Annotated in this window: 60 protein-coding genes (1 of these 60 only partly in view); 38 read left to right on the top strand and 22 right to left on the bottom strand. The window is 66.1% G+C overall.

Annotated features, from left to right (window positions below):
- Positions 1-433 carry the 3' end of an NAD(P)H-dependent flavin oxidoreductase gene (locus tag M1247_RS11435; RefSeq protein ID WP_317156433.1) on the top strand. The gene continues 686 nt to the left of window position 1, outside the view, so the window shows 433 of its 1,119 coding nt (coding positions 687-1,119); its start codon lies beyond the left edge, outside the window; the stop codon is at positions 431-433.
- 17 nt (positions 434-450) lie between these two features.
- Here the strand turns inward: M1247_RS11435 and M1247_RS11430 are convergent, their stop codons facing one another.
- Both M1247_RS11430 and M1247_RS11425 read right to left on the bottom strand, forming a co-directional pair.
- A complete protein-coding gene (locus M1247_RS11430) occupies positions 451-1,467 on the bottom strand; it encodes a sensor histidine kinase (RefSeq protein WP_410506855.1) in 1,017 nt (338 codons plus the stop codon).
- Positions 1,460-2,140, bottom strand: a complete 681-nt coding sequence (locus M1247_RS11425) for a response regulator transcription factor (protein WP_317156431.1) — start codon at positions 2,138-2,140, stop codon at positions 1,460-1,462. The genes M1247_RS11430 and M1247_RS11425 overlap by 8 nt, the downstream gene beginning before the upstream one ends.
- Before the next feature lie 105 nt (positions 2,141-2,245).
- Here M1247_RS11425 and M1247_RS11420 point away from each other — a divergent pair, with 105 nt between their 5' ends.
- The 5 genes from M1247_RS11420 to M1247_RS11400 are packed head-to-tail and all read left to right on the top strand — an operon-like array spanning position 2,246 to position 5,774.
- On the top strand, positions 2,246-2,932 hold the full coding sequence (locus M1247_RS11420; protein ID WP_317156430.1) for a glycosyltransferase family 2 protein: 687 nt from the start codon (positions 2,246-2,248) through the stop codon (positions 2,930-2,932).
- Entirely contained in the window at positions 2,929-3,582 is a 654-nt protein-coding gene (locus M1247_RS11415; protein ID WP_317156429.1) for a TIGR04282 family arsenosugar biosynthesis glycosyltransferase, read from the top strand. Before M1247_RS11420 ends, M1247_RS11415 begins: the two co-directional genes overlap by 4 nt.
- Before the next feature lies 1 nt (position 3,583).
- Positions 3,584-4,213: a class I SAM-dependent methyltransferase gene (locus M1247_RS11410; protein WP_317156428.1), complete on the top strand. Its 630-nt coding sequence runs from the start codon at positions 3,584-3,586 to the stop codon at positions 4,211-4,213.
- The gene (locus M1247_RS11405) at positions 4,210-5,310 is read left to right on the top strand and encodes a molybdopterin-dependent oxidoreductase (protein ID WP_317156427.1); all 1,101 of its coding nucleotides are present in this window, start codon (positions 4,210-4,212) and stop codon (positions 5,308-5,310) included. Before M1247_RS11410 ends, M1247_RS11405 begins: the two co-directional genes overlap by 4 nt.
- A complete protein-coding gene (locus M1247_RS11400; RefSeq protein ID WP_317156426.1) occupies positions 5,307-5,774 on the top strand; it encodes a hypothetical protein in 468 nt (155 codons plus the stop codon). The genes M1247_RS11405 and M1247_RS11400 overlap by 4 nt, the downstream gene beginning before the upstream one ends.
- On the opposite strand, the gene M1247_RS11395 is transcribed toward M1247_RS11400, so the two are convergent.
- On the bottom strand, positions 5,700-7,055 hold the full coding sequence (locus tag M1247_RS11395; protein WP_317156425.1) for a hypothetical protein: 1,356 nt from the start codon (positions 7,053-7,055) through the stop codon (positions 5,700-5,702). The two genes, M1247_RS11400 and M1247_RS11395, sit on opposite strands and share 75 nt — an antisense overlap.
- Positions 7,056-7,117: 62 nt before the next feature.
- Between M1247_RS11395 and M1247_RS11390 the strand changes: the two genes are divergently transcribed.
- Positions 7,118-7,948, top strand: coding sequence for a GNAT family N-acetyltransferase (locus M1247_RS11390; protein ID WP_317156424.1), 831 nt, complete (start codon positions 7,118-7,120; stop codon positions 7,946-7,948).
- Here the strand turns inward: M1247_RS11390 and M1247_RS11385 are convergent.
- Genes M1247_RS11385 through M1247_RS11375 form a run of 3 tightly spaced genes read right to left on the bottom strand, consistent with a single transcriptional unit; the run spans position 7,945 to position 10,056 of the window.
- The gene (locus M1247_RS11385) at positions 7,945-8,559 is read right to left on the bottom strand and encodes a pyridoxamine 5'-phosphate oxidase family protein (protein WP_317156423.1); all 615 of its coding nucleotides are present in this window, start codon (positions 8,557-8,559) and stop codon (positions 7,945-7,947) included. The two genes, M1247_RS11390 and M1247_RS11385, sit on opposite strands and share 4 nt — an antisense overlap.
- A gap of 28 nt (positions 8,560-8,587) precedes the next feature.
- Positions 8,588-9,682: an o-succinylbenzoate--CoA ligase gene (gene menE, locus M1247_RS11380; RefSeq protein ID WP_317156629.1), complete on the bottom strand. Its 1,095-nt coding sequence runs from the start codon at positions 9,680-9,682 to the stop codon at positions 8,588-8,590.
- Positions 9,683-9,723: 41 nt separating this feature from the next.
- On the bottom strand, positions 9,724-10,056 hold the full coding sequence (locus M1247_RS11375) for a DUF3349 domain-containing protein (RefSeq protein ID WP_317156422.1): 333 nt from the start codon (positions 10,054-10,056) through the stop codon (positions 9,724-9,726).
- A 273-nt stretch (positions 10,057-10,329) separates the two neighbouring features.
- Here M1247_RS11375 and M1247_RS11370 point away from each other — a divergent pair, with 273 nt between their 5' ends.
- The 3 genes from M1247_RS11370 to M1247_RS11360 are packed head-to-tail and all read left to right on the top strand — an operon-like array spanning position 10,330 to position 12,218.
- Complete coding sequence (locus M1247_RS11370) at positions 10,330-11,583, top strand: inorganic phosphate transporter (RefSeq protein WP_317156421.1); 1,254 nt, start codon at positions 10,330-10,332, stop codon at positions 11,581-11,583.
- 28 nt (positions 11,584-11,611) lie between these two features.
- Positions 11,612-11,896, top strand: a complete 285-nt coding sequence (locus M1247_RS11365) for a hypothetical protein (RefSeq protein WP_317156420.1) — start codon at positions 11,612-11,614, stop codon at positions 11,894-11,896.
- Between the two features lie 13 nt (positions 11,897-11,909).
- The gene (locus M1247_RS11360; protein ID WP_317156419.1) at positions 11,910-12,218 is read left to right on the top strand and encodes a DUF3349 domain-containing protein; all 309 of its coding nucleotides are present in this window, start codon (positions 11,910-11,912) and stop codon (positions 12,216-12,218) included.
- Here the strand turns inward: M1247_RS11360 and M1247_RS11355 are convergent, their stop codons facing one another.
- Both M1247_RS11355 and M1247_RS11350 read right to left on the bottom strand, forming a co-directional pair.
- Positions 12,219-12,602: a VOC family protein gene (locus tag M1247_RS11355; RefSeq protein ID WP_317156418.1), complete on the bottom strand. Its 384-nt coding sequence runs from the start codon at positions 12,600-12,602 to the stop codon at positions 12,219-12,221. It abuts the gene before it with no gap.
- A gap of 48 nt (positions 12,603-12,650) precedes the next feature.
- Entirely contained in the window at positions 12,651-14,072 is a 1,422-nt protein-coding gene (locus M1247_RS11350; RefSeq protein ID WP_317156417.1) for a PucR family transcriptional regulator, read from the bottom strand.
- A 163-nt stretch (positions 14,073-14,235) separates the two neighbouring features.
- Between M1247_RS11350 and M1247_RS11345 the strand changes: the two genes are divergently transcribed.
- From M1247_RS11345 to M1247_RS11325, 5 genes are read left to right on the top strand one after another with little or no spacing between them, the layout of a single operon-like run.
- Complete coding sequence (locus M1247_RS11345) at positions 14,236-15,717, top strand: APC family permease (RefSeq protein WP_317156416.1); 1,482 nt, start codon at positions 14,236-14,238, stop codon at positions 15,715-15,717.
- Complete coding sequence (locus M1247_RS11340) at positions 15,710-16,408, top strand: SDR family NAD(P)-dependent oxidoreductase (protein WP_317156415.1); 699 nt, start codon at positions 15,710-15,712, stop codon at positions 16,406-16,408. Before M1247_RS11345 ends, M1247_RS11340 begins: the two co-directional genes overlap by 8 nt.
- The gene (locus M1247_RS11335) at positions 16,405-17,163 is read left to right on the top strand and encodes an SDR family NAD(P)-dependent oxidoreductase (RefSeq protein ID WP_317156414.1); all 759 of its coding nucleotides are present in this window, start codon (positions 16,405-16,407) and stop codon (positions 17,161-17,163) included. The genes M1247_RS11340 and M1247_RS11335 overlap by 4 nt, the downstream gene beginning before the upstream one ends.
- 4 nt (positions 17,164-17,167) lie before the next feature.
- Positions 17,168-18,157 (top strand): agmatinase, encoded by a 990-nt coding sequence (gene speB, locus M1247_RS11330; protein WP_317156413.1) that lies wholly within the window; start codon positions 17,168-17,170, stop codon positions 18,155-18,157.
- Positions 18,147-18,992 carry a polysaccharide deacetylase family protein gene (locus M1247_RS11325; RefSeq protein ID WP_317156412.1) on the top strand — a complete coding sequence of 282 codons (846 nt, stop codon included), beginning with the start codon at positions 18,147-18,149 and terminating at the stop codon, positions 18,990-18,992. Before speB ends, M1247_RS11325 begins: the two co-directional genes overlap by 11 nt.
- A 10-nt stretch (positions 18,993-19,002) precedes the next feature.
- On the opposite strand, the gene M1247_RS11320 is transcribed toward M1247_RS11325, so the two are convergent.
- A complete protein-coding gene (locus M1247_RS11320) occupies positions 19,003-19,872 on the bottom strand; it encodes an SDR family oxidoreductase (RefSeq protein WP_317156411.1) in 870 nt (289 codons plus the stop codon).
- An 88-nt stretch (positions 19,873-19,960) separates the two neighbouring features.
- Here M1247_RS11320 and M1247_RS11315 point away from each other — a divergent pair, with 88 nt between their 5' ends.
- Both M1247_RS11315 and M1247_RS11310 read left to right on the top strand, forming a co-directional pair.
- Complete coding sequence (locus M1247_RS11315) at positions 19,961-20,455, top strand: pyridoxamine 5'-phosphate oxidase family protein (RefSeq protein ID WP_317156410.1); 495 nt, start codon at positions 19,961-19,963, stop codon at positions 20,453-20,455.
- A gap of 246 nt (positions 20,456-20,701) precedes the next feature.
- Positions 20,702-21,688, top strand: a complete 987-nt coding sequence (locus M1247_RS11310) for a TerC/Alx family metal homeostasis membrane protein (RefSeq protein ID WP_317156409.1) — start codon at positions 20,702-20,704, stop codon at positions 21,686-21,688.
- Between the two features lie 48 nt (positions 21,689-21,736).
- Here M1247_RS11310 and M1247_RS11305 read toward each other — a convergent pair whose 3' ends face one another.
- Positions 21,737-22,654 (bottom strand): 1,4-dihydroxy-2-naphthoyl-CoA synthase, encoded by a 918-nt coding sequence (locus tag M1247_RS11305; protein WP_317156408.1) that lies wholly within the window; start codon positions 22,652-22,654, stop codon positions 21,737-21,739.
- A 131-nt stretch (positions 22,655-22,785) separates the two neighbouring features.
- On the opposite strand from M1247_RS11305, the gene M1247_RS11300 reads away from it, so the two are divergent.
- Positions 22,786-23,061, top strand: coding sequence for a hypothetical protein (locus M1247_RS11300; protein WP_317156628.1), 276 nt, complete (start codon positions 22,786-22,788; stop codon positions 23,059-23,061).
- On the opposite strand, the gene M1247_RS11295 is transcribed toward M1247_RS11300, so the two are convergent.
- A complete protein-coding gene (locus M1247_RS11295; RefSeq protein ID WP_317156407.1) occupies positions 23,062-23,511 on the bottom strand; it encodes a nitroreductase family deazaflavin-dependent oxidoreductase in 450 nt (149 codons plus the stop codon).
- A gap of 9 nt (positions 23,512-23,520) precedes the next feature.
- Positions 23,521-24,204 (bottom strand): HAD family hydrolase, encoded by a 684-nt coding sequence (locus tag M1247_RS11290; RefSeq protein ID WP_317156406.1) that lies wholly within the window; start codon positions 24,202-24,204, stop codon positions 23,521-23,523.
- A 347-nt stretch (positions 24,205-24,551) separates the two neighbouring features.
- Between M1247_RS11290 and M1247_RS11285 the strand changes: the two genes are divergently transcribed.
- The 15 genes from M1247_RS11285 (at position 24,552) to M1247_RS11215 (ending at position 38,789) form a co-directional block, all read left to right on the top strand.
- Positions 24,552-25,322: a response regulator transcription factor gene (locus tag M1247_RS11285; RefSeq protein ID WP_317156405.1), complete on the top strand. Its 771-nt coding sequence runs from the start codon at positions 24,552-24,554 to the stop codon at positions 25,320-25,322.
- A gap of 223 nt (positions 25,323-25,545) precedes the next feature.
- Complete coding sequence (locus tag M1247_RS11280; protein ID WP_317156404.1) at positions 25,546-27,174, top strand: ABC transporter substrate-binding protein; 1,629 nt, start codon at positions 25,546-25,548, stop codon at positions 27,172-27,174.
- Positions 27,175-27,184: 10 nt separating this feature from the next.
- On the top strand, positions 27,185-28,141 hold the full coding sequence (locus M1247_RS11275; RefSeq protein WP_317156403.1) for an ABC transporter permease: 957 nt from the start codon (positions 27,185-27,187) through the stop codon (positions 28,139-28,141).
- Positions 28,142-28,172: 31 nt separating this feature from the next.
- Positions 28,173-29,120, top strand: a complete 948-nt coding sequence (locus tag M1247_RS11270; RefSeq protein ID WP_317156402.1) for an ABC transporter permease — start codon at positions 28,173-28,175, stop codon at positions 29,118-29,120.
- Positions 29,120-30,001 (top strand): ABC transporter ATP-binding protein, encoded by an 882-nt coding sequence (locus M1247_RS11265; RefSeq protein ID WP_317156401.1) that lies wholly within the window; start codon positions 29,120-29,122, stop codon positions 29,999-30,001. The genes M1247_RS11270 and M1247_RS11265 overlap by 1 nt, the downstream gene beginning before the upstream one ends.
- On the top strand, positions 29,991-30,800 hold the full coding sequence (locus M1247_RS11260; RefSeq protein ID WP_317156400.1) for an ATP-binding cassette domain-containing protein: 810 nt from the start codon (positions 29,991-29,993) through the stop codon (positions 30,798-30,800). Before M1247_RS11265 ends, M1247_RS11260 begins: the two co-directional genes overlap by 11 nt.
- Positions 30,797-32,185 carry an amidase gene (locus M1247_RS11255; protein WP_317156399.1) on the top strand — a complete coding sequence of 463 codons (1,389 nt, stop codon included), beginning with the start codon at positions 30,797-30,799 and terminating at the stop codon, positions 32,183-32,185. Before M1247_RS11260 ends, M1247_RS11255 begins: the two co-directional genes overlap by 4 nt.
- 21 nt (positions 32,186-32,206) lie before the next feature.
- Positions 32,207-32,404: a hypothetical protein gene (locus M1247_RS11250; RefSeq protein ID WP_317156398.1), complete on the top strand. Its 198-nt coding sequence runs from the start codon at positions 32,207-32,209 to the stop codon at positions 32,402-32,404.
- An 18-nt stretch (positions 32,405-32,422) separates the two neighbouring features.
- On the top strand, positions 32,423-33,832 hold the full coding sequence (locus M1247_RS11245; RefSeq protein WP_317156397.1) for an amidase: 1,410 nt from the start codon (positions 32,423-32,425) through the stop codon (positions 33,830-33,832).
- A gap of 10 nt (positions 33,833-33,842) precedes the next feature.
- On the top strand, positions 33,843-34,301 hold the full coding sequence (gene ureE / locus M1247_RS11240) for an urease accessory protein UreE (protein WP_317156396.1): 459 nt from the start codon (positions 33,843-33,845) through the stop codon (positions 34,299-34,301).
- Entirely contained in the window at positions 34,298-34,957 is a 660-nt protein-coding gene (locus M1247_RS11235; protein WP_317156395.1) for an urease accessory protein UreF, read from the top strand. Before ureE ends, M1247_RS11235 begins: the two co-directional genes overlap by 4 nt.
- 15 nt (positions 34,958-34,972) lie before the next feature.
- Entirely contained in the window at positions 34,973-35,641 is a 669-nt protein-coding gene (gene ureB / locus M1247_RS11230; RefSeq protein ID WP_317156394.1) for an urease subunit beta, read from the top strand.
- Positions 35,642-35,647: 6 nt separating this feature from the next.
- Positions 35,648-37,354, top strand: coding sequence for an urease subunit alpha (ureC, locus tag M1247_RS11225; protein WP_317156393.1), 1,707 nt, complete (start codon positions 35,648-35,650; stop codon positions 37,352-37,354).
- A complete protein-coding gene (ureG, locus tag M1247_RS11220; protein WP_317156392.1) occupies positions 37,351-37,968 on the top strand; it encodes an urease accessory protein UreG in 618 nt (205 codons plus the stop codon). The genes ureC and ureG overlap by 4 nt, the downstream gene beginning before the upstream one ends.
- Complete coding sequence (locus M1247_RS11215; RefSeq protein WP_317156391.1) at positions 37,965-38,789, top strand: urease accessory protein UreD; 825 nt, start codon at positions 37,965-37,967, stop codon at positions 38,787-38,789. Before ureG ends, M1247_RS11215 begins: the two co-directional genes overlap by 4 nt.
- A gap of 111 nt (positions 38,790-38,900) precedes the next feature.
- Here the strand turns inward: M1247_RS11215 and fadD8 are convergent, their stop codons facing one another.
- Positions 38,901-40,502 carry a fatty-acid--CoA ligase FadD8 gene (fadD8, locus tag M1247_RS11210; protein ID WP_317156390.1) on the bottom strand — a complete coding sequence of 534 codons (1,602 nt, stop codon included), beginning with the start codon at positions 40,500-40,502 and terminating at the stop codon, positions 38,901-38,903.
- Positions 40,503-40,675: 173 nt separating this feature from the next.
- Between fadD8 and M1247_RS11205 the strand changes: the two genes are divergently transcribed.
- The 5 genes from M1247_RS11205 (at position 40,676) to M1247_RS11185 (ending at position 46,943) form a co-directional block, all read left to right on the top strand.
- Entirely contained in the window at positions 40,676-41,359 is a 684-nt protein-coding gene (locus M1247_RS11205; protein WP_317156389.1) for a hypothetical protein, read from the top strand.
- Between the two features lie 127 nt (positions 41,360-41,486).
- A complete protein-coding gene (locus M1247_RS11200; RefSeq protein WP_317156388.1) occupies positions 41,487-42,653 on the top strand; it encodes a PA2928 family protein in 1,167 nt (388 codons plus the stop codon).
- Between the two features lie 9 nt (positions 42,654-42,662).
- Complete coding sequence (locus M1247_RS11195; RefSeq protein WP_317156387.1) at positions 42,663-44,297, top strand: amidohydrolase; 1,635 nt, start codon at positions 42,663-42,665, stop codon at positions 44,295-44,297.
- A 29-nt stretch (positions 44,298-44,326) separates the two neighbouring features.
- On the top strand, positions 44,327-45,892 hold the full coding sequence (locus M1247_RS11190; RefSeq protein WP_317156386.1) for a long-chain-fatty-acid--CoA ligase: 1,566 nt from the start codon (positions 44,327-44,329) through the stop codon (positions 45,890-45,892).
- A gap of 88 nt (positions 45,893-45,980) precedes the next feature.
- Positions 45,981-46,943 (top strand): esterase family protein, encoded by a 963-nt coding sequence (locus M1247_RS11185; RefSeq protein WP_410506854.1) that lies wholly within the window; start codon positions 45,981-45,983, stop codon positions 46,941-46,943.
- Between the two features lie 12 nt (positions 46,944-46,955).
- On the opposite strand, the gene M1247_RS11180 is transcribed toward M1247_RS11185, so the two are convergent.
- The 9 genes from M1247_RS11180 to M1247_RS11140 form a co-directional block, all read right to left on the bottom strand.
- Positions 46,956-48,410, bottom strand: coding sequence for an aldehyde dehydrogenase family protein (locus M1247_RS11180; RefSeq protein ID WP_317156385.1), 1,455 nt, complete (start codon positions 48,408-48,410; stop codon positions 46,956-46,958).
- A 14-nt stretch (positions 48,411-48,424) separates the two neighbouring features.
- A complete protein-coding gene (locus M1247_RS11175) occupies positions 48,425-49,513 on the bottom strand; it encodes a tartrate dehydrogenase (RefSeq protein ID WP_317156384.1) in 1,089 nt (362 codons plus the stop codon).
- Complete coding sequence (locus tag M1247_RS11170) at positions 49,510-50,349, bottom strand: DeoR/GlpR family DNA-binding transcription regulator (RefSeq protein WP_317156383.1); 840 nt, start codon at positions 50,347-50,349, stop codon at positions 49,510-49,512. The genes M1247_RS11175 and M1247_RS11170 overlap by 4 nt, the downstream gene beginning before the upstream one ends.
- Before the next feature lie 52 nt (positions 50,350-50,401).
- Positions 50,402-51,289, bottom strand: coding sequence for a hypothetical protein (locus M1247_RS11165; RefSeq protein WP_317156382.1), 888 nt, complete (start codon positions 51,287-51,289; stop codon positions 50,402-50,404).
- Positions 51,286-52,224, bottom strand: a complete 939-nt coding sequence (locus M1247_RS11160) for a carbohydrate kinase family protein (protein WP_317156381.1) — start codon at positions 52,222-52,224, stop codon at positions 51,286-51,288. Before M1247_RS11160 ends, M1247_RS11165 begins: the two co-directional genes overlap by 4 nt.
- Positions 52,217-53,233 (bottom strand): Gfo/Idh/MocA family protein, encoded by a 1,017-nt coding sequence (locus M1247_RS11155; RefSeq protein ID WP_317156380.1) that lies wholly within the window; start codon positions 53,231-53,233, stop codon positions 52,217-52,219. The genes M1247_RS11160 and M1247_RS11155 overlap by 8 nt, the downstream gene beginning before the upstream one ends.
- A gap of 14 nt (positions 53,234-53,247) precedes the next feature.
- Positions 53,248-54,063 carry an ABC transporter ATP-binding protein gene (locus M1247_RS11150; RefSeq protein WP_317156379.1) on the bottom strand — a complete coding sequence of 272 codons (816 nt, stop codon included), beginning with the start codon at positions 54,061-54,063 and terminating at the stop codon, positions 53,248-53,250.
- A gap of 34 nt (positions 54,064-54,097) precedes the next feature.
- Positions 54,098-55,153 carry an ABC transporter substrate-binding protein gene (locus tag M1247_RS11145; RefSeq protein WP_317156378.1) on the bottom strand — a complete coding sequence of 352 codons (1,056 nt, stop codon included), beginning with the start codon at positions 55,151-55,153 and terminating at the stop codon, positions 54,098-54,100.
- Between the two features lie 87 nt (positions 55,154-55,240).
- Positions 55,241-56,137 carry an ABC transporter permease gene (locus M1247_RS11140; protein ID WP_317156377.1) on the bottom strand — a complete coding sequence of 299 codons (897 nt, stop codon included), beginning with the start codon at positions 56,135-56,137 and terminating at the stop codon, positions 55,241-55,243.
- Positions 56,138-56,269 lie beyond the last annotated feature (132 nt).

Below are 56,269 nucleotides of genomic sequence, written 5' to 3'. Positions count from 1 at the left end.
GGTGGTCGCGATGGGCGCCGCAGGCGCGTGGACCGGCTCGGTGTGGCTGACCACCGAGGAAGCCGAGACCGCGCCTCACACCGTGCAGAAGATGCTGGCGGCTACGTCGCGGGACACTGTGCGTTCGGCGGGGCGCACCGGAAAGCCCGCCCGGCAACTGGTGTCGGAATGGACCGACGCGTGGCTGCCCCACGAGGGTGGGCAGAAACCGTTGGGCCTGCCACTGCAGAACATGCTGGCCGAGCCCGTCATTCGGCGCGTCGATGTGCTTGCCGCGCAAGGACACCCGGGTGCTCAGGCGTTGGCGACGTACTTCGTCGGGCAGGGCGTGGGGTTGATGAACAAGATCAAACCGGCGCGCGAGGTGGTGCGCGAGTTCATCGAGGATTACCTGGCCGCCACCGAGCGGCTCAGTAATTCCCTGCCGGATTGAGCGGCTCGGCCTGCGGCTCAATCGGCCATCGGCAACCGCACTTCGAAGCGGGCACCGGTGTCCAGGTTCTGCGCGGTCAGCGACCCGCCGTGCGCCTGCACCAGGCCCGCCGCGATGGCAAGCCCCAGGCCGGATCCGCTGGGCAACGTGGAATCCGCCCGCGGCACCCGCCCGTTGGAGCCCCGGTAGGCGATGTCGAACACGCGCGGCAGGTCAGCCTCGTCGATCCCGACCCCGGTGTCCTCGACGCGGGCCCACGCCCCGGTGTCGTCGGATCCCAGAGACAGCGTCACCTTGCCGCCCTCGGGGGTATGTGCGATGGCGTTGGCCACCAGATTCGACAAGACCCGAGCCAGGGCGCGATCGCTGCCGATCACGCGGACCGGTTTCTCGGGCAGCTCGGCGCTCAATTGCACACCGGCCCGTCGCGCGCCGATCCGGTGCGCGGCCAGCACATCGTCGACCACCTCGTCGAGCGCGGCCTGGCCGCGCGCAGGCTGCACTGCGCCGGCGTTGATCTTCGACATCTCGAACAGGTCGTCGACCATTTCGGATAGCCGGATCGATTCCTGCTCAATGTGTTTGGCCTGAAATCTCACTTCGTCGTCGGTGACCACCCCGTCGGCGATGGCCTCCGACACGGCACGGATCCCGGCCAGCGGGGTCCGCAGATCATGGCTGACGAACGCGACGAGCTGGCGGCGGGACTGTTCGGCGCTGCGTTCTGAATCGCGGATCTCCTGCTCCCACACGGTGCGCCGAGCCTGGTAGCGCGCCAGCATCACGGCGGCGGGAATCGTCACCACCGACACGATCACCAACACCACGACGATGCGTTCGAAGGTCTCGGTGATCATGAACCCGCTGGCACCGAGCACGCCGGTGAACGTGGCCACCGTGGGGATCAGCACCAGCGCCACCATGCTCACCGCCAGCGACCAGGACCGTGCCAGCCGGATGATGATCGCCCCGGCCAGCACGACCGGGATCGAGCAGGCCAGCGCCCACCCGATGATCTCGGTAAGGTCAGTCACGGGCACCGCTCCACAGATATCCCCGGCCCCACACCGTCTGCACCCGATGCTGATCGCCGAGTTTGGCGCGCAGCCTCTTGACATGCACGGTGACGGTGGAAAGGTCGCCGAACTCCCAGCGCCACACCAGCTTCAGCAGTTCTTCGCGAGAGAACACGGTGTCGGTGTGGGTCAGGAAGAACACCAGAAGGTCGAATTCGCGGTTGGTCAGGCTGACTGGGTCGCCGTCGACGGTGACCGACCGCGCCGCCGTCGAGAGCGTCAATCCGCTCACTGTGATGTCGACCGGAGTGGTGGCCGGCGCACCGTTGGCGCGACGCAACACCGACCGCACCCGCAGCGCCAGTTCGCGCGGACTGAACGGTTTGGTCAAATAGTCGTCGGCGCCCGCTTCCAGGCCGGTGATGCGGTCGTCTTCCTCGCCGAGTGCAGTCAGCAGGATCACGGGCAAGCTGTAGTCGCCGTGGCGGCGCAGTTCGCGGCATAGCGACAGGCCGTCGGATCCGGGCATCATCACGTCGAGAACCGCGACGTCGATCTGCTCGGTTCCCAGAATCCGCCGGGCCTCGGCGCCGTCCTGGGCGACTGAGACCTCCAGGTCATCGCGTTCGAGATATCGGCGCACGACATCGCGGACCACGGTGTCGTCGTCGGCGATCAGCACCCGGGTCATAGCCTCTGAGGCTAGCCCCTCATGCCTGCGACCAGCACCGGCGTCACGATTTCGTCACCGCTGCCCGATGGTGCCGCTCGCCGAGGTGGCCTACCGTCGAGACGTATGGCCCCCGCACAGGCACCGGAAACGGGCTCAGTAGCGGCTCGCGTGACCGTGGTGCTGCCGTGTCTCAATGAGCAGGATTCGCTGCCCGGGGTGTTGACGGCGATGCCGACCGGGTACCAGGTGCTTGTGGTCGACAACAACTGCACAGACGACACTGCGGACGTGGCCCGCGCGCACGGCGCCCGCGTGCACGCCGAACCCCGCCCCGGCTACGGGTCTGCGGTGCATGCCGGGGTGGTCGCGGCGACGACACCGCTGGTGGCTGTGCTCGACGCGGACGGCTCACTTGATCCGGCAGAACTGCCCGCGTTGGTCGCGGAGGTGGACCGGGGCGCCGATATGGCGATCGGCCGGCGCCGTCCCGTGCCGGGACTGCGCTGGCCCTGGCACGCCAGGCTGGGCACGGCGGCCGTGTGCTGGCGGCTGCGGCAGCGGTACCGGCTGGCGGTGCACGACATCGCCCCGATGCGGGTGGCCCGTCGTGAGGATCTGCTGGCGCTCGGAGTGGCCGACCGTCGATCGGGATATCCACTGGAGCTGCTGGTTCGCGCCGCGCAAGCAGACTGGCGGGTGGTCGAACGCGATGTCAGCTATGGTCCGCGCACCGGCGGGAAATCCAAGGTGAGTGGTTCACTGCGGGGAAGTGCGGTTGCCGCACTGGACTTTTGGCGGGTCATCTCATGATTCCCATCTGCGTGCTGGTGGTCGCCAAGGCGCCGGTGCCCGGGCTGGCCAAGACGCGGCTGGCGGCCGACATCGGCGACGCCGCGGCTGCTGACATCGCGGCCGCCGCGCTGCTGGACACCCTCGACGCCGTTGCCGACGCACCGGTGGCGGCGCGGGTGGTGGCCCTGACGGGGGAACTGGAGCAAGGCGTCCGGAGTGTCGAAATACTGCGTCGGCTGGAGGATTTCACCGTTATCACCCAGCGCGGGGAGGGATTCGCCGAGCGTCTGGCCAATGCCCATGCCGACGCGGGGGCAGGAGGGTTGCCCGTGCTGCAGATCGGGATGGACACCCCTCAGGTCAGTGTCGGGCTGCTCACCGAATGTGGGCGGGCGCTGCTGGCCACCGACGCGGTGCTCGGGTTGGCCCGCGACGGCGGATGGTGGGTGTTGGGCGTGCGGGACAGCGCGATGGCCGGGTGCCTGCGCACCGTGCCGATGTCACGACCGGACACCGGGGCATTGACTCTCGTCGCGTTGCAGGACAGCGGTGTCGAAGTCGATTTCGTGGCTCCGCTCAACGATGTGGACACCGTGGCCGACATCGACGAGGTGCGACGTGCGTGCGCACCGGACAGCCGGTTCGCTCGTACCACCCGGGGGATATGACGTGCACGGACAACTCTACGACCGCGCGCTCGACGGTGAGCGATGCTGGGTTCGCCGCGACGACGGCCGGCTGCAGCAACTGCCCGTGCACAGTTGGCTGGGCGGGGCCCAGTCCGACCGTGGTTTCGACCGCGCCATCGTCGACCTCTGCTCCGGACCGACCATCGACTTGGGTTGCGGCCCTGGACGACTGGTTGCCAGCCTGGTGCGGCGGGGGATTCCGGCGCTCGGCGTGGACCGATCCTCGGTGGCGGTGGAGATCGCCCGCAGCAGCGGTGCCCCGGTGTTGTGCCGGGATCTGTTCGGACCGCTGCCCGGTACCGGCCGGTGGCACACGGCCCTGCTGGCCGACGGCAATGTCGGGTTGGGCGGTGACCCGTGGCGGGTGCTGCAACGGGCCGGGGAGTTGCTGCGCCGGGGCGGTGAGTGTCTGGTCGAATTCGACACCGCGGTGACGGGAATCGAATCCTGTTGGGTGCGTCTGGAGTCGCTGCACGCGGTCGGCCCGTGGTTCCGGTGGGCCTCGGTCGGCCTGGACTGTGCGGCGCGGCTCGCCGAGGATGTGGGGCTCGCGGTGACGGCGATCCATCCGATCGGCGCCAGGGTGATCGCCAGTCTGGTCGCCCGATGACGACGCTGCGCGGCACTGCGGTCACCGCACGGGTCGGGCTGGCCCTCGGTGTCGCGATCGTGGTGTGTCTTGTCACCGGGTTGATCAGCCATTTCATCCAGCATCCGCAGCCGTGGTTCTTCTGGCCCACGCGGCCGGTGTGGTTGTACCGATTCACCCAGGGACTGCACGTCATCTCGGGTATTGCCGCGATCCCGCTGATCGTGGTGAAGCTGTGGTCGGTGTGGCCGAAGCTGTTCGAACGCCCGTTGATCGGCGGGCTGGTCCGCCAACTCGAACGCGCGTCGATACTCGTGCTGGTCGCCTCGATGCTGTTCCAGTTGTCGACCGGGCTGATGAACATCACACAGTGGTACGCGTTTCGATTCTTCTTCACCACAGCGCATTACGCGATGGCTTACGTTGCCGCCGGTGCTGTGCTCGTCCACATCGCGGTGAAACTTCCCGTGATTCGTCGGGCACTCGGCGAGCCCCTCGAAGACATCCCGTCCGGGCAGCCCACCGGCCTGACCCGTCGCACCGTGTTGCGCAGTGCCTGGTTCGCGGTGGCACTGGGGACGGTGGTGACGGCGGGTCAGACGGTACCGCTGCTGCGCAGGGTTTCGGTGCTCGCGCCGCGATCTGGTCAAGGGCCCCAGGGTGTTCCGGTCAACCGCTCGGCAATCGCGGCCGGTGTGCTGCACAGTGCCCGTGCCCCGCAGTACCGACTGACCGTCGCCAACGGCCCGGTGAGCCGGACGTTCGGCATCGACGAACTGAATGCGATGCCGCAGTCCACCCACCGCTTGCCGATCGCCTGTGTGGAAGGGTGGAGCGCGGACGCCGAATGGACAGGCGTGCCGCTGGCCGATCTGGTTGCCGCTGTGGGAGGGACGCCTGACGACGATGTGCGGATGATCTCCCTGGAGCCGCCGGGACCATATTCGCGGACGACGCTGCCCGCGCGTCACGCACGCGATACCAGGACCCTGATCGCGTTGCGTCTCAACGGCGAAACCCTCGACCTTGACCACGGCTATCCCTGCCGGCTGATCGCGGCGACCAGGCCCGGCGTGCTGCAGACGAAATGGCTGTCGCGGATCGAAATAGCCCGATGACCGTAGTACGGGTGCTGCTGGGACTGGGCGGCGTCGGGTTCGGCGCCTACGGTGCGCTGCTGCTGTGGGACAACCCGCCGGTGATCCTGATGCGGATCCTGGTGTGGTCGGTGGTGGCCGTGGTGGTGCATGACTTCGTGTTCGCGCCGTTGTGTGTGGCGCTCGGGCTGGCTGGGCGTCGCCTCATTCCCGGACGCTGGCGTGCGCCGGTTGCGGTGGCCGCGCTGTGCAGCGTCGTGCTGGCCCTGCTGGCGATCCCGGTGTACGGCAGGCCCGGTCTGCGGCCGGACAACCTGACCGTGCTGGATCGCGACTATCCGCTCGGCCTGTGGGTTTCGCTGGGCATCGTCTGGTTGGGTGTGCCGCTGTACGTACTGCTGGTGCGGCGCCTACCAGTTCGTCAGAATGACGTGATTGAGCACCAACGCTCCGAGGACGTTGAGAGCCAGCCACCAACGCTGTGACCGTGGCGGCAGCAATGCCCCTGCGGCGGTCAGCCACACCGTGAACGGCAGCCAGATGCGTTCGGTCTCCGCCTTACTGAGCATGCTGAGGTCGGCGAAGACGATGGCCAGCACAGCGCCGACCAGCAGCAGCTGAAACCCAGAACGGAGGCGTAGCGCCGCGACGTCACATAACCTGCCCAGGCCGGCGACGCTGCCAAGCCCGATCGCGCACACCACCGAGGCCAGGTTTCCCCACACCCAGTACTGGAACGGCCGGTTGTTCGCGATGCCCTGCCAATAGCGTTCCTGGACAAGCGTGTAGCCGTCGAACCACCAGAATCCGACAAACACGAACACCACCACCACGGCCAGTGCGGCCACCACCGCAGGAGCCAATGCCCGCAGCACCGCACGCCAATTGCCCGCACCAGCCAGCACCGCCACCGCGGGGACCGCCATGAGCGCCAGGCCGTAGTTGAGGAAGATGCCCCAGCCCAGCAGTAATCCGGCCGCAGCGCCTGCAGCCATCGGCCACCGGACGGTCCCGTGCACCGCGAGCGCCAGCAGGGCGATACCCCACGCGGCCACGCCGGCGAAGTAGCCGTCGGCGGAGACCGCGATCCAGATCGCCGTCGGCGCAACGGCCACGAACGGCGCCGCCAGCCGGGCGGTGGCCTCATCGGCCAGGGCACGTACCGCCACGATGATCGCCGCTGCCGCGCTGGAACCGACCAGCAGGCACAACAACCCGGCCCAGGCGCCGCCGCCGAGCCCGATGCGGTCAAGCCAGACGAACGTGAGCAGCGCTCCTGGCGGGTGACCGGATACGTGGGTGATCCACGAATCTGGTTGGAAATCCAGGATTCTGCTGGAGAACGTGCGCAGGGCCTCCGGGATGTCGTGGATGGTCGGCACCTGACGCAGATATTCGTGACGTGCCGTGAGTCGGCCCGCGAAGCCGCGCTGCCAACCGTCGATCATCGCCAGCGAAAACGCCCACAGGCACGAGGTAGCCCAGGTCACGAGCGTCAGCGACCGCCATGACAGCCGCGCCGCTACCGCCTGCCCCCACCACACCGTGCCGACCCCGATCAGGATCGCCGGGACGGTGCCCCAGCCGACATGGGCGTTCCACCAACCGAAGATCGGTGCGGTGTCGGCGAAGTCGTGCAACTGTTTCGGCGTGCTGTTGATCAGCGGGGTAAGGATGCCGAGATGCAGATGCGGCACCACGAACGCCGCGACGACCAACACGGCACCGATCGTCACCGCCACCGCTTCGGGCCGCCCGATCCGCATGGCCCCAGCTTAGGGTGCGGGCCCCCATGTTTCGGTCACGCCCGTCCGGGCACACTATCCAGGTGAACTCGGAACAGCTGTTTTGCGGTACCGCGCTGGCCCGTCGTATCGAGGAGGCTGAGGCACAGCTGATCGTGGCGGCGGCGACAGCGTCGCGCAGCCGGGGCGCGGAAGGTCTGGTGTTGCCGGTTGCCGGGGGTTTTGCGTGCTTCGTCGAGGGCGGTTCGCCGATGAACAAGGTTGTCGGGTTGGGTTTCGGTGGTGTGCCCGACGAGGCGGTGCTCGGTGAGGTCGAGCGGGCGATGGCCGCGCGCAACGCCGCCACCCAGGTGGAATTGGCCAATCTCGCCGACCCCGAGATCGCGGCGATGCTGTCCGGCCGCGGCTACCGGCTGGTCGCGTTCGAGAATGTGCTGGGCCGGTCAGTCGTTCCCGGCGCCCAACCCGAGGCGCCGGCAGGCGTGGAGATCCGCCGGGCCGATGACCTCAACGCCTGGGTCGATGTGGTGGTGGCGGGCTTCGCGCATCCGGACGGCGAGGGTGTCACCAGTCATGAGGAGTTCCCCAAGGACGTGATCGAACGCGCCGAACGCGATGTCGAGAAGGCCGGTGCCACCCCGTACATCGCCCTGTGCGACGGGACGGTCGCCGGTGGCGGCAGTGTCCGCATGACCGGCGGTATCGCCCAACTCACCGGCGCGGCAACGGCTCCGGCGTTCCGGCGTCGCGGTGTGCAGAGCGCATTACTGGCGGCGCGCCTGGAGGATGCCGCCGCGGCCGGCTGCGACATTGCCGTTGTCACCACCGCACCGGGATCGAAATCCCAGCAGAACGTCCAGCGCCAGGGGTTTCAGCTGCTCTACACCCGCGCGGTGTTGGTGAAGTCCATTTAGTACAGCATCTTGCGCAGGCTGTCCTCGGTGTAGTACGCGTCGAGTTCCTGCTGGCTCAGGTCAGGTTTGAACGCTTTGGCCAACTGCGCCACGCTGGGCACCGCGGTCGGATTCCACGTGTCGGGCTTCCAGGCATCGGAACGCAGGAAGGCCTTGGCGCAGTGGAAGAACACCTCTTCGATGTCGATTTCCAGGGCCAGGATCGGCCGCTTGCCATCGACGGTGAGGGCATCGAAATAGTCGGCGTCGGACAGGATCCGGGCCGTTCCGTTGATTCGCAGGGTGTCGCCGCGGCCAGGGATCAGAAACACCGTGCCGACATGTGGGTGCTGCAGCACGTTGAGGTAGCCGTCGACGCGCTTGTTGCCCGGCCGCTCGGGAATGGCGATCGTGGTGTCGTCGATGACGTGCACGAATCCGGGCGGGTCACCTTTGGGCGAGACGTCGACGCGACCGTCACCGTCGGTGGTCGCGATGAAGCACAGCGGTGAGGCGCGCACCCAGTCCTGCTGTACCGCCGACAGGCGCGGGGAGACCTTGTTGGCGACGTACTTGTTGGGGTGCCCGACGATGGCACGCAGCTGTTCCACAGTGGTCACTTGTTGCCGCATGCCCACCATCATGCCTGTACCGCGGAACTCAGCAACTGAATTGTGCGGCCAGTGACCGGCGATCCACCTTGCCGATGCCGCGCCGCGGCAGTTCGTCGACGACGTGGATCTCCCGCGGTGCGGCGGTCGGGGCCAGCGTCTTCGCCACGTGGGCCCTCAGCTCGCCGACGTCGGGTGGCATCGAATCCGGCGCCAGCACCACCGCGGCGGCCACCCGTTGTCCGAGGCGTTCGTCGGGCACCCCGAATACCGCGCATTCGACGATGGCCGGATGTGTGCACAACGCGGTCTCGACCAGTTGCGGTAACACGGTCAGACCGCCGGTGCTGATCGCGTCGTCGATCCGGCCCAGGACCTGCAGCACACCTGAATCCGTCACGGTGCCAAGGTCGTCGGTGCGGAACCAGCCCGGCTCGGCGAACGGGTCGGGGATGATCGGGTTGCGATATCCCTTGGCCACCGTCGCACCGCCCAGGATGATGCGCGAATTCTCGATCCGCACCGCCACCCCGTCCAGCGCAACGCCGTCGTACACGCACCCGCCCGCGGTTTCGCTCATGCCGTAGGTGCGTACCACCGGTATTTCCGCGTCGGCAGCTCGCTCGGCCACCCCGGCGGGCATCGGTCCGCCGCCGATCAGCACGGCGTCGAGCTCGGCCAGTGCGGCGGTCGCCGCCGGATCGCGCAGTGCCTTGTCCAGCTGGGTTGCCACCAGTGACGCGTAGCGCCGACCGGAACCCAAAGCGGCGATCGCCGAAGGTAATTCAGCGATGTCGAACGAGGGAGAGATCGTGACGGGGGAGGTGCCCGCGACGACGCTGCGCACCAGCACCTGCAGCCCGGCGACGTGATAGGCGGGCAGCGCCAGCAGCCACCGGCCGTCACCGCCGAGCCGTCGGTGCGTGGCAACGGCGCTGGCGGTCAACGCCGCAGCGGTCAGCATCGCGCCTTTGGGGGTGCCGGTGGTGCCGGAGGTAGACACCACCACCGCGACGTCATCGTCGATCTCGGATCCCGCGCGTAATGCCGTTGTGAGCAGCGTGCTCTGGCGTTCATCGTCGGCGGGAACCGGCAGGATCGCGGTGGCCCGCCCGGCAAGCAGGTCATCGAGGACCCCCAGCAGCGACGGCACCGACGATCCGACAGCGACGGGGCGCAGGATGGCTATGTCGGCCCCCCGGTTTCGCGCGGCTCGTCCCCGCCGCTCTCGGCGTCGCGCGGGTCGTCCAGCGGCCAGCCTTTCGCGGCAAGACGTTCGCGCACCCGCTCGACGTCCTCGGACCGGGGCAGCTCGTCGGTGATCTGGGTGATCAGCACACCGATGTCGATGTGATCGAATTCGCCGCGGTCGATGAGATCCTGCGAGACGGCCTTGACCTCATCGTTGGTGAGGCGACGGGTCAGCAGGGCAAGCAACGGCACGCGGTCGGGACCCGGCACGCCCTCCGGGTAACCGGCATTCAGCCAGGCCGCGATCTTGGCCAGAAATGCGTTCACTGCGCCAACTCCTGATTGCAACCGAGTGGGTAATCCGGGTCACGACTGCACCGGTGTCTGCCTAGATGGTAGTGCCGGTCCGCCGTGTCCCGGCTCGCAGTGAACCTAGCCGTTGTCCGGACCCGGGGCCTCACGGGCGGCGAACAGGTCGGGGCGCGAAGATGAACACTGAATGAACTCATGTCGAGGGTTTCTGAATTGCCTGATGGGGGGCGCCGATTAGGTGGTCTACCGGCTGGTCAAAAGCGACCGGTGTCCACCAGAATTAGCGGTATGAGCGCAGAGCTGGTCATCTTGGTGCTGCTGATAGCAACGGCACTTGCTTTCGACTTCACCAACGGCTTTCACGACACCGGCAATGCGATGGCCACGTCGATCGCCACGCGTGCGCTCAAGCCCAAGACCGCGGTCCTGCTCGCGGGCGTGCTGAACCTGGTCGGCGCGTTCCTCTCGGTGGAGGTCGCCCTCACCGTGACGACATCGGTGCTCAAGATCCAGGACAGCAAGACGGGCACCCTGCTGCCCGACATCGACGCGTCGACGGGGCTGACGATCATCTTTGCCGGCCTGATCGGCGGCATCCTGTGGAACCTGCTGACGTGGCTGTTCGGTATCCCGTCGAGCTCCTCGCACGCGCTCTTCGGTGGCCTGATCGGCGCCGGCCTGGCCGCGATCGGCCTGGCGGGGGTCAACTGGTCCGGGGTCACCCAGAAAGTGCTGGTCCCCGCGGTGGCCGCACCGCTGATCGCAGGCCTGGTCGCCTGCTGCGGTACCTGGCTGGTCTACCGCATCACCCGCAACGTCGCGAAGAAGAACCGCGAGCAGGGCTTCCGCTGGGGCCAGATCGCCACCGCGTCCCTGGTCGCGCTCTCGCACGGCACCAACGACGCGCAGAAGACCATGGGCGTGATCGCGCTCGCCCTCATCACCACCGGGCACCTCACCGGTGACGTCAAGGAGAACGGCCTGCCGTTCTGGATCATCTTCAGCTGTGCGCTGGCGATCGGTCTCGGCACCTACCTCGGCGGTTGGCGCGTCATCCGCACTCTCGGCAAGGGACTGGTGGAAATCGAGTCGCCGCAGGGCCTGGCCGCCGAAGCCTCCTCGGCCGCGATCATTCTGAGCTCCAGTGCTGCGGGCATGGCGCTGTCGACCACCCACGTCGCCACCGGCTCGATCCTGGGCAGCGGTGTCGGCAAGCCCGGCGCCGAGGTGCGCTGGGCAGTGGCCGGCCGCATGGCGCTGGCCTGGTTGGTCACCCTGCCGGCCGCGGGACTCGTTGGCGCCCTGTCATTCTGGCTGTCCCACGGTGTCGCCAGCTTCACCACACCGCTGGTCGGTGACGGCCTGATCTTCCTCATCCTGGTGGGCCTGTCGTTCTACATGTGGTGGCGGGCACAGCAGCAGAAGGTGGACAGCTCAAACGTCAACGCCGACTGGGACGGCTCGACCAACTCGGTCGTGCCCGCCGAGGTCCGGGAGGCCACCAAGTCCACCACGTCCGCTTCGGACACCGCCGCAGTCTGATCGCCGTACAGACCAAAAGGATTCGCTGATGACATATCTGGAAGCCGTCTTCAAGGTGTTGGTGGTGGGGCTGATCCTCGGCGCCGGACTGCCCGCGATGTTCGCGGCCGGGCTGGTGTCCTACTCCCGCGGCGGCGGTGGCGCCAACGCTGATGGCACCGCAAACGCACCGAACCCGGCGCTGAGGTTCCTCGGCGTGCTCCTGTTCACCATCGTGGGCGCGGTGATCGTGCTCGCGATCCTGTGGATCACCCGGACCACGATTATCCACCACACCGGCGTGGACCTGTTCCCCTTCCTGGCCAAGAAGTGAGCTGAGGCGGCACATGACTGAAAACTCGAGCTTTTTGGACAGCGTGCTGGGATGGCTGCACCGGGGCTACCCCGAGGGTGTGCCGCCGACGGACTACTTCCCGCTCCTGGCGCTGCTGAAGCGGTCGCTGTCCGAGGAGGAGGTCATCAAGGCCGCACAGACCGTCCTGCGGGCCAACGACGGTGACACCCCGGTCACCGACGCGGAGATCAGCGAGGCCGTGCATCAGGTCATCGCAAAGGAACCCAATCCCGAAGAGATCCAGCAGGTTGCGGCCCGGTTGGCCTCGGTGGGCTGGCCGCTGGCGGCCACGGCGCACTGACTAGTCACGGGTGTCGCGGCGCAGCGGATGCGTCGCGGGCACCTGGACGAAGATCAGCGTGACGCCGTCAGGGTCGGTCACCTGCATCTCGTGCAGGCCCCACGGCTCCTGGGTGGCGGCCCGCGCGATCGGCACGCCGCGGCCTTCCAGCTCGGACTGGGTGGCGTAGACGTCGCGCACCTGCAACCACAGGGCGCCGGGAAACGTACCGGACTCGGTGGGGCTGTGGTGCCCGGCGATCTCGATCAACGATTGCCCGGCGTAAAACACTGTGCCCGCGCCATATTCACGGGCAATGGCCAGTCCGATCCCGTCGCGGTAGAACGCCAGCGATTTCGGGTAATCGACCGGCCGGATCAGCATCCTGCTGGCCAGGATCTCCATGGTGCCTGTCTACCACCGCTCGCGGCCGGGGCCGGGCCGCGACACGGATCAGTCCGCGCGGCCCGCGAGGCGGCGCGCCCGGTCACTGGCCCGTAAACCGATGGCGAACGCAGTCTGATCGTCGAAGGCCAGCGGGTTGCGGCCGGTGATCTCGTGGACGCGCGACAGCCGGTGCCGCACGGTGTTGGTGTGCAGAAACAGCTCCCGGGCGGTGTCGACGAGTGAGCCGTTGGTGCTCAGGAACGTCCGCAGGGTGCGGATGTGTTGGGTGCCGCGGTCGCGGTCGATCTCCTCCAACGGGTCGATGAGCTGGTGTTTGAACGGCGCGAGCCGGTTGAGTGGAAGCCCTTCGAGCAGGCTGTCGAAGGTGCTCAGCTGATCGGGTCCGACGCTGCCGCCGTGCTGTTGGGCCAGATCCAGGGCGATGCGGGCCTGGGTGATCGCCGAGCCCAGCTCGGCGAGCGGGCCGGGCGCGGAATGTCCCGATGGCAGTGACAGCTCGGCGGCGATACCGGCGAGTGGATCGGCGCCGCTGGTCAGCACCAGGCAGACCTCGGGTGCGTCCCCGATGAGCGCGTCGGGCAACGCCATCGACAGCAGCGCGCCTGCACCCGCGGGCCAGGCCGAGCAGGCCAGCTCGCCGGCGGTCATGGCAGGCCAGTCCAGCAGTTGGCTCAACGCGTCGGGCAGCAGCATGCGTCGCTCCACCAGTGAGAGCAGCTGCCCGACGCGCTCGCGGGACAACGCCGATTCGATATCGCGTTCGCCCTGCGCGGCCAGCACGAACCGGGCGATCATGTCCAGCAGCGCGGGTTCGGGCGGGTCACCCCGGCCCACCCACACCAGCGCGCCGAGCCCGTCGACCGGGACGGTCACCGCGGCGGGATCGGGTATGGAATCGGGTTCGAGCAGGAAGTAACAGCCCAGTACCCGCCCGGCCCGGTCGAGCAGCTGGCGCACTGACTCGCGCCGCCGTTGAGACGAGAGCATCTCGGGCACAAGGGTATTGGTGGCCCGGGCGACGGCTATTTCGCCGCCGAACTGAAAGTCGGCGACGAAGCGGCTCACGGTGGCGAACGGCACATCGGGCGGGGCGATCAGGATGGGCAGGCCGTGGGTGCTACACGCGGCGATCAGCGGCTCCGGGACGGTGTCGTGCACGTCGCCGGTGCCGAAGCACAGTCCCGCCGCACCGGAGCCACACAACGACTCGACGAACTGCCCGCAGTCGTGCGCGGTCTGCAGGCTGATCCCGACCGTGCAGACCAGCTCCCCGCCCCGCAGATAACGCGACGGATCACGCAGCTCGGTGGTGTGCACCCAGCTGATCGGCCGGTCGAGGTCACCGGCGAGGTCATCGGGCGCGAGCAGGCCCAGATCGGACCCGAGCAGATCTCGCAGCGTCGGCGCCACATCGGTGCGGTCGGGGTCCTCGGCGGCCGGCACGTCGCTGCGGTGCGGCTCGATCATGAGCCGAGCGTAACGCCGTCGTCACCGCAGTGCCGGTGTCCGTTGTTGGATCCTCCAACGTCGGGGTGGGGTGACGGTGTGTTCGCAGCGTCTTCGCCCTGAACGCTTGGCGTCGGCACGGCCCGAGCGTGATAGTTCCTCCAACGAATCAAGGGAGTGCACGATGACATCATTGCCACCCGAGGCTGACGAAGCGCAGGTGCTGCGGCGGGAGTTCTCGCTGTGGTCGGCGTTCGCGTTCGCTTTCGCGTTCATCTCACCGATCGTCGCGTTGTACGGCATTTTCGGTCTCGCGTTGTCGGCAGCGGGACCGAGTTTCTGGTGGGGTTTTGCGCTGGTGTTCGGCGGCCAGCTGCTGGTCGCGCTGGTGTTCGCGATGCTGGTGTCGCGCTGGCCGCTGGAGGGTTCGATCTACCAGTGGTCACGCCGGCTGCTGGGCACGTCCTACGGCTGGTTCGCGGGTTGGGTCTACATGTGGACACTGGTGATCGCGATGGCCACCGTGGCGCTCGGCGCCGCGGGGTTCGTGGCGAACATCGTCGGTATCGAGGCCCCCTCGGGGACGACGCTCGCGCTGATCGCGCTGGTCATCCTGCTCGCAGGCACCGGGGTGAATCTGACCGGGCGCCAGGCGCTGAAGATCTTCATGATGGCCAGCATCCTCGCCGAGGTCATCGGCTCGGTTGTGCTGGGCACCTGGCTGCTGCTGTTCCATCGCGAGAACTCGCTGTCGGTGCTCTTCCAGGGTGGCGGTGGCGAGCTGGACACCTGGGCCTACCTGAGTGGCCCGTTCCTGATGGCGGTGGCCTTCATCGGCTGGTCCTTCGTCGGCTTCGAAAGTGCAGGCTCGATCGCCGAGGAGGTGCACGAGCCGCGCCGCGATCTGCCCAAGGCGGTGCTGTTCTCGTTGGCGTTCATCGCGCTGGTGGTCGCTTACTCGAGCCTGGCGATCATCCTGGCCATCCCGGATCTCGACGCGGTCGCCGCGGGTGCCGTGGACGATCCGGTGTACGAAACCCTCACCGCGGCACTTGGTCACGGCATCGCGAAGCCTGTCGAGGTGCTGTTCGTCATCGGATTCCTGGCCAGCTTCCTGGCACTGCAGACCTCGGCGTCACGGGTTATCTGGGCGTATGCGCGCGACGGTGCACTGCCTGCGGCGCCGGTGCTGGCCCGGTTGCGTGGGTCCGCCCGCATCCCGATGGTCGCCATTCTGATCACCACGGTGGTCGGCGGCGGGCTGTTCCTGCTGTCCATCGTCGCCGGCGACGTCTACTCGCTGATGGTCAACTTCACCGCGGGCGGCTTTTACCTGGCGTTCCTGTTCCCGCTGGTCGGGTTCCTGGTGGTGGTGGTGCGCCGCGCCTGGACGCCCGCGAAGTTCTCGCTGGGCCGCGCGACGCTGCCGGTCGCGGCGGTGGCGGTGGTGTGGGCGGTGCTGCAGTTCCTCAACATCGCCTGGCCGCGACCGGCATTCGAACAGCGCTACCTGGACTGGTCGGTGTGGATTGGCGTGGTCGTGCTGGGGGTGATCGGCCTGGCGATTCTGCTGACGGTCCGACGCCGGATCGTGCCCGTGGCGGTGATCGACGACATCGAAGCGGTCGACGAGGGCGCTGACAGGAAGGTGATCGCGCATGACTGAGACACCGGTTGCCGTCGTCACGGGCGGCGCCAGCGGCATCGGCGCGGCGATCGTCGAGGTGCTCAGACGGCGGGGATACCGGGTCGGCGCGCTGGACCTGTCCGGCCGGGGAGACGCCGATCATGTTCTTGCCGTGGATGTTTCCGACGGCGCAGCGGTTTCGGGTGCAGTGGAAGAGATCCGGCGTGAGCTCGGCCCGGTCAGCGCACTGGTTACGTCGGCGGGGTACTACGAGATGGCGCCGTTCGCCGACATCAGTGCCCAGGCCTGGCAGCGCATGCTGCGGGTGCACCTCGGTGGACTGTTCAACGCCGCGCGGGCCTGCCTGCCCGACATGCTGGAGCGCCGACGCGGGGCCGTGGTCGCCGTGGCCAGCGAACTCGCGATCGGCGGCGGTGAGCACGATGCGCACTACGCCGCGGCGAAAGGGGCGATCATCGGATTGGTGCGCAGCCTGGCCGCCGAGGTCGCCGGTCGTGGGGTCCGGGTCAACGCCGTCGCCCCCGGACCGACCGACACCCCGCTGCTGGCCGCCGATTCACCTTGGCGTGCAACGGATTACCTGGCCACCCTGCCCCTGCGCCGGCTGGCCACCCCGGCCGAGGTGGCGCGCTGCGTGGAGTACCTGGTGTGTGACGCTACGTTCAGCGTCGGTGATGTGGTCAACGTCAATTCGGGAGCGGTGATATGAGCTCGCTGCAAGGACGCGTCGTCCTCGTCACCGGCGCGGCACAGGGGATGGGCGCCGCCCACGCCCGGCGGCTCGCTGCCGACGGTGCGACGGTGGCACTCAACGATATTCGGGCCGACACGCTGGCTGCGCTGGCCGAAGAAATCGGTGGCCTGCCCGCGCCAGGTGACGTCTCCGACCCGGACGCGTGTGCGCGGATCGCCGATGCGGTCGTGGCGGAAACCGGACGCCTCGACGTCCTCGTCGCCAACCACGCCTACATGACGATGGCGCCGCTGCTCGAACACGACGAACAGGACTGGTGGCGCGTTGTCGACACCAACCTCGGTGGCACCTTCCATCTGGTGCAGGCGGTGCTGCCGCATATGCGCCGGCTGGGGGAAGGCCGCATCGTGGTGATCACCAGCGAATGGGGAGTCACCGGCTGGCCGGAGGCCACCGCCTATGCGGCGGCCAAGTCCGGGTTGATCTCCCTGGTAAAGACGCTGGGCCGCGAGCTGGCGCCCGAACGGATCATCGTCAACGCGGTGGCGCCGGGGGTGACCGACACGCCGCAGCTGCAGGTCGACGCCGATGCTGCCGGGGTCGATCTGCCGACCGTGCATGCCCGGTACGCGGAGTCGATCCCATTGGGCCGCATAGGTTCTCCAGAGGAGATCAGCGCCGCGGTGCGGTTGCTGGCCGATTTCGAGGTGGAAGCGATCGTCGGTCAGGTGATCGCCTGCAACGGCGGGTCCACCCGGGCGAGGGCATGAAGTCATGACGGAAGGGGATCAGGTGGAAAGTCAGCCGTACGTGCGGTCGGCGACGGGCAAGCTCGGACAGGTCGACGCGCAGGTGGTGCCGCGGTACGCCGGCATCGCCACATTCGCGCGGCTGCCGCAGCGTCACGAGGTGCCGGACTACGACATCGCGGTGGTGGGGGTGCCGTTCGACAGTGGTGTCACCTACCGGCCGGGCGCCCGCTTCGGACCCGCCGCGATCCGTCAGGCGTCACGCCTGCTCAAGCCCTACCACCCGGCGATGGATGTCAGCCCGTTCGCATCCGCCCAGGTGGTGGACGCGGGCGACATCACGGCCAACCCGTTCGACATCGCCGAGGCGGTGGATCAGGTCCGCGAGGGCATCGCGGGACTGCTGAGTCGGCCCGAGCAACGTGTGGTCGTTCTCGGTGGGGACCACACCATCGCACTGCCGTCACTGCAGGCGATGCACCGGGTGCACGGTCCGGTGGCACTGGTGCATTTCGACGCCCACCTCGACACCTGGGGTCCCTACTTCGGCGCGCCCTGCACCCACGGCACCCCGTTCCGGCAGGCCTCCGAGCAGGGTCTGCTGGTCAAGGACCGCTCCGCGCACATCGGCATCCGAGGCTCGCTCTACGACAAGCAGGACCTGCTCGACGACGAGTCGCTCGGGTTCACGATCGTGCACTGCCGCGATATCGACCGCATCGGCGTCGACGGGGTCATCGAGCGGATACGGGACCGGGTCGGCGAGCATCCGGTGTACGTCTCGATCGATGTCGACGTGCTGGATCCGGCCTTCGCGCCGGGCACCGGCACCCCGGAGATCGGCGGCATGACCAGCCGTGAGCTGGTCGCGGTGCTGCGTGCGATGCGCGGCATGCACATCGTGGGAGCCGACGTGGTGGAGGTGGCGCCCGCCTACGACAGCGGTGAGGTCACTGCGGTGGCCGCGGCCAACCTCGGCTATGAGCTCATTACCCTGATGGCCGATGACCACTGAGTTTTCCTGGCCTTCGGGCAGATCCGCGGCCGCGGCGTTCACGTTCGATGTGGATGCCGAGTCGGCGGTGCTGTGGGGCAACGAGGCTGCCGCGGCCCGGATGAGCGTGATGTCCCACCAGGCCTACGGCCCGTTGGTGGGCATCCCGCGCATCCTGGATCTGCTGGAGCGGCACCAGATTTCGTCGACGTTCTTCGTGCCCGGCCACACTGCGCACCGGTACCCGCAGGCAGTGCGGGCCATCGTGGCCGCCGGGCACGAGATCGCCCATCACGGATATCTGCACGAGCAACCCACCGCGCTGAGCCTCGACGAGGAGATCGAGGCACTCGACCGTGGGCTGGAGGCCCTGGCCGAGGTCGCCGGGGTGCGGCCGGTCGGCTACCGCGCGCCGATGTGGGATTTGTCCTGGCGCACACCGGGATTACTGGCCGAACGAGGATTTCTCTACGACTCCAGCCTGATGGACGCCGACCACCCCTACGAGCTCGCGGTCGGGTCTGGGTCGCTGGTGGAGATTCCGATCCAATGGGCGCTCGACGATTGGGAGCAATACTGCTACCTGCCCGACATCGCAGGCAGCGGACTGATCGAAAGCCCACGCAAGGCGCGGGAACTGTGGCAGTTGGAGTTCGCTGCGCTGCGCCGGGCCGGCGCGTGCTGGGTGCTGACCAATCACCCGTTCCTGTCCGGGCGGGCATCACGGGCCGCCGAACTCGACGACCTGATGCGCTATGTGCTCGACCACTCCGACGTGTGGACCACGAATCTCGGTGCCATCGCCAAGCACGTCCGGTCGCTGGCGTTGACCCCGCGCAGCATCACCCGGCCCTGAAATCTGAAATCTACGTCGGCTGAACTCGCTGACGTTTCATCACCGCGTCGACCAGGCCGGGCGCCACGCTGTTGATGGCCTTGGCCGTCACCGCCATGCGCGGCGCGATCTGGACCGGGCGGGTGCGGGCCGCGGTGACCATCCAGTCGGCAGCCTCTCCCGCGCTCAACCCGGGGAGTCCGTCGTAGGCGCGGGTCGGCGCGATCATCGGGGTTTTGACCAGTGGGTAGTACAGCGTGGTGGAGTGCACGCCCTGGGCCGCCCATTCGGTTTCGATGACCCGGCTGACCGCGGCCAGCGCGGCCTTCGACGCGTTGTAGACCGAGAACAGCGGGGAGGACTCGTTCATCACGCCCCAGGTGGCGACGTTGATGATGTGCCCGTCTTTGCGCTCGCGCATCCCGGGCGCGAGCCCGCGGATCAGTCGCAGCGGCGAGTAGTAGTTCAGCGTCATGGTGCGCTCGACGTCGTGCCAGCGCTCGAGTGATTCGGCCAGCGGCCGACGGATCGAGCGGCCGGCGTTGTTGATCAGGATGTCGACCCCGCCCAAGTCGTGCTCCACCTTGTCGACCAACGCATCGATCGCGTCCAGGTCAGACAGGTCGACGGCGTGGGCACGCGCGTCCCCGCCGGCGGCCCTGATCCGTGCGACGAGGTCGTCGAGCAGCTCCTGACGGCGGGCCACGGCCACCACGGTGGCGCCCTTGGCCGCCAGCTTCTCGGCGGCGGCTTCGCCGATACCCGAGGAAGCCCCGGTCAGCAGGATGCGCTTGCCTGCCATGTCGATGTCGTCGCGGGCACCGAGCCGTTCGGTCAGCGGGGGCCGCATGCTGGTCAGCAGCAGCTGATCGGACAGCCGCCGCAGCGGGCTTTTACTCATGTGGCGAGTTTAGGTGGCCTAGATTTCCACCCGCAGCGCGTCGACGCGCCAGCGATGAGTCGGCGTCCTCGGCAGAGTCAGTACCGATATGACGATTCCCGGCACCCTTGACCAGCGATTCAGCGAGGCCACCGAACCGGCCGACTGGCAGACCGTGACGACCGCGCTCACCAGCGCCGAGCTCTACTGGCTGACCACGGTGCGCGCTGACGGCCGCCCACATGTCACGCCGTTGGTGGGGGTGTGGACCGACGGCACGTTCGTCTTCTGCACCGGCCTCTCTGAGCAGAAGGCCCGCAATCTCGAGCATGGTGCGTCCGTCGCCGTCACCACCGGCGTCAACACGTGGAATACCGGGCTCGACGTCATTGTCGAGGGGAACGCCGATCGTGTCACCGGGCAGGCTACGCTGACCGGCCTTGCCGACGACTACCGGCAGAAGTACGGCGACGATTGGGATTTCGATGCCGACGCGGAGGTGTTCGATCCCGATGGCACACGTGCGTACGTGTTCAGGGTGACGCCGGCCAAGATTCTGGCCTTCGCCAAGTCGCCACACGGTCAGACCCGGTTCCGCCCCTGAGTCTGGGAGATTCCTGTCTGCCTCCTGAGAACCCTTAGGTGGCAACGCTTTCGCGATCGGCAGTCGATTGGCAGCGTTCTGCTCGGCGGACTATAGTTTTGCGAGTTCGTGGAGGGGAGTATTCCTCGCGCGGCATCGTCGTCATCACGGAAGGCCCCTTGGCCGTCCCGGCGGTGCCGGTCCCGGCCGAGGCCGCGGGCGGAAGAGACCTCCGGACAGTTGCCTTGTGCCGTCCGGAGGTTGATCGTGGTTTCTGTTGTCTCCCCGCTCGTTTGGGCCATCACCGTGGTGGTGTTGCTCGCGATCATCGTGCTCGATCTCGTCGTGATCGCCCGACGGCAACGGACTGTCACCACCAGGGACGCGGTGCGGTGGGTGCTCGTCTACATCGGGCTGGCCGGCCTGTTCGCCGCGGGTTTGTTCATTTTCCTGCCGGGGACGGCGGGGCAGGAGTTTCTCGCGGGTTACATCACCGAATACAGCCTGAGCGTGGACAACCTGTTCGTGTTCATGATCATCATGGCCCGTTTCTCGGTGCCTGCCCTGGCGCAGGACAAGGTGCTCTACATCGGGATCGTGCTGTCACTGGTGTTACGCGCCGTCTTCATCTTCGCCGGGGCCGCGGCCATCGCGGCCGCGAGCTGGGTGTTCTACATCCTCGGCGGGTTCCTCGTCTACACCGCGATCCAGCTGGCACTCGAGGACTCCGACGAGGAGCCCGACTTCCACCACAACCCCGTACTGCGGTTCCTGCACCGGATCCTGCCGATCAGTGAGGATTACGACGGCCGCAGGCTGCTGACCCGCGTCGACAAGAAGCGCATGCTCACGCCGCTGGTGATCGTCATCGCGGCGATCGGCATGGCCAACGTGGTCTTCGCGCTGGACTCGATCCCGGCGATCTTCGGGCTCACCAGTGACGCCTACATCATCTTCACGGCCAACGCGCTGGCCCTGATGGGGCTGCGGCAGCTCTACTTCCTGATCGAGGGCCTACTCGAGAAGGTGGTGTATCTCAGCAAGGGCCTGTCGGTCATCCTCGGCTTCATCGGTCTCAAGCTCATCATCGAAGCGCTGCACGGCTCGCACCTCGACGAGTTCGGATCGTTCCACCTGCCCGAGATCGGCACCGTGACGTCGCTGCTGTTCATCGTCGCCACGCTCACCGTCACCACGGTGGTCAGCCTGATGAAGACCAACCGAGACGTGCGCCGCGCCGCCGAAGCCGAGTGATTTGTGGAGTTTTACCCGTGCTGGCCGCGGCTAAAACTCCACAAATCACTAGTAGTACCGCGGGAAATCGCTCCAGTCCGGGTCCCGCTTCTGCAGGAACGCGTCGCGGCCCTCCACGGCTTCGTCGGTCATGTACGCCAATCGTGTTGCCTCACCGGCGAATACCTGTTGTCCGACCAGGCCGTCATCGATCAGGTTGAAGGAGAACTTGAGCATCCGGACCGCCTGTGGCGACTTGCCGTTGATCTCCGCGGCCCACTGCAGCGCCTCGGCTTCCAGGTTCGCATGGTCGACGACCTCGTTCACCGCACCCATGGCCTTCATCGTTTCGGCGTCGTATGTGCGGCCGAGGAAGAAGATCTCGCGGGCGAACTTCTGCCCGGCCTGCCGCGCCAGATACGCACTGCCGAAGCCGCCGTCGAAGCTGCCGACATCGGCGTCGGTCTGCTTGAACCGGGCATGCTCACGGCTGGCCAGGGTCAGGTCGCAGGTCACATGCAGGCTGTGCCCGCCACCGGCCGCCCAGCCGTTGACCAGACAGATCACCACTTTCGGCATGAACCGGATCAACCGCTGCACCTCCAGGATGTGCAACCGGCCTGCGCGGGCGGCGTCGACGGTCTCCGCGGTTTCCCCGCTCGCGTACTGGTATCCGGTGCGCCCACGGATGCGTTGATCCCCACCCGAGCAGAACGCCCAGCCGCCGTCTTTGGGGGACGGGCCGTTGCCGGTCAAGAGGATCACGCCCACATCCGATGACATGCGGGCGTGGTCGAGCACCCGGTACAGCTCATCGACAGTGTGCGGCCGAAACGCGTTGCGCACCTCGGGTCGGTCGAAGGCCACCCGCACGGTCGGCTGTTTGACACCGTCGGCGATGTGACGGTGATAGGTGATGTCGGTCAAATCTTCGAAGCCGGCCACCGGCTTCCAGATTGCTGGATCGAACGGATTGTCAGCGCTCACCTGCTTGACTGTAGAACGGCGGCATGGCGGCGTTTGTCCGGCACCGTCGGATCGAGGTTTCGGAAGCAACACCGGAGGGTATGAAGCGGCGCGATGGTGCGTACCACGCGCCACGAACAGAGAGGGCCACGATGCGGCGGTCAGCAGGTGTGTTGTTTGCGGGGTTGGTTGCGGGCGCGATGCTCGTCGGTTGTTCCCCCAGTGTGACGGGCGGCGACACCGCGTGTGAGGACTTCATCGGCCAGGACGAGAAGACGCAGAACGACGCAGTAGCCAAGATGCTGAAAGACGAGAAGGGCGCCGACGCGACCCAGCTTGAGATCACCGGCACCCGGCTGTCGGTGCAGACGTTCTGTCAGACGGCGGGCAAGCAGGACAGCAAGATCAAGGAGGCCCCGCACCTGTAGTCAGACAGGGTCGAGCCGGAAGACCGGGCAGCGGCCGGCCAGTGCTTCGAACTCATCGGGATTCGGTCCGGTGACCAGGCCTGCGTTCTTCATGAAGCCCACTCCGGTGGGCACCAGGACGGGGAACTGCCGGAGCAACGGCCGGGCCTGCTCGGTGGGGATTTCCACCATGCGTACGCGCTGGGCCCGGCGGCCCTGGTTCAGGGTCGCCTCGCCGGCGGCGCGGGCGTTGGCGGCCCAGTCTCCGCCGGGCAGTCCGCCGACGACGTAACGCCGGCCGTCCACGGTCATGGGTGTGACCGGTGTCGACCGGGGTTTGCCGGATTTGCGGCCGACCACGGTCAACACCACCGGTCCTTTGCCGCCGCCCACACCGAGCTTGTTGAGCCCGATCATCACTTTGTTGACGTACTTGAGCCACCACGGCGGACGGATGCGTTCCTGGGCCATGAACGGAGCCTATGCTCGGAGACCGAATCTTGACAGCGCCGTCACCAGCCCGTCGGGCCGCTCGGCGGTGGGCAGCGGGTCGACCAGCGCGAAACCACATCCCAGCGCCTCTGCGCCGCCGTCGGCCTCCTCGCTGTCGCCGACCATCAGCGCGTCCTGCGGGGTGACCCCCAGCCGGTCGAGCGCGGACCGGAAGATCGCGGGATCCGGCTTGACCGCACCCACCTCGAACGACAGCACAAACTCGTCGACCTCTGCTCCGGCGGCGTGGAACGCCGGCCGGATGTCGAACGAGATATTGGACACGACAGCGGTTTTCACCCCGCGCGCTCGCAGGCCGGCCAGCACACTCACGGTGTCGGGGTAGGCGGTCCAGCTGCCCGGGTCGATCACCCGGGCGTAGAGCTCCTCGGCGTGATGATCGGCGAGCCCGGATTCGCGCAGCACATGCAGGTAGGCCTCGCGGTGCAGATGCGGGGCCAGGTCGCGGTTGACCCAGGCATGGTACTGCTCATCGGACATCTCGACGGACCGGCCGGTCGGTGCGGTGAGCCGGCGCATCAGCTCGGCCTGCACATGACCGTCGACCTCACGTTCGTCGACAGCCATCCCGGCAAACCAGCTTTCGTCCTCTTCAAGACGGAACAGGGTCCCGGAAAAGTCGAACAACACCGCTTTCGCCATGACAACCATGTTACGAATACCTGCCAACAATTCCGGGACGTTGCGTAAAGGGCTCTACAGCAAGCGCATTGGCGGACATGTCCGTCAACTGCCCGATGGTCCCATGGCATCGGAGGTCGATAACGTAGGCCGATGAGCCCGCAGGACGACGCCACGCAGGTCCGGGGCGTTCCACCGAAACGTCGGCACAGCCGCAGCAACCTGGTACGGGTAGTGCAGGCCAGAGGCTGCCGAGCACACTCCTGGACACCACTCGCGCGCAGGTGTGGGATAACTCACCTGCGGCTTAACAACGTAGAAACAGGCACTGAACCTCGTTGACGTCCGCTCGTAGTCGACTAGCCGTACGCAGGTCGGTGGAATGGACGGAGGACGACGAGATGATGAGGTTGGGCAACGAAACACGGGACTTTGCCTCGATTGCCGCCGACATGGTCTCCACCGACACTGAGGTACGCGTCCGCGGAGCCATTGATTTTCTGCGCCTCGAGGCGCGGTGCGACACGTTTCTCCTGGCGTACAAGATGCCTGGGGCCAAGGGCTTCAGCCTTGTCAACTCGGTCGGCTACTCCGAGGCGGTGGCGGGTTATCTGACCTCGGACATTCAGGCGAAACCGGAGTTCTCCAGGCAGTTCGCAGATCACACCCGGGTGTGGGACTGGGACGATGTTCCGGAATTCGCCTATTCGTACAGCGGTGCCAACGTGCTGCGTCCGGAGGGCTTCACCAACGGTTTCCTCATGGTGCTGCACGACGGTGCCGGCGACGTGGTCGGACTGTGCCAGGGCAACATGGAGCTCCCAGAGTTCTCGTCGCGCAGCCGCTACCTGGTCGAGACGGTGCGCCCGCTGTTCACGAAGTATGTGGCCCGGATGCGCGCCCGGACGCGGGCTCGCCTGACGCCACGGGAACAGGAGATCCTGGCGCTGCTGCGCGGTGGCCTCTCGAACACCGAAATCAGCGATCAGTTGTACTTGTCGCCGCGAACGGTCAGCACCCACGTCGAACGGGTGCTGCGCAAGCTCGGTGTGACCAACCGGGTGGCGGCAGCGGTGCAGGCCACGGAACTGGAACTCGTCGATGCCGTCGCGGCGACACCCCCGTCGGCTCGGGTGGCCGGCTTCTAACCGGTGGCGATTCGATGCCCGGGTGACCTTACGGGTCACCCGGGCCACTGTCATGGCATCGTAATCCACTGTTGAGTAACGGCTTTGGCGACATTTACGTCGGATGACGTATATCCCGGACCCGGTGCGGTCCCTAGCGTGTATTTCGAACACGTTGGATACCACTGCTCACCGTGGTGCGGTGCATACTCCGACGACCTTCTCCTGCCCGGAGGATCCACGGATGACAGAAAAGCCGCAAAGAGCTGTGCGGCGCACGGTTATACGGCTTCTTGCCGCCGGTGTCAGCGCGATCGTCGGGATCACCGCGCTGACCGGCTGTTCGCGGGGGCCGGTGCACACGGGAAACGTGTTCGTGATCGCGATCGAGTCCGAGGCAGACATTCTCGATCCACAGGTCGCCGGCGGTTGGGTGACATGGCGAATCAACCGCCAGATCTTCGAGCCGCTCGTCGATGAGGACCTGACCATACCGTCGGCGCAGGCGACAGTGCCGCCGCTGCGGCCCGGCCTGGCCGATTCCTGGGATATCTCCCCGGACGGCCTCGATTACACCTTTCACATTCGCCAGGGCGTGACATTCCATGACGGCACCCGGCTCAACGCGGAAGCGGTCGAGTACAACATCCGGCGCATGTGGGACAAGAACTCCCCGCAATATTCGGCCCGGGCGGCGGGTCAGACCAGCTTCGTGTGGAAGTTCGTCGAGTCGGTCGACACCATCGACCAACACACATTGAAGATCCGCCTGAAGCAACCATTCTCAGAGTTCCTACGGATGTTGGCGCAGGGCGGCAACGGATCTGCCGCCATCATCAGCCCGACGGCGCTGAAAACCTACGGCGACGACATCGCCGATCACCCGGTCGGTACCGGACCATTCAAGTTCAAAGAACGCATCCGGGGCGAGCGAATCGACCTGGTCCGCAACGACGGCTACTGGGGCAAGGTTCCGAGCATCGACGGCGTGGTGTTCCGGCCACTGCCCGACCCGTCGGCGCGCACGGCGGCACTGCGCTCCGGCGACGTCGACATGATCGCGGTGCCGAATCCGGACAGCATCGACAACCTGGTCAGCGAGGGTTATCAACTGTCCGAAGGCATCCCGCCGCATACCTGGTATCTGTCCTTCAACATGAAGGACCGCTACACCTCGATCCCCGAAGTGCGCGAGGCGATCAATCTCGCGGTCGACCGGGAAGGCATGGCTCGAGAACTGCTACGCGGTTCGGTGAACCCGGCGTATGGGGTCCAAGCCCTGTCGGCCGGTGGTTACGTCGAACGCAGGGATTCGTATCAGCGCAACTTAGACAAGGCCCGGCAGCTCTTGGCCTCGGTCGGGTTGGGCAGCGGGTTCGAGACGACGCTGATCACCTCGACGGACGGCTCTGGCCAGATCATGCCGGCCCAGATGGCGGAATTCATACAGCAGAACCTCGCGGAGATCGGCATCAACCTGCACATCCAGACCCAGGAATGGATCTCGTATCTGGGTGTGTGGGCGCGGGGCATGCAGGACGGTGTCGGTATGGCGCAGATGTCCTGGGGCATGACCAGCCCGTACTGGCTCTACATCGTGACGTCCTCGGAACTGCAGGCGCCCAACGGTCCCAACGTCGGCTACTACGCCAACCCCGCACTGGACAAGGCGATGCACAACGCGATCACTGCGCTCGACCCGGATGAAGCCGGCCGGTGGTGGCGTCAGGCCAACAACATCGTCAGCGACGACTCCGCGCTGGTGCCGATCGTCAACGACAAGGCGCCGTACATCCTGGCCTCGTATGTTTCCGGCTTCGTCTCGGCGAGCGAGGAGTGGTACGACCTGACCGAAGTGAGGCTGGAACAGTGAGGCTTGAGCAATGAGTGCCGTCGGAAGCCGGCTCCTATCAACAGTTCTCGTGCTGCTCGGCGTCAGCCTGGTCGTATTCCTGCTGCTGCAGATGGTTCCGGGTGACCCCGCCGTGACGATCCTGGGGTCAGGCGCGACGGCAGAGGCGGTGACCGCGTTGCGGGCTGAACTCGGCCTCGACAGGTCGCTGCCCGTGCAGTTCTTCGACTACCTCGGCGGGCTGATGCACGGCGACCTCGGCCGGTCGCTCACGGTCAACGCCCCCGTCACTGACATCATGCTGCCGCGGTTCGCGAACACGCTGATCCTCACGGTCGCTGCACTGGCATTGTGCATCGTGATCGCCGTGCCGCTCGGTGTCATCGCGGCGCACAAGCAGTACAGCATCTTCGACCGTGCCTCGATGGTCATCTCGCTGGCAGGCGCGAGCGTTCCGGTGTACTGGTTCGGCCTGCTGCTGATCGGTGTCTTCGCCGTCACCCTCGGTTGGCTGCCGACATCGGGTATGTACAACCCCCGCTTTCCGGGAGGATCGGGCGACCTGCTGGCGCACTTGATCCTTCCGGCGATCGCGGCCGGGCTGGTACCGCTCGCGGTGGTCGCACGGATGACCCGCAGCGTGATGATCGACATCCTTCAGCAGGACTACATCCGGACCCTGCGCGCCTCGGGGCTGTCCACGAACTCGGTGCTCTGGCGCCACGCGTTACGCAACGCCCTGCCGCCGATCGTGAACATCATCGGGCTCCAGGTCGGTTACCTGCTGGGCGGCGTGGTGTTCGTGGAAGTCGTATTCGGCTGGCCGGGTCTGGGCCAGCAGCTCTACACCTCGATCACCCAGCGCGACATCCCCGTCGTCCAGGCCGGTGTGCTGTTCATCGCACTGGCCTTCGTGATCATCAATCTCATCGCCGACGGGGCGGTCGGTCTGCTCGATCCACGCACCAGAAGAAAGGTCGGAGCATGAGTGTCAGCGAGGAGCCGAAGGCGGATCGCGCATGAGTGTAATCACCGGAGCGGTTGACGCAGGCCGCTCGTTCGTCGGAGTCAGGCGGTCCTCGGCCGGCGGTCACTTTCCCGCCGAATCGGAGGCATCAAAAGGACAGTGGCGCTTGGCTGTCCGCGCCTTCAGCCGTGACAAGATGGCGGTGGCGTCGCTGATCGTCCTGGTTCTCGTGGTTCTGGCGTCGGTCCTCGCACCGCTACTCACGCCATACAGCCCGACCGCGGGTGACCCGGTCGACCGGCTCGCCGGGGTCGGCACCGAAGGCCACTTCCTCGGGCTGGACGGCCAGGGCCGTGACATCTGGACGCGGCTGCTCTACGGCGGCCGCAACTCTCTGACAGTCGCGGTGGTGCCGATTCTCGTGGTGTTCCCGCTGGCACTGATGATCGGCCTGTTCGCCGGATTCAAGCGCAGCAGGGCCGGTGAGGTTCTCATGCGGATACTCGACGTGCTGTTCGCCTTCCCGCTCGTGCTGTTGGCGATCGCCCTGTCCGCGGTGCTGGGCGCCGGTCTGGGCAACGTGATGCTCGCGATCGGGATCACCCTGATCCCCTACATGGCCCGGGTCGCCTACACCGCCACCGTCTCCGAAGCATCGAAGGACTACATCGAGGCGGCTCGCGCATACGGCGCGAACCCGCTGCTGCTGATGTTCCGCGAACTGATGCCGAACGTCGTAGTCCAGCTGCTGGTCTACGCCACCACGTTGTGCGGCCTCATGATCGTCGTGGCATCAGGTCTGAGCTTCCTCGGTGTCGGCGTCATACCGCCCACCCCGGACTGGGGCATCATGACCGCAGACGGCAAAAACGTGTTGCTCGAAGGCATTTATCACGTCGCAACCATTCCCGGTCTGGTCATCCTCGTCGTCTCGCTCGCCTTCAACCTGATCGGCGACGGCATTCGGGACGCGCTGGACCCACGAAAGCAGACCAGCTGATGAGTAATGCACTGGATGTGAAAAATCTGTCCGTCGACTTCCACACCGACACCGGTGTCGTGCACGCGGTGAAGCATGCGGACATCTCCGTGCGCGACGGCGGAATCCTGGGCCTGGTGGGGGAGTCGGGCTCGGGAAAGTCGGTGACCTCACTGGCGGTACTGCGCCTGCTCGGAACCAACCGAGCCAGGATCGCCAGTGGCGAGATCCTGTTCCGCGGAGAGAATCTGCTCGACAAGACCGACAAAGAGATGCGCGCCATCAGGGGTCCCCACATCGGTCTGGTCTCCCAGAACGCGCTGTCGGCCCTTGATCCGTCGTTCACGATCGGCGCGCAACTCATCGAAGTGATCCGGCTGCATCAAGGGGTGGACAAGGCGACGGCACGTGCGAAAGCGCTCGAGGCGCTCGAGCTGGTGGCGCTGCCCGACCCGAAACGCCGAATGAAGGCCTATCCCCACGAACTGTCGGGTGGGCAACGCCAACGCGTCGTGATCGCCATCGCGCTGGCCTGCCGCCCCGAGCTGCTCCTTGCCGACGAACCGACCACCGCACTCGACGCGACCGTCCAGAAGCAGATCCTCGACCTGCTCGTCGAGATCAATCAGGAGCTCGGGACCTCGATCCTGTTGGTCACTCACGACTTCGGCGTGGTCGCCCACGTGTGCACCGACGTCACCGTCATGCGCCGCGGAGATGTCCTCGAATCGGGGAGCGCGGATCAGGTGCTCAACAACCCCAGACACCCGTACACGCAGGGACTCATGCGGGCCGTGCCGAGACTGCACCTGGACGCCACCACCCGGTCCATCCCGCGTGCGGATCGGCGGCTGTTCGAGTTCCACGGCGACACCACCAAGGAGACCGCTGATGTCGCATAGCGAGCCGAAGGTTGCGGTAACCGGGCTGCGGAAAGTGTTCGCGGTGCGTGGCGAGAACGGAAAGCGCTGTGACTTCGTCGCGGTCGACTCGGTGAGCTTCGACATCCAGCGCGGCGAGACGTTCGGTTTGATCGGCGAGTCGGGTTCGGGCAAGACGACGACGGGCCGCATGGTGCTCGGGCTGGAGAAGCCGACATCAGGGTCGGTCACCTTCGACGGCAACGATCTCGTCGGCCTATCCGATCTGGACATGCGCCGGTACCGGCGCCACATTCAGATCGTGTTCCAGGACTCGGGTTCGGCGTTCAATCCGCGCCGCAGTGTCGGATCGCAAATCGCGTATCCGCTCAAGCTTTTTCGGACGACATCGGCTGCCGAGCCCCGCAAGAAGGTGCTCGAACTGCTCGACCGGGTAGGCATGCTGCCGTCGCACTGTGACCGCTACATTCACGAGTTCTCGGGAGGACAACGACAGCGTCTCGGTATCGCACGGGCGCTGATCACCGACCCTGAGTTCGTCGTCCTCGACGAGCCGACGGCGGCGCTCGACGTGTCGGTGCAGGCGCAAATACTCAACCTGCTCAAAGACCTTCAACGGGAGCGCCAACTCACCATGCTGCTGATCACCCACAACCTCGCACTCGTCGAGCACATGTGTGAACACGCCGGAGTGCTCGATCACGGCAAGTTGGTCGAGTCCGGACCGGTGGACCAGTTGCTGACCAGCCCGGCCACCGACATCACCCGCAAGCTCGTCGATGCCGTTCTGGAACCCGAGACGTTGGGAGCAGCCGGATGACCGAATCGTTGACGAACCACCCGACCATGTCCCAGCTGCGAGCACGGATCGACAGTGGCGATCTGACCCCTGTCGGTCTGGTGCGTAGTGCGCTGGCGCGGATCTCGCGTGTCGAGGAGGCGATTCAGGCGTTCGCCGCCGTGTTCGCCGACGAGGCGCTCGCGGTAGCACAGCAGCACCGGAGCGCCACGTCGCCGGGGCAACTGTGGGGGATACCCGTCGTCGTCAAGGACATCTACGATGTCGCCGGATACCGTACCGGCAACGGATCCCTGGGCGCCCCACAGTGTTTGGCGGCGCAGGACTCCGAGGCGGTGCGCCGGCTGCGGACGACAGGTGCGATCATCCTTGGCAAGACCACGACTCACGAATACGCCTACGGGGTCAATACCCCGCCGACGCGAAACCCGTGGTCACTCGACCGGATCCCCGGCGGCTCCAGCGGTGGGACCGCCGCGGCGATCGCTGCCGGAGTCGCGGCGGCCGGCCTCGGCACTGACACCGGAGGCTCCATCCGGATCCCCGCCGCGCTCTGCGGTGTCACCGGGCACAAGCCGACGTTCGGGTTGGTCAGTCGCAGCGGGGTCAGTGCGCTGAGCTCTACGCTCGATCACACCGGGCCGCTGGGCCGTACCGTCGACGACACCGTGGCGCTGCTCGAGGCCATCGCCGGACACGACCCGGCCGACCCGTACAGCTCAGCCGGTCCGGTTCCGGACTTCCGTGCCGAATTCGGCCGCGGACTGGCGGGTTTGACCATCGGAGTGGCCGAGCAGTACTTCTGTGATCGCCTGGCACCGGACGTGGTCGCCGTATTCGAACAGGCATTACGCGTCCTCGAAGCCGCCGGGGCCACCATCACGTCGGTCACGTTCACCGACGTCGAGTTGTGCCCGCGGGTGGTCGATGTCGTATGCGGGGTCGAAGCTGCCGCCTGGCATGTCTGCCAAACCGGGATGAATCCGGAGAAGTTCGGCCCGGACGTCCAGGAGGCGCTGCGCCTCGGTGCGGCATATACCGGTGTCGAATATCTCGAAGCTCGACGTGCCCGCGCCGCCGTGATCGCCGGTATGGAAGCGCTGTTCGACTCGGGCGCAGACTTGTTGGTTTCCCCGACGATCGCGATGACCGCCCCGCCCTACGGGTCCACCCACGTGGAACTCGGCGGCCGGACGGTCTCGATCCTCGACGGCATCAACGCGCTGACCGTACCGGCCAACGTGACGGGTATGCCGGCATTGACCGTACCCGCGGGTTTCGGCAGCGACGGCCTGCCGATCGGCCTGCAGTTGATGGGCCGCCCGGGCGCCGACGCGACGGTGCTCGGCGCCGGGAGTGCGTTCGAGGCGCTCGTGGACTGTGTGGACCGAACCCCGGTTTTGTGAACATCGAGCAGAGGAGATGCATTGTCCGACAATGAGTTCATCCAATCGGAAGCACAAGTGGCCGCCGCGATGGAATACGCGGGACTGGCCGTTCCGGCTGACCGGCTGACGGCGAACTATGAGACCTACGCGTCGACGCTCGCTTTGATCCGCAAGGCCTCCGCGCCGGGCCTCGGCGAAACCGTCCCGGCCGTCGGGTTCAAAGCGCACTGGTACTGACCGGAAAGGAACACTACGTTGGAACTCTACGAACTTCCGTTGATCGAGGTTGCGGGCAAGATTCGCACCAAGGAGGTCTCGCCCGTCGAGGTCACCGAGTCATCGCTGGACCGCCTTGACGAGGTCGAACCGGCGTTGACCGCATTCGTCACCACCACACCGGACCTCGCGCTCGACCAGGCCAGGATCGCCGAGAAGGAGATCATGGCGGACAACTATCGCGGTCCGCTGCACGGCATCCCGCTCGGGGTCAAAGACCTCTACAACACGGCCGGTGTCAAGACCACGTCGAGTTCGGCTCAACGTGCCGACTACGTGCCGGACACCGACTCGGCGTCGGTCACGAAGCTCTACGACGCTGGGATGATCCTGATCGGAAAGACACATACCCACGAATTCGCCTATGGTGCCACGACTCCCACCACCGGCAATCCGTGGGCGCCGGATCACACTCCGGGTGGATCCAGTGGCGGTTCCGGGGCCGCGGTCGGTGCCGGCGTCGTGCACGTCGCGCTCGGGAGCGATACCGGCGGCTCGATCCGGATCCCGGCGGCCCTGTGCGGGACGGTCGGCCTGAAGCCGACGTTCGGCCGCGCCTCGCGATTCGGGGTCGCGTCGTTGTCGTGGTCACTGGACCACGTAGGACCGCTCAGCCGCAACGTGATCGACGCGGCGCTGGTGATGGCGGCGATGTCGGGCTATGACCGCCGTGATCCGGGCACAGCCGACGTTCCGGTGCCCGACATGGTGTCCGGAATAGACGCCGGAGTGGCCGGAAAGAAGGTCGGTATCCCCACGAACTACTACACCGAACAGCTGGCCCCCGAGGCAGCCGAGGCCGCCCTGACCGCTGCGGCGAAGTTCGTGGAACTCGGGGCCGAGCTGGTCGAGGTCGAGATCCCGATGGCCGAGCACATCATCTCGACCGAGTGGGCCATCATGATGCCCGAAGCCACTGCCTATCATCTGGACTACCTGCGCAACTCGCCGGAGAAGTACACCGACGAGGTGCGGGTGCTGTTGGAGACAGGCGCGTCGCAGCCCGCCACGGACTACGTCAATGCGCTACGCCTGCGCACCCTGATGCAGGCGGCCTGGCAGGAGATGTTCTCGTCGATCGACGTGCTGCTCGCGCCTACTCTCGTCGCGGCGGCAACCCTGCGATCGGACCCGTTCGTGAGGTGGGCCGACGGGACGGTCGAGGCCGCGACCGCCGCCTATGTGCGCCTGTCTGCGCCGGCAAACCTCACGGGACTGCCGTCCCTGTCGGTTCCCGCGGGATTCACCGCTGAAGGGCTTCCGCTCGGGGTGCAGATCCTCGGAAAACCGTTCGCGGAACCGGAGATCCTGCAGTTCGGGTATGCGCTGGAGCAGAGCACCGATGTCGTCGGCAAGATCGCGCCGGTCGCGGTCAAGGTTGCCCCGTGAGGGTCGCATAGTGACTCTGAGCGCGGGCCTGCGGATCCTCGACGGCATCGTCGGGTGGTCGACGGAGCAGGCTGTGGCGGAACGGTTGCACGAACTGCGTCATCATCACGCCGTCGAGTACCTGCATCTGGGCATCCACGATCTGGACCGTAAGCGGCTGCGGGTGACCTCGGATGCCGGCACCGACTATGCGGTGATGTTGCCGCGGGACGCCGCACTCGCCGACGGTGCGGTTCTACTGCTGGAGGCCGATCGCGCCGTGGTGGTGCGGGCCGGTGCGCCGCGGACGATGACGTTGCGCGCCGCCGATCGTGGCGCGGCGCTGCGGCTGGGATTCCTTGCCGGTCAGCTGCACTGGAAAGCCGACCAGCACGACGACGCGCTCGTGGTCCGTCTGGAGGGGCCGGAAGCCGATTACCTCTCGCGGATCGCTGAGCTGGTCGACACCGGTCGGGTCGAGGTGCGATGACCGATCTCGGGCAGCTGCTCGCTGCGATGCGCTTCGGCGACAGTGCCTTCCCGTCCGGCGGTTTCGCGTTCTCCTCGGGACTGGAGGGCGCCCACCGCGACGGGTTGGTATACGACGAGGGCGATGTCGCGGCGTTTGCCGCCGAACAGCTCGAGGGCCGTTGGCATCAATGTGACCGCGTGCTGTTGCGGAAAGCCTGGGTGGAGCCCGATCCGGCAGGTGTTGACATGCTTGCCGAGGCCGTCGCGACCATGTCGGTGTTACGGGAGGCTTCCCGCCGGGCGGGGGCGGCCGCCCTCGCAACCTTCGCCGCGGTCGTCGATTCCGGTGTGGCCGACTATCGCATCCGGGTGCTGGCCGGCAGCGCACCGGGACATGTGCCGGTGGCGCAGGCCATCTGTTTGCGCGCTGCCGGATTGACCCTCGCGACTGCGGAGGCCGTTGCGGCGTGGCAGGTGGTCTCCGCGATCACCGGTGCCGCCCTGCGTCTCGGGATCTGCGGCCACCTCGGCGCACAGCGGACCGCCACCACGCTGACCCCGCTGCTGCTCGACGTGCTGCGACGCGAGCCGCCCACAGCCCCAGCCGCATTCACCGCCTTCGCCGACATCGCGGCCCAGCGCCGCGGTGACGGCGTGCGGTTGTTCGCCAGTTGAATCGAAGGAGACCAGGTGAATTTGACGCCCACCGAGATGGAGCGCCTCACGATCTTCACCGCGGCTGAGTTGGCGCGGCGAAATGTCCGCGAGGGCATCCCCTTGAGCCACCCCGAAGCGGTCGCCCTCTTGACTGACGAGGTGATGCTCGCAGCACGCAGCAACATGGCCTACGACGAGGTGATCGACCATGCCGCGGCGCTGCTGAGAGCCGATCAATGCGAACCGGGTGTTCCCGACATGGTGCGCATCGTGACGCTGGACGCGCCGTTCCCGGACGGTACCAAGCTCGTGGCACTGATCGACCCGATCGCCGCACGGGAAAACGATATTCGCCCCGGTGAGATCATCGTGGGCGATGAGCCGATCACGCTGTTCGCCGGTGCCGAGCGAATCACGCTGACGGTCGTCAACCGTGGCGACCGCGACATTCAGGTGCGCAGCCAATCGCACTTCTGTGAAGCCAACCCGTCGCTCGAGTTCGACCGCCGCGCCGCGTGGGGCCACAAACTGGATGTGGCATCCGGTGCGGGGGTGCGCTTCGAGCCCGGCATCCCCGTCGAAGTGCAACTGGTACCGATGGCCGGTGCGCGTGTTGCCCAGGGCTTCTCAGGAACAGTCAATGGACCGCTCGATGCGCCAGGGGCCCGCGATGCGGCGCTCGCCACGCCGAGTGGAGCGTGAGGGCACATGACAACGATCGATCGGCGGTCCTACGCCCGCATGTTCGGCCCCACCACGGGTGACCGGATCCGGCTCGCAGACTCCGACCTCTTCGTCGAAGTCGAACACGACTACACCGTGCCCGGTTATGAGTTGCTCGGCGGTGCCGGTAAGTCCGTCCGGGACGGTGAAGGCTACCGGCCGACCTCGAAACCTTCCGATGGTGCGCTCGACTACGTAATCACCAATGCGGTGGTGATCGACGCAATTGCCGGAATCATCAAGGCCGACATCGGTATCCGCGGTGGCCGGATCGTCGGAATCGGCAAGGCGGGCAACCCCGACACCATGCCCGGTGTCACCCCCGGGCTGGTCGTGGGCACATGCACGACGCCGATTCCGGCGGAGGGCATGATCGTCACGGCCGGCGCGATCGAGACCCACGCGCACCTGATCTCGCCACAGCAGACCGAACATGCGTTGGCGACAGGCACCACGACCCTTATCGGCGGCTCGCTGGGCCCGTCGTTCGAGGTCGCCACGGGCAGCCCGCACAACCTCGGGATGTTCCTGAAGGCAGGCGAATACTCCCCGATGAACTATGTCCCGTTCGGACGTGGATCCTCGGATTCGGCAGCGGTACTCGAGTCGGTCGCCGGTGGGGCGGGGGCGGTGAAGATCCATGAGGACTTCGGCGCGTCGCCCGCCGTGATCGACAAGACCTTGGAGGCCGCCGATTCGGCGGATTTCGCCGTGCATCTGCACACCGATTCGATCAACGAGTTCGGCTTCTCGGAGAAGACGATGGCGACGATCGGCGATCGAACCATCCACCTCTACCACGTGGAAGGTGCCGGCGGTGGGCACGCCCCGGACCTGATCCGGTGCGTCAGCTATGAGAACGTCATCCCGGGCACCACCAACCCGACCAATCCGTACACCCTGGGCGGGCTTGACGAGGGTGTGCCGATGACCATGGTGGCGCATCTGATGAACTGGGAGGCCCCCGAGGATATCGCGTTTGCCGAGGCCAGGATCAGACCGCAAACCATGATGGCCGAGGACTTCCTGCACGACATGGGGGCGATCTCGATCTTCGGCAGCGACACCCAGGGGATGGGCCGCGTGGCCGAGAACATCGCCAACTGCTGGCAACTCGCTGCGGTGATGAAGCAGCGCATCGGACGGCTGCCCGAGGAGGCGACCGTTGCCGCCGACAACGAACGTGTCAAACGCTACATCGCGAAACTCACCATCAACCCGGCGACCTCGATCGGCGCCGACGCGCAGATCGGCTCGGTCGAAGTGGGCAAGGTGGCCGACCTGGTGATCTGGCAGCCGGCCTTCTTCGGTGTCAAGCCGCGGGTCGTGCTCAAGAACGGTTTCATCACCTGGGCCGCGCTGGGTGATGCGGCCGGGTCGGTCTCGTCGTCCGAACCGATCATCCAGCGACCCAGCTGGGGGGCCCTTGGTGATGCGGCTGCCGAGTTGGGCTTCGTGTTCATGTCGTCGCTTGCCATCGACGCCGGTGTGCCGGAACGGCTGGGCCTGCGCAAGAACGTGCTGCCGATCAAGTCGGTGCGCGGATTGCGGAAGAAGGACATGGTGCGTAATCACGCCATGCCTCATGTCGAGGTGGACCCCCGGACGTTCGACGTCCGCGCCGACGGTGAGTTGCTCACCGCGGAACCCGCTGTCACAGTGCCATTCTCGAGAAAGTACATGTTGCGGTGACCTCTGCGCTGAAGGCCGCGCGCATCGGTATCGGCGGCCCGGTCGGCTCCGGTAAGACCGCCCTCGTCGAGGCACTGCTCGCCGGATTCGCCCGGCGTGGCCGCTCGGTCTCGGTGATTACCAACGATCTGGTGACCGTCGAGGACGCCGAACGGATCCGCCGCTCGGGGCTGATCGACCCGCGCCGCGTCCGGGCCGTCGAGGCCGGCGGCTGCCCACACACCGTCATCCGTGAAGATCCGTCACTGAACATGGCGGCCGCCGACGCACTGGAGGCGGATTACCCCGACACCGAGATGATTCTGCTCGAATCCGGCGGCGACAATCTGGCCTCGACGTTCTCGCGAGATCTGGTGGACTACTGGCTGTTCGTGATCGATGTGGCCGGTGGCGGCGACATCCCGCGTAAACGCGGACCCGGCGTGCTGCGGTGCGATCTGCTGGTGATCAACAAGGTCGACCTGGCGCCGCACGTCGGTGTCGATCTGGAACTGATGCGCAAAGAGGCTGACGAGGTGCGTTGTGGCAGGCCGGTTGTCGAGATCAGCGCCCGCCGCGGCGAGGGAGTCGACGTGGTGATGGACGTGCTCGAGCGCGAGGTGTTGTTCGTGTGAGCATCGCTGACCGCAACGCCCTCGACCTCACGTTCGCCCGGGTGGACGGGCGCACCGTGATGACGCGGCGCCGCTACCGGTGGCCGCTGTTGGCCGGTCGGGTCTTCACCGACCCGACACGACCGGGCTTGGGCTCGGTGACCATCCAGAACGCTGCGGGCACCGTCATCCCCGGTGATGTCGTCAGGCAGCGCATCGGCGTGGTCGACGGGGGCTGGGTTGACGTGCGGGGCCAGGGCGCCACGTTGGTGAACGGAGTTCCCAACGGTGCCGTCGCGGTGGAAGAGACCTGCGTACGGGTGGATGCGAGCAGCAGGCTGCTGCTCGACCCGGCGCCACGGATCCTCACCTCGCATGCGCGATACCGGCAGCACACGCGGGTCTGCGTCGCTCCGGGAGGGCGGGCGGTACTCATCGACGCAGTGGCGCTGCACCCGGATCTGACCGACGCGGAGTTCGGCAGTTACGAGTCCACCGTGACCGTCACTGCCCCGGACGGAACGCTGCTGGCGCTCGATGCGCAGCTGCTCGAGTCGATGCCACGGGCGCGGCGTGCTCCAGCCGCGTTCGCGACGGTCTACCTGCTGGGTGCCGGCTTCGACACGACGATGACGGCGCGGACCCCCGCCCTCGAATCGCTGACTGAGCGCACCGGCGACAGGAGGGTCTATGTCGGGGTCAGCGACCTGCCCAACGCGGCCGGCTGGGCCGTGCGGATCGCTGCGTCGGATGGCGGTGTGTTGAGGGCAGCCACCACCGCGACGACGACGCTCATTGAGCTTGGGCCTCCGGCAGCCATGCCGGTACTGGAAGCGATCTGACTCAGCGGTTGGTTCGCCCCCGGCCGGTACCGGCGGGCTTTGCCGAGCAGACGCGCCGGTACCCCGCCACGCCGATCAAACGGTGCATAACTGTCTGCTCGCGGGAAGAAATCAGCCGATCGCGCGGGCGGAGCCCTCCCAGAACTGTGCCCGCACGGCTTTCTTGTCGGGCTTGCCCAGCGCGGTCACGGGCACCGAGTCCACCACGATGACCTGTTTGGGGGACTGCACCGAACCCTTGCGGTCCTTGACCGCGGACTGGATCTCGGCCGTCACCTTCGCGACCGCGTCCTCGTCGGACGCGACGTCGGGACGCAGCACGATCACCGCGGTCACGGCCTCGCCCCACTTCTCGTCGGGGGTGCCGATCACGCACACCTGCGCCACCGAAGGATGCTCGGCCACAACGTCTTCCACCTCACGGGGGAACACGTTGAACCCACCGGTGACGATCATGTCCTTGACCCGGTCGACGATGAACCAGTAGCCGTCCTCGTCCTCGCGGGCCATGTCACCGGTGTGCAGCCAACCGCCGGAGAACGTGTCGGCCGTCGCGTCGGGCAGTTTCCAGTACCCACCGGCCAGCAGGGGACCGGATACGCAGATCTCGCCGACCTCGCCGCGCGGCACCGGCCGGCCGTCAGCGCCCAACAACGCCGTCCTGGCGAACAAGGTGGGCCTGCCGCACGACGTCAATCGCTTCTCGTCATGATCCTTCTTGCCCAGGTACGAGATCACCATGGGCGCCTCGGACTGGCCGTAGTACTGCGCGAAGATCGGCCCGAACCGCTTGAGCGCCTCGGCCAGCCGCACCGGGTTCATCGCCGAGGCGCCGTAGTACACCGTCTCCAGCGACGACAGGTCCCTGGTGTGGGAATCGGGGTGATCCATCAATGCGTAGATCATCGACGGCACCAGCATGGTCGCGGTGATGCGACGCTCCTCGATCACGCGCAGCACCTCCGCCGGGTCGAACTTGGGCAGCACGATCATCTCGCCGCCCTTGACGATCGTCGGCACGAAGAACGCCGCGCCGGCATGTGAGAGCGGCGTGCACATCAGGAACCGCGGGTTTTCGGGCCACTCCCATTCGGCGAGCTGGACCGTGGTCATCGTGGTGATCGACCGCACGGTGCCCATCACGCCCTTGGGCTTGCCGGTGGTGCCGCCGGTGTAGGTCAGCCCGCCGATATGGTCGGGCGGCAACTCGGCGGCCGCCAGCGGCTGTGGGGAGTATTTGGCGGCCTCGGCCACCAGGTCCGTGGCCACCCCGTTCAGTGCGCCGGGGACCGGTCCGATCGTCAGCACCTGACGCAGCGACGGCACCTTCTCCAGCAGGCCCAGCGCGCGCTCGACGAACGCGGGGGTGGGGTCGATGATCAGCGTGCTCACCTCGGCGTCGGACAACACATACGCGTGATCGTCCAGCGAACCGAGAGGGTGTAGTGCGGTGCGCCGATAACCCTGGGTCTGGCCGGCGCCGATGATCATCAGCACCTCAGGCCGGTTGAGCGAGAGCAGGCCGACGCCTTCTCCGGTGCCCGCGCCGAGCGCCTCGAAGGCCTGAATGTACTGGCTGATGCGTTCCGCGAGCTGACCGCCGGTCAGTGTGGTCTCGCCGAGGAACAACACCGGTTTGTCTCTGTTGCGCTTGAGCGCACCCACCGTGAGATGGCCGGAGTGGATCGGATGGTGCAGTAATGCATCACTCATGACCACCAGACTAGAACGTGTTCCAGAAACGTAGGAGCCGATCCCCCGATGTCGGCTCGTGCGTATCCGGACCGGGCAGGGAGGGGTAGTGCACTACTCGCGTCTTCGCAGGTCGTTCGCCTTACGTTCAGATGTGTCGCCGTGACGAACACCTGAGGATCTCGAAGAGGGACATGACCATGGCAGTCAAAGGCTCGACATTGATGACCATCGCCCCGATGCTCGGCCTGTGCGTGGCACTCGGCTCGGCCCTCGGATCAACGCTCGGATCGGCCGGGGTCGCCGCCGCGGGACCCAACGATCTGCCCTATGGGCCCGACACCTGTATCCAGGGCTTCGTCTGGCGCGAGGCGCAACCCAGCGATCATGTCTGCGTCACGCCGAGTGTGCGCAGTCGTACCGCGCAGGAGAACGGCCAGGCGGCGGCCAACCGGGACCCCAACGGTGGCCCGTACGGGCCTGACACCTGCAAACAGGGTTTCGTGTGGCGTGAGGCCTACCCGAACGATCACGTGTGCGTGACGTCCAACATCCGGTCGGAGGCGGCCGCGGACAACGCCGCCGCCGAGTCCCGCAAGCAAGCCAACCAGCCCAGCCAGGAGCCGCCGAAGCCACTGCAGGGCCCCGGTGTGTCGTGGCAACCGCGGATCGGCGGGCTGACCGCCCACATCAACGATCGCAGTGGGGTGGCCGCGCAGTGCGTGTACAAGTCGGACTTCTACGAGCGGAGTTTCTTCCTGCCCGCCAACGCGACCTATGACCTGGTGATTGTTCCGGCCATTCCCAAGTTCCAGAACTGGGCGGTGACGGTCAGCTGCGACAACGGCACGAAGACCGAGACGTCGACCTTCTTCTGACAGGTCGAGACCCGGGGGGTGTCCCCGGCGGGTGAATCCCCGCCGGGGACACATTTTGACCATATTTGTCAGTAATCCTCATCCGTCGGCCAGAGAGGCGTTAGAGGCCTACGGAAACAATGTGATCATGAAAGTCCTCTGGTCCGTGGGCGTCGTCGCGGTGGTGGTCGGGTCCCTCGCCGGGATGTTCGTCGTCGCGCGGGTGATGAACGGTCCGATGACGAGCGCGAGCCCCGCCGTCGGATATGCCACCGTGCAGGGCCACGACGCTGTTCTGGTCGCCTACCAACGCAGCGGTGGGCAGGTGCCCAGACCGTTCGGGTTCGACGACCAATGGCAGGAGCGGTTGGCCGCCGTCTCCCTCGGCACCGGCGAATTGTTGTGGGATGTCAAGTTGCACGGGCACACTCGACCGAATCGCGCCGTGCTGGCGGTCGCCGACGGGCTGGCCTACGTGGCGACGGATTACGGACTTTCGATCGTGGCCACCGAGGACGGCGGCATCCTCGTCGACGGCGATCGGATCCCCGGTCTGGGTGGCGATTACGCGCAGGCCTACACCGCCTACAACGTCGACCCCCGGCTGGGCGTCGTGGTCGCGCTGACCCACTCCGGTGAGGTGGTCCAGATTCCGCTGGGAACGACCGAGGCGGCGCCGGCCCCGCGCGACGTGGCCGAGGCATGGCGCGGCACCCTCATCGATGACCGGTCTCCCACCCGCGACCCGAATTTCAGCATCAGCGGCGTGGACCCGGCCGCCCAATCGCGCTCGGTCGCACTGCCCGACGGCGACACCCTCACGTTCGCCAAACCCTATACGCAGGAGACCGCGCGATTGGTGCGTGGTGACCGGACCCTGGCCACCGTTGCGGGACTCACCCAAGCCGAGCTGTTATTCGACATCGTGCGTACCCCAGTGGCTCTCGCGACCGCCGAGCAACTCAAGGAGGGCGCTGATACGTTCACCAAGCATCATTCCGCCGCCCTCCCTCTCGGCGTCGAGCACGGCATGGCGTTGGTGTACGGGCAGGATGCCGATGCCCCGGGGGTGTATGAACTGCGATTGTTCGACATCGATACCGGCGAGACCTTGGCGGTGGTCGACCAGATCGGCGGGTATCTGCGGGCCACGGCGACGCCCGGTGGCGACATCCTGGTGGTGGCTGCGGCCGAGGACAGCAGCCTGGACACCGATCGGTTGATCGTGTTTCGCCCGGACGGCCGCACCACCATCACCCAGATCGGCGACACGGATTTCTGGGGACACGCCCGGGCAAACGTCACCACGCCTTAGCATCCGGGAATGCCCACACCCGTTCCCGCTCCTCACGTCCGCAGTGCCGACCTTGTGATCTTCGGAACCGTCCTGACCGTCGACACCGCGTTACCCACCGCCGAAGCGCTCGCAGTGTCCGATGGCCGCATCGTCGCGGTCGGGGACCGCGACGGGGTCGCCCCCTGGGTTGGCCCGGACACCGACGTGCGCGAGTTTGACGGTATCGTGATGCCGGGATTTGTTGAGGCGCACGGTCATCCGTTGATGGAGGCGATGGCGATATCCGACCGTATCGTCGACATCAGACCGGTCACCCTGCGCAGCGCCGACGCCGTCATCGACGCCGTCCACGCGGAGGTGGTCAAGCGTGGCGCCGACGGGGCGTTTCTCAACGGCTGGGATCCGCTACTGCAGCACGGTCTGCCCGAACCGACGCTGGGCTGGCTGAACGACATCGCATCCGAGGGCCCCCTGGTTATCGTGCACAACTCCGGCCACAAGGCGTATTTCAACTCCGTGGCGGCCCGGGCGGCCGGGCTCAGCCGCGACACCCCGGATCCCAAGGGGGCCAGGTACGGACGTGACGCCGACGGGGAGTTGGACGGCACCGCCGAGGAATCCGCAGCGGTGTTCCCGTTGTTGGGCACGGCCATCTCGGTCGACGACTACCCGGCGATGCTGGCCGCCGAATGCGCGCGGCTGAACGCCGCCGGGCTGACCACCTGTTCGGAGATGGCGTTCGACCCCATGTTCCGTCCGCTGCTCGCAGAGCTGCACGACCAGCTGACCGTCCGGTTGCGTACCTACGAAATGTCCACTGCGGCCCTGCATACCGACGCCAGCCCGTTCGACGGCGACGATCTGGTGCGCCAGGTCGGCATCAAGATCTGGGTCGACGGTTCACCGTGGATCGGCAACATCGACCTGACCTTCCCGTATCTCGATACCGACGCCACCCGGACCATCGGGGTGGTGCCGGGGTCCTGCGGGCACGCGAACTACACACGCGAGCAGCTCGCCGAGATCGTCGGCACCTTCTATCCGCAGGGCTGGCAGATGGCCTGCCATGTGCACGGGGACGCCGGTGTGGACACCATCCTCGACGTCTACGAAGAAGCGCTGCTGGCCCATCCTCGTAAGGATCACCGGCTGCGCCTCGAACATGTCGGCGCCATCACCCCCGAACAGTTGCGGCGGGCCCACGATCTCGGCATCACCTGCAGCCTGTTCGTCGACCAGATCCACTACTGGGGCGACATCCTCGTCGACGGACTGTTCGGCCCGGAACGTGGCGAACGGTGGATGCCTGCCAGATCGGCCGTTGCCACGGGCATGCGGATATCGCTGCACAACGATCCGCCGGTCACCCCGGAGGAACCGCTGCGCAACATCAGCGTGGCCGCCACCCGCACCGCGCCCAGCGGTCGGGTGATGGGCCCCGAGGAGCGCCTCACCGTCGACCAGGCGATCCGGGCGCAGACCATCGATGCCGCGTGGCAGTTGTTCGCCGACAACGTGATCGGTTCAGTTGAAGTCGGCAAGTACGCCGACCTGGTGGTGCTGTCGGCCGACCCGCGCACCGTGCCCGCAGAGACCATCTCCGACCTGGCGATACAGGCCACCTTCCTGGCCGGCAGGCAGGTTTATCCGAAAATCGGGTGACGGCAGTCCTGTCGTGGCACGCTCAGCCCATGTCTGATTTGCCGGCACCGGAGTTTCTCGACGAACGCGTGGCCCACTGGGCGGCGACCAAGCCCGACACGGAGGCGATCACCTATCTCGGCCGGACCTGGACCTGGTCGCAGTGGTACGACCGGGTCCGCAGGCTGGCGGGGGCATTGAGTGCGTGGGGGGTGCGCCGTGGCGACGTGGTCGCGTTCCTGGACAAGAACCATCCGGCGTGTGTGGAACTCACGTTGGCGGCCGCGTCACTGGGTGCGGCGAACGCCATCATCAACTTCCGGTTGGCTGCCGACGAGTTGGACTATGTGCTCAACGACTGCGGCGCCAAAGTCCTCGTCGTCGGCGCCGAACTCAAGCCGGCCGTCGACAACATCGCCGGAAAATTGAACGCGGTCGAGCACATCGTCACCGTCACGCCCGAAGGCGGCGACGGCGACGAATACGAGGCGTTGCTGGCCGGTGCGACGCCGGTCGGGCGCTCGGCCGACGTTCAATCCGACGACGTCTGCATGGTCATGTACTCCTCAGGAACCACCGGACGACCCAAAGGTGTTGCGCTGACCCAGGCCAACGTCATCGCCCACACCGTCAACGCATTCCAGGGCTGGACGCTCGGACCCGAGGACAAGAGCCTGGTCGCCATGCCCCTGTTCCACGTGGGCGGCTCGTCGTACATGCAGTTCGGCCTCCACAACGGTGCGCCCAGCTATATGACGCGTGACGTCGACGGCGCGGCGCTGGCCGGCGGCATTCTGGCCGGCGCGAACCGGACGTTCCTGGTGCCCGCGGTGCTGGCCAAGGTGCTGGAGTCCGGTCCGGACGCGGTGAAACTGTTCGGGGCGCTGAAAACCTACGCCTACGGGGCGTCGCCGATGCCGCTCCCGCTGCTGCGTTCGGCGTTGGAAGCCTGGCCGGACACCGAGTTCATCCAGGTGTACGGGCTGACCGAGGTATGCGGTGTGATCAGCCTGCTCGGCGGGGAGGACCATCGCGGAGGCAACGAAGAGCGGATGATGAGCGCGGGCACTGTGATCCCCGGCGCCGAGGTGCGGGTGGTGGACCCGGACACCGGAGTGGACGTGGAGGCCGGTGCACAAGGTGAACTCTGGTTCCGGACACCACAATTGATGAAGGGCTATCTCAACCGGCCCGTGGACACCGCCGAGACGATCACCCCCGACGGGTGGTTCCGCACCGGTGACATCGGCCGGGTCGATGAGGACGGTTACATCTTCGTCGAGGATCGGCTCAAGGACATGATCATCTCCGGTGGCGAGAACATCTACTCCATCGAGGTGGAGCGGGTGTTGGCCGAACACCCGGCGGTGACCGAGGTCGCCGTCATCGGCGTACCCGACGATAAGTGGGGTGAGTCGGTGAAAGCCGTTGTGGCACTGGAAGGCGAGGCGTCCGGGACGGAGTTGATCGCGTTCGCGCGAGAGCGGCTGGCCGCCTACAAGTGCCCCAAGACCGTCGATATCGTGGACGCATTGCCGCGCAACCCGACGGGCAAGATCCTCAAAAAGGACCTCCGCAAGCCGTACTGGGAGGGTCGCGACCGCGCCACGGTGTGAAAACCGGCTTGCCGATTCTCTGTATTTCCTGCTCGAAGCGGAGTAGCTTCGGCCCCATACGTGTGCGCGGGGATGTGGGGTGCGGGACATGGCACATGCGCGTAGGTTGCAGAAGCTTTCCCGAGGGACGGTGATCCTGACCGCCCTGATGGTGGCGACGACTGTCGGTCTCCTCGGACCACCGCAGACGGCGAACGCCTGGTCCAGAGCCGGTCTCCCGGTCGAGTCCTTGTCGGTCCCGTCGGCGTCCATGGGTCGCGATATCAAGATTCAGTTCCAGGGTGGCGGGCCGCATGCGGTCTATCTGTTGGACGGCCTGCGCGCCCGTGACGACGCCAACGGCTGGGACATCGAGACCCCGGCGTTCGAGTGGTTCTATCAATCCGGGTTGTCGGTGGTCATGCCGGTCGGCGGCATGTCGAGCTTCTACACCGACTGGTATCAGCCCGCAGCGGGCAATGGCACTGTGCAGACCTACAAGTGGGAGACATTCCTGACCAGCGAGCTGCCGCAGTGGCTGGCCGCCAACAAGGATGTTTCCACGTCGGGCAACGCTGTGGTCGGGCTGTCGATGTCGGGTAACTCGGCGATGATCCTCGCGGCATTTCACCCGCAGCAGTTCATCTACGCGGGGTCGTTGTCGGCGTTCCTGAATCCGTCTGCCGGCCCCTGGCCCGGGCTGATCGGGTTGGCGATGGGTGATTCCGGCGGCTTCAGCCCCAATGCGATGTGGGGGCCACCGGGTGACCCGGCCTGGGCGCGCAACGACCCCACAATTCAGGTGGGACGGCTCGTGTCCAACCACACCCGCCTCTGGGTGTACTGCGGGTCCGGTACGCCGGGGGAGTTGGGCGGCGGTGACCTGCCCTCCACGTTCCTCGAAGGCACTGCGCTGCAGAGCAATCTCAACTTCCGCGACGCCTACACCGCCGCAGGCGGAAACAACGCGGTATTCAACTTCCCGCCCACCGGAACCCACACCTGGGGCTACTGGGGCGCGCAGTTGCAACAGATGAAACCGGACATGCAACGGGTGCTGGGTGCTTCCTGAGCGTTCCGCGGTCTACCCGGCGAGAACGACCAGTTTGTGGTGAGTGAATTCGCGGACAGCGTACGGAATGCCTTCGCGGCCCTGCCCAGAATCCTTGACCCCGCCGTACGGCATGTTCTCGGTGCGGAAGTTCGGTGCGTCATTGACGATCGCCTGGCCTGACTCGACCGCTCGACTGAACCGCATCGCCGTCGCCACGTTGGAGGTGAACACCGATGCGTTGAGGCCATAGGGGACCGCATTGATGTGCTCGAGCGCTTGCTCGACACCGTCGACGGGAAGCACCGAAACGATCGGACCGAACACCTCGCTGCACACCAGTTGGTCCTCTGCTGCGACGCCGGTCACGACCGTCGGTCGTAGGACCGGGCCGACGGTGACACCTCCGGCGCGTACGGCGGCGCCCGTGTGCTGCGCATTCTCGATCCATCCGAGCAATCGGTCAGTGGCGGCCGCGGTGATCAACGGGCCGATCTCGGTCGCCTCCTCAGAAGGATCCCCAGCGATCATGGCGTCCGCGGCACGAGCGAGTCCGTCCACGACAGCATCGAATATGGGCCTCTCCACATAGAGGCGCTGCAATGAGAGACAAACCTGTCCAGCGAACCCGAAAGCAGACTTGGCCGCTGCGGCGACCGCCGCCGGGATGTCGGCATCCGCGGCAATGTACATCGCGGTCGACGAGCCGAGTTCCATCGTGTGGTGTTTCTTCGGCGATGACTGTTTGAGTTGCCAACCAACGCGTGAAGATCCGGTGAAGGTGATGGCGACGACGCGATCGTCGTTGGCAAGCACGTCGACCACTGTTGACGGCTCACCCGTCACCACGTTCAAGAACCCCCCAGGCAGACCCGCCTCGGTCATGAGCTCGGCGAGCAGGCCGGCAGTGAAAGGGGTTTTCTCCGAGGGCTTCAGCACGACCGGGCACCCCGCCGCGATGGCCGGTGCCACCTTGTGGGCCACCGTGTTGAGCGGAAAGTTGAATGGGGTGATGGCGGCGATCACACCGAGCGGCTGCGCGATTGTAAACGCCACATGGCCCGCGCCTGCTGCGCTGCCGTCGACCGGAACTGCCTCGGCGGGCAGGCTGCGTGCTTCGTCGGCCGCATAATCGAACACCTCAGCGCCACGGGCAACTTCGATGCGTGCCAGCTGAATCGGCTTGCCCGCCTCCCGGGAAATGCTCTGTGCGAACTGTTCTGATCGTTCGTGGAGCAGCGCGGCGGTAGTGCGGAGCACAACGGCGCGCTGGTGTGGAGCCAGCCCCCGGTTCTGCGCCGCTTTGGCCGAGCCGATCGCGGTGGAGACTTGGTCGGCGGTCGCGGCTGCAATGCGGCCGATCACCGAGTCATCCCACGGAGAGGTGACCTCCATGGAAGTCTCGGCTTTGACCCAGCGGCCATTGACGTACAGCTGCTGCTCCTGCACAACGGATTCGGTGGAAACATAGGTCAGTTCAGATGTCATCGGCGTTGCCTCTCTCAAGCGATATTGGCCGGTGTGGAAACGGCAGAAATGATGGCGGCTGTTACCTCATCGGTGGTTGCGCTGCCACCGAGGTCGGGAGTGGAAATCCCGCTGGAGAGAACAGTTCGGAACGCCGCCTTGAGCTCCGCCGCAGCGTTAGTGTGGCCAAGGTGGTCGAGCATCATAGATCCGGCCCAGATCTGGCCGATCGGATTAGCGACACCTTTGCCGGCGATGTCCGGTGCGGAGCCATGCACCGGTTCGAACATCGAGGGATGCCGCCGCTCCGGATTGAGGTTGGCGCTGGGGGCGATGCCGATCGATCCGACGGCTGCGGCCGCGAGATCGGAGAGAATGTCGCCGAACAGGTTCGATGCGACGATGACGTCGAAACGCTCGGGGTGCATGACGAGTTTTGCGGCGAGGGCGTCGATGAGCACGGACGTGAGTGCGATCTGGGGGTAGTCACGCATGACGTCCGAAACCACCTCGTCCCAGAATGGCATCGTGTGAATGATGCCATTTGACTTTGTCGCCGACGTGAGCGCACGGGTGCGGGTCATCGATAGATCTGCGGCGTATCGGGTGACACGGTCGACACCGCGGCGAGTGAAGACAGCCTGCTGATACGCGCTTTCCTCGGGCTGCCCGGAGTAGATCCGGCCGCCGATCGACGAGTACTCGCCCTCGGCGTTCTCGCGCACGATGACAAGGTCGATGTCCGTGTCGTCCCGAAGGAACGACCTCACGCCAGGCAGGGTCTCGACCGGCCGCAGATTGATGTACTGGTCGAACGATCGGCGGATTGGGATGAGTAGTCCCCAAAGTGTTTCGGCGTCGGGCACGTCGGGGTGGCCGACCGCACCGAGGAAGATGGCGTCGTAAGGCCGCAGTCGATCGATCGCGTCAGTAGGCATCATCCGGCCATGCTTGAAGTAATGCTCGGTACCCCAGCCGGTCTCCTCCCAATCGAAAGAGAGCCCGTGCCTGGCGCCAATCGTGTCGAGTACGCGGATCGCCGCGGGGGTGACCTCGAGACCGATCCCATCTCCGGCGATGACGGCGATGCGGTGGTGGGAGCCGGTGGATTTGTTGTTCGTCATAGGTGTCCTGTCGGTTCGGGCTCGCTGTCGGTCACTGGCACGGTGACGACTTCGATGCCGGCGTCCTCGACCATGCGGCGATGCTCATCGCTTATGCGCTCGTCGGTGACGAGGCGGGAAATGCGACCGAGCGCGCACACACGAATACGCGAGTTGATGGTGAATTTCGTTGAATCGGTGACGAGTACGACCTCGTCGGCCACATCGACCAGCGTCCGCTTGGTCGCTGCGTCGTAGTCATTACCGCACAACACGCCGCGTGCATCGACCGAAGTCGCGGCGAGGAAGAACGTGTCGATACGGAGGTTGCGGATGGACTCGACCGTGCTGGGGCCCTCGAAGGCGAGGGAGGTCCGTACGAGGTTACCTCCGAGTCCGGTGAGTTCGACGTTTTCATGGTTGATGAGGGCGGCCATCACCGGGAGTGATTGCGAAACAACGTGTACAGAATGAATGCGGGTAAGCGCCTCGACCATGCGCAGCGTTGTGGTCCCGGAGTCCAGCGCGATCGTCGCGTTGGGCACGATGAACTCGGCGGCGCGCGCTGCGATCGCCTCCTTGAGGGTGGGGTTCCGCGCGCTCCGGGCATGATGGTCGATCCCGAGGGATTGCCCGGCAGGCAAGGCACTGATACCGCCGTGCACGATGCGAAGGGACGCATCGTTGCTCGCGAGCTTGGACACGTCCCTTCGCACCGTCATCTCGGAGACGTCGAAGTAGACCGCGAGCTCTGCCGTCGTGCAGAAGCCCTCGTCGAGGATTCTGGCCCGCATCCGATCCCGGCGTTGCGGCGCTGATACATACCGAAAGTCCTCCGACCGATTGGTCTCAGTCATCTTCTACTACCTCCGTACCGTTCTTCGTGCAATCTCGCCCGCGGACTTCGGGTCAGCGGCCGCTTTGCGCAGCTCGCACGATAGTCACGAGGTTCTCCAGCCGCTCGCGGCTCAGGCTCTCGAGCGCGCCGTGTGGGTCGTCACTGGCGGCGGCGTCCGCCCACACCGCCCGTCCTGCGAGAAACCCGTTCGCCCCACCGTTGACGGCGTGACGAACCGCTTCGGCGAAGTCGGCCGCTTCGACGCCGTTGGAGAGCACAACCCAGGGCATCGGCAGTGCCTGGGTGATGCGGCCGGCGTACTCCTCGACGAGGTCAAGCTGCCCCGGCTGGTAGGCGGGAACCTCGGCCTTGTAAACGTCGGGGCCGAACGCGGCCAACTCTTTGGCAGCAGCGAGCACGGCTTCACCATGGGATTCGGCATCGGCGTAGCGGTTGTTGTCATCGGTCCGCACGATGCCCTCGACCAACGACACGACGCCCGCTTCGCGGGCGAGTTCGACGAACTTTGCGACCTCCTTCGCCCGGAACTCGACGTCGACGTTGGGCTTCCAGATCATCAGCAGCTTCAGTGCCGAGGCACCGAGTTGATGAATCCGCTCGACGGTGAGCGACTCGTCAACGCGTGAGCGAAGGACGAACTGACCGGCCGGTTGTTCGAACACATCGGCCGATAGGATGAGCGGTGTTGTGCTGGGCAACACGGCAATCGCCTGATCGCCGAGCTGCGAGTCCAGCAGGACCGCGGAGGCAATGTCCGACATGACTGTGATCGCGGTCTTTTTGAACGCGCGGATGTCGGCATCCGAGATCGTCGACTCGTCCCGCCCGGCCGCGAGAATTGTGCGCAGCGAACCCCGCTGATCGAGCGCGAGCATGGTCATCGCGCCGTCCTTGCCGAGCACCTCGACCGCGCTGGCTCGCTCTGTGTTCGTCGTCATGCTCGTGTGCTCCTTTTGTTGAATGCGCCGGACGGTCCGGCAAGGTTGGTTCGCGCAGCGTCGGCAGCGTCGATATAGGTGGCGAGTTCATGGAGGCGTGGGATAGCAGATTGGCCGTCGAGAGCTCGACACGACAGGGCCGCAGTCGCATTCGCCCACAACGCTGCGGTCTCGAGATCGGTGCCGTGTACCAGGGCAGCAAGCAGGGCGCCGTGGAAGACGTCACCGGCCCCCAGCGTGCTGACCGCGTCCACGGGAAACGCGGCGACCGAAGCGAAGCGCCCGTCGTGCAGCACGAAGCTGCCGTCCGGGCCGTCGGTGACGACGACGTCGACCGCACCGGCTGCGACAGCTGCCCACATCGACGCACTCAGGTCCGCTGCCGGGAACCGGGCCATGATCTCCGCGCGCGTCGGCACATACAGGTCGAAATCGCGCAGGTCGGTTGCGTCCACGCGGATACCGGCATCGACGCTGACCCGGCTGCCGCTGCGTGAGTGCAGCGCACCTGCCGTCGAGTTGTGTCCGTCCGCGTCGAGGTGAATCCAGGCGGGCTGGGAGGCGATGGCCCGTGTCGCGTCGACGCGATGGGCAGGCACGGTGATGATCGTGCGCGTTGCCGAGGCACCCATCGCCACGTTGATGCTCTGCGGGGTGGCGAGGTCACGATCGCGCACGACGTATCGGGTGTCGACGCCCTCTTCCTCCATTCGCTCGAGGAGGAAGCGTCCGGCGGCATCGTCACCGATGAGAGTGCACAGGGCCACGCGAACGCCCAGGCGCGCCATCGCCGCAGCGGACGTGTTGGCGTTGCCGCCCGGAGCGTTGACGATGCGGTCGGTGACGATGCGCTCATCCTCGACGGGCTGGTGGTCGACCCAGGCGAGCGTGTCGTATTTCGCCGAACCGATGCAGACGACGTCGATGTCAGACACCCACTACCACCCCGGTTAGAGACTCGGCACGGATCCGGTCGGCGGCAGCCAGCACCTCGAGGGTCGCGCGGTGCGTCAGCAACGGGTGCTCCAGTCGCCCTTCGGCAAGTGCTCTGCCGACCGCGGCCACCTCGAACTCGAACCCATTGGAGAGCCGCCCGTCCATTGATTCGTTCGCACCATCGAGGCGCCTGAGCCGCCATCGGGCAGGACGATGAAAAGGGCCGTCTACCATGATGGTTCCCTCTCGCCCGGTTACCCGCGCGTCGCCGGGCAGATCTTCATCGAGCGACACCACGTGTGTCGAGTGTCCGCGCTCATGTACAAGCGATGCGTCGACGCGTGAATCGACTCCCGAGCGGGAACGAACGTCGACCTGACAGATTTCGGTGACCGCGCCGAGCAGGTGCACTGCCAGCGTCAGCGTGTACACGCCGAGGTCAGCGAGCGCGCCGCCGCCGAGCTCAGGATCTAGCAGCCTGGGAATAAGGGTGCTGCCGAACTGAGCCTTGCCGCTCTCGGCCCATACCTCGTCGACCTCGCCGAGCAGACCGCGTTCGACAGCATCGTGAAGTGCGATGCTGTGCGGCAGAAACCGCGTCCACATGCCCTCCATGGCGAACACACCACGTGCATCGGCCGCATCGAGAACACGTCGGCCATCCGCCTCGGTCATGGCGAGCGGCTTCTCGACGACGACGTGCTTTCCTGCTGAGATCGCGGCGAGCGCGTGCTCGACGTGGAGCGTGTTGGGTGTGGCGACGTACACGACCTCGACCGAGTCGTCACCCAGAAGAGCGGCGTAGTCGCGGTGCACCCTTTGCACGCCCCAACGTTCGGCGAACGTATCGGCGCGATTAGCGTCACGGGACGCTACAGCAGCGATCGTCGAACGGGTATGGGTTGTCAGGCCTTCCGCGAGCCGACCGGCCACCCAACCGGGGCCCAGGATGCCCCAACGCGCTCCCGGTGCCGCCCGCGGGTCGTCGGGCTTAAGAGCGATACTCACATCCTGCTCCCGACTCAGTGAAGGACGCCGAGGCGCTCGAAGTGGTCGTAGATCCGCGCCGTGTACACGCCGAACTCGGGAGAGTCGCCCAGGGCGAGCGGGCGAGGACGCGGCAGATCGATCGCGATCTCGTCGACGATCGTTCCCGGCGACGGACCCATGACGATCACTCGGTCCGAAAGCCCGACGGCCTCTTCGACGCTATGGGTGATGAAGAGGACCGTCGGCCGCCTACCCATCCACAGCTCCTCCAGATCCTTGCGTACCTGAAGCCGGGTGAGAGCATCGAGCGCTCCGAAAGGCTCGTCCATCATCAACAGTGGGGGATCGTGTACCAGCGTCCGAGCGAGTGAAACTCGCTGGCGCATACCGCCGGAGAGCTGATTCGGGTACTTGTGACGTGCATTGTCGAGGCCGAGGCTGTGAAACAGTTCCGCCGCTCGAGCTTTAATTGGGCGCATGTCGCGCTTCCGCACGATGCCTTGCAGCAGCACGTTGTCTTCGGCGGTACGGAAGTCGAGCAGAAGGTGGTCCTGAAAGGCGATACCGACTTCGGTGAGGGGGCCACTGAGCCGCTTGCCGTCGACCGAAATGCTGCCTGCTGACGGGCTGAGGAGACCGGCAACCATCAGCATTAAAGTGCTTTTGCCACATCCACTCGGTCCGACGACCGAGACGAACTCACCGGGGTCGATGTCGAGACAGACAGGTTCGAGGGCGCGGAATTCTTTGGGAGTGCTTGGGGCAAAGACTTTTTCGACGTTGTCGATGCGGATACCGACACCGCTCGCGGTGGTGGCCGATTTTGGGGGCGCCGTGGTTCTGGGCATGGCTGTCACCTCTTGTGATGAGTCGCAGGTCAGTTCAGGCAATCGGGCAAGCACGAAGTTCGGCCTCGTTCGGCACGTAGTCGAGCGAGTAGTAATCCGTCGCGGGCTTGTCCTTGGGCAGCATGCCGACTGCGGCGAGATTCTCGACGGTCGTCGTCCACTGCTCGGGGCTCGCCTTGCCGATGAACTTTGCGCCGTTCGCGCACATGAGCACCTCGGTTGCATCCAGTTGGCCCTTGCCGAGTTCGGCGCTGGCATCGGGGAATACTTCGCTCATGGCGGCGAGCGCCGCGTCGTTGTCGTCGATGGCCGCAGACCAGCCCTTGAGACTTGCGTCGACGAAGCCGCGCACGGCCTCCGGGTGCTCTGCAAGGAAAGAGTCGGACGCGACGATCGAGGTCGAGACGGTCGCGGCACCGTTATCCGAGAACAGGAAGTCCACGGTGTCGGCGCCTTGCTGCTTCAGTTGAACTCCGAAGTTGTCGATCGAACCGAGAATGACGTCGACCTGGCCCTGCAGGAGGGATGCGACCATCGATTCGGCGGGCATGTTCACCTCTTCGATGTCATCGGCGGTCAATCCGATCGAATCGAGCACAAGGGGGAACATTGCCGCTTGTGAATACCCATTGGGGATTGCGACCTTCTTACCCTTGATCTGCTCGATGGAGGTGATACCGGAGTCTGCCAACGCGGTCACCTGGTTCGGATTGCTCTGCAGGATCGTGGAGACGATAGTGATCTTGGCGCCGTCCTTGACCAGGCCCATGACAGCGGCGGAGTCGGCGAACGCCACGTCGATCTGCCCTGCGGCAACAAGCTGTGCAGTGTTCGCCGAGCCGTTGCCGGGCTCGATCTTGACATCGAGGCCGGCGTCCTTGTAGTAGCCGTTCACAAGTGCGAGTTCGAATCCGGAGTTATAGCCCGCGGCTGGGGAATTCAGCTGGAAGGTAATGGGTGTGAGGGCTTCGGAGGCCGCGGAATCGGAGTTGTTGGTGTCACCTCCGCCACATCCCGAGAGAACAAGAGTGGGGACTGCGACGAGTCCGGCGAGTACGGGCTTCCACAGCGTTGTGGTGGCATGCTTCATCTGACATTCCTTAACTTCGATTGCTGGATGTGCGAAATAGGTTTGCTTACAGGGCTATAGCGTCATGCGGCGGCAGTGCTGCGTGGCTCAGTCGAGGGGGCGAGATCGTTGCCAGGGGGTCATGATCCACTCGACGAACTCGACGATGTAGTTAAGTGCGAGGCCGATGACGGTGAGCACAAGCAAAATGGCGAATACGAGCGTGATGTCGAGGTTCGCGGTGCCTTGCAGGAGCAGGTAACCGAGTCCTCGGTTCGCCCCGACGAATTCGGCGACGATCGCAGCGGTTGCCGCAATTGTGGCGGAGGTCTTGAGTCCGCTGAAAATGACGGGAAGCGCCGAGGGGAAGCGCAGGAAGCGGAAGGTCTGCCATATCGTCGCCCCCATTGAGCGGGTGAGGTAGAGGTAGCGCTGATCGAGAATCTGGAACCCCGAGATGCTTGCCAGGAGCAGGGGGAAGAAGGTCATCATCACGGTCAGCAAGACTTTGGATTCCATGCCGAAGCCAACCCAGATGATGAAAAGCGGTGCGATCGCGATCTTCGGCACGAGCTGAATGAAGACGAGGACCGGGTACACCATCCGGCGGGCCACGCTGGAGAGAGCCACGAGCAGGCCGAGGGGTATCGCGGTGACCACGGTGAGCCCAAATCCCAGAAAAATCTCTTGGAGCGTGACGATGCCGTTGCGCCATAGCGTTTCGCTCGAGGTGAAGATGCGGGTGAAGACCTCGATCGGTCCGGGGAGCAGATACTTCGGGATCTCGAATATCCGCACGGACAGATCCCAGATGAGGACGATCGCCGCGAACGTGAGCACCGGCAGCATTCCGCCGAGGACCGCACTGAATTTCCGCCGGGTCTTTACGACGGGCAGGGTAGCGGTGGGTGGCGGGGCGGTGGCCCGTCGGTCCTTTTGCATCGTCATCAGCACTCCCTTGTACGTCTGGTGATGTCCCCCACATTGCTTAGCGATCATGACCATAATCACATTGAATGTGAGAATTCAAGCATAAATGTGAAAAAAACAACATCCTATTCATGGCGACCCGCAGGCGGTGCCGACACGATCTGGTCCTCTTCCTGGTCCTCTTCGAACGCCACCCCGTTGGATCGA

Source organism: Mycobacterium appelbergii (genome assembly GCF_032883035.1).
Taxonomy (GTDB): domain Bacteria; phylum Actinomycetota; class Actinomycetes; order Mycobacteriales; family Mycobacteriaceae; genus Mycobacterium; species Mycobacterium appelbergii.
Note: the sequence above shows the minus strand (reverse complement) of the source record. Positions and strands in the feature narration are given on the sequence as shown.

Bases quoted from the DNA above. Each gene is read 5' to 3' on its own strand.
- M1247_RS11195 (WP_317156387.1), top strand. From the start codon at position 42,663: ATGCCCACACCCGTTCCCGCTCCTCACGTCCGCAGTGCCGACCTTGTG.
- M1247_RS11180 (WP_317156385.1), bottom strand. From the start codon at position 48,410: ATGACATCTGAACTGACCTATGTTTCCACCGAATCCGTTGTGCAGGAG.
- M1247_RS11350 (WP_317156417.1), bottom strand. From the start codon at position 14,072: ATGATCGAGCCGCACCGCAGCGACGTGCCGGCCGCCGAGGACCCCGAC.
- M1247_RS11275 (WP_317156403.1), top strand. From the start codon at position 27,185: ATGAGTGCCGTCGGAAGCCGGCTCCTATCAACAGTTCTCGTGCTGCTC.
- M1247_RS11300 (WP_317156628.1), top strand. From the start codon at position 22,786: ATGCGGCGGTCAGCAGGTGTGTTGTTTGCGGGGTTGGTTGCGGGCGCG.
- M1247_RS11265 (WP_317156401.1), top strand. From the start codon at position 29,120: ATGAGTAATGCACTGGATGTGAAAAATCTGTCCGTCGACTTCCACACC.
- M1247_RS11150 (WP_317156379.1), bottom strand. From the start codon at position 54,063: ATGCCCAGAACCACGGCGCCCCCAAAATCGGCCACCACCGCGAGCGGT.
- M1247_RS11205 (WP_317156389.1), top strand. From the start codon at position 40,676: ATGACCATGGCAGTCAAAGGCTCGACATTGATGACCATCGCCCCGATG.
- M1247_RS11400 (WP_317156426.1), top strand. From the start codon at position 5,307: ATGACCGTAGTACGGGTGCTGCTGGGACTGGGCGGCGTCGGGTTCGGC.
- M1247_RS11255 (WP_317156399.1), top strand. From the start codon at position 30,797: ATGACCGAATCGTTGACGAACCACCCGACCATGTCCCAGCTGCGAGCA.
- M1247_RS11190 (WP_317156386.1), top strand. From the start codon at position 44,327: ATGTCTGATTTGCCGGCACCGGAGTTTCTCGACGAACGCGTGGCCCAC.
- M1247_RS11325 (WP_317156412.1), top strand. From the start codon at position 18,147: ATGACCACTGAGTTTTCCTGGCCTTCGGGCAGATCCGCGGCCGCGGCG.
- M1247_RS11355 (WP_317156418.1), bottom strand. From the start codon at position 12,602: ATGGAGATCCTGGCCAGCAGGATGCTGATCCGGCCGGTCGATTACCCG.
- M1247_RS11345 (WP_317156416.1), top strand. From the start codon at position 14,236: ATGACATCATTGCCACCCGAGGCTGACGAAGCGCAGGTGCTGCGGCGG.
- M1247_RS11235 (WP_317156395.1), top strand. From the start codon at position 34,298: ATGACCGATCTCGGGCAGCTGCTCGCTGCGATGCGCTTCGGCGACAGT.
- M1247_RS11175 (WP_317156384.1), bottom strand. From the start codon at position 49,513: ATGACGAACAACAAATCCACCGGCTCCCACCACCGCATCGCCGTCATC.
- M1247_RS11140 (WP_317156377.1), bottom strand. From the start codon at position 56,137: ATGGTCATGATCGCTAAGCAATGTGGGGGACATCACCAGACGTACAAG.
- M1247_RS11260 (WP_317156400.1), top strand. From the start codon at position 29,991: ATGTCGCATAGCGAGCCGAAGGTTGCGGTAACCGGGCTGCGGAAAGTG.
- M1247_RS11335 (WP_317156414.1), top strand. From the start codon at position 16,405: ATGAGCTCGCTGCAAGGACGCGTCGTCCTCGTCACCGGCGCGGCACAG.
- M1247_RS11415 (WP_317156429.1), top strand. From the start codon at position 2,929: ATGATTCCCATCTGCGTGCTGGTGGTCGCCAAGGCGCCGGTGCCCGGG.
- M1247_RS11370 (WP_317156421.1), top strand. From the start codon at position 10,330: ATGAGCGCAGAGCTGGTCATCTTGGTGCTGCTGATAGCAACGGCACTT.
- M1247_RS11385 (WP_317156423.1), bottom strand. From the start codon at position 8,559: ATGCGGCAACAAGTGACCACTGTGGAACAGCTGCGTGCCATCGTCGGG.
- M1247_RS11425 (WP_317156431.1), bottom strand. From the start codon at position 2,140: ATGACCCGGGTGCTGATCGCCGACGACGACACCGTGGTCCGCGATGTC.
- M1247_RS11185 (WP_410506854.1), top strand. From the start codon at position 45,981: ATGGCACATGCGCGTAGGTTGCAGAAGCTTTCCCGAGGGACGGTGATC.
- M1247_RS11290 (WP_317156406.1), bottom strand. From the start codon at position 24,204: ATGGTTGTCATGGCGAAAGCGGTGTTGTTCGACTTTTCCGGGACCCTG.
- M1247_RS11280 (WP_317156404.1), top strand. From the start codon at position 25,546: ATGACAGAAAAGCCGCAAAGAGCTGTGCGGCGCACGGTTATACGGCTT.
- speB (WP_317156413.1), top strand. From the start codon at position 17,168: ATGACGGAAGGGGATCAGGTGGAAAGTCAGCCGTACGTGCGGTCGGCG.
- M1247_RS11200 (WP_317156388.1), top strand. From the start codon at position 41,487: ATGAAAGTCCTCTGGTCCGTGGGCGTCGTCGCGGTGGTGGTCGGGTCC.
- M1247_RS11165 (WP_317156382.1), bottom strand. From the start codon at position 51,289: ATGACGACGAACACAGAGCGAGCCAGCGCGGTCGAGGTGCTCGGCAAG.
- M1247_RS11270 (WP_317156402.1), top strand. From the start codon at position 28,173: ATGAGTGTAATCACCGGAGCGGTTGACGCAGGCCGCTCGTTCGTCGGA.
- M1247_RS11320 (WP_317156411.1), bottom strand. From the start codon at position 19,872: ATGAGTAAAAGCCCGCTGCGGCGGCTGTCCGATCAGCTGCTGCTGACC.
- M1247_RS11360 (WP_317156419.1), top strand. From the start codon at position 11,910: ATGACTGAAAACTCGAGCTTTTTGGACAGCGTGCTGGGATGGCTGCAC.
- M1247_RS11145 (WP_317156378.1), bottom strand. From the start codon at position 55,153: ATGAAGCATGCCACCACAACGCTGTGGAAGCCCGTACTCGCCGGACTC.
- M1247_RS11405 (WP_317156427.1), top strand. From the start codon at position 4,210: ATGACGACGCTGCGCGGCACTGCGGTCACCGCACGGGTCGGGCTGGCC.
- M1247_RS11420 (WP_317156430.1), top strand. From the start codon at position 2,246: ATGGCCCCCGCACAGGCACCGGAAACGGGCTCAGTAGCGGCTCGCGTG.
- M1247_RS11170 (WP_317156383.1), bottom strand. From the start codon at position 50,349: ATGACTGAGACCAATCGGTCGGAGGACTTTCGGTATGTATCAGCGCCG.
- fadD8 (WP_317156390.1), bottom strand. From the start codon at position 40,502: ATGAGTGATGCATTACTGCACCATCCGATCCACTCCGGCCATCTCACG.
- M1247_RS11340 (WP_317156415.1), top strand. From the start codon at position 15,710: ATGACTGAGACACCGGTTGCCGTCGTCACGGGCGGCGCCAGCGGCATC.
- M1247_RS11395 (WP_317156425.1), bottom strand. From the start codon at position 7,055: ATGCGGATCGGGCGGCCCGAAGCGGTGGCGGTGACGATCGGTGCCGTG.
- ureC (WP_317156393.1), top strand. From the start codon at position 35,648: ATGACAACGATCGATCGGCGGTCCTACGCCCGCATGTTCGGCCCCACC.
- M1247_RS11365 (WP_317156420.1), top strand. From the start codon at position 11,612: ATGACATATCTGGAAGCCGTCTTCAAGGTGTTGGTGGTGGGGCTGATC.
- M1247_RS11295 (WP_317156407.1), bottom strand. From the start codon at position 23,511: ATGGCCCAGGAACGCATCCGTCCGCCGTGGTGGCTCAAGTACGTCAAC.
- M1247_RS11315 (WP_317156410.1), top strand. From the start codon at position 19,961: ATGACGATTCCCGGCACCCTTGACCAGCGATTCAGCGAGGCCACCGAA.